The 57333-nt window shown below is 68.0% G+C and carries 53 protein-coding genes (2 of these 53 cut by a window edge); 13 read left to right on the forward strand and 40 right to left on the reverse strand.

Going from position 1 to position 57333, the window contains the following annotated elements; all coding sequences use genetic code 11:
• The 4 genes from BJ960_RS10550 to BJ960_RS10565 all read right to left on the reverse strand — a co-directional run.
• On the reverse strand, window positions 1–680 hold the start of the coding sequence (locus BJ960_RS10550) for an AMP-binding protein (RefSeq protein ID WP_185987255.1). Its footprint begins 904 nt before the window's first position; 680 of the gene's 1584 nt are visible here — the first part of the coding sequence; it begins with the start codon at window positions 678–680; its stop codon lies off the left edge, out of view.
• 44 nt (window positions 681–724) lie between these two features.
• Window positions 725–1939 (reverse strand): acyl-CoA dehydrogenase family protein, encoded by a 1215-nt coding sequence (locus BJ960_RS10555; protein WP_185987256.1) that lies wholly within the window; start codon window positions 1937–1939, stop codon window positions 725–727.
• Window positions 1939–2961 (reverse strand): phosphotransferase family protein, encoded by a 1023-nt coding sequence (locus BJ960_RS10560; RefSeq protein ID WP_185987257.1) that lies wholly within the window; start codon window positions 2959–2961, stop codon window positions 1939–1941. Before BJ960_RS10560 ends, BJ960_RS10555 begins: the two co-directional genes overlap by 1 nt.
• A 299-nt stretch (window positions 2962–3260) precedes the next feature.
• Window positions 3261–3896 (reverse strand): QsdR family transcriptional regulator, encoded by a 636-nt coding sequence (locus BJ960_RS10565; protein ID WP_121072890.1) that lies wholly within the window; start codon window positions 3894–3896, stop codon window positions 3261–3263.
• A gap of 371 nt (window positions 3897–4267) precedes the next feature.
• Here BJ960_RS10565 and BJ960_RS10570 point away from each other — a divergent pair, with 371 nt between their 5' ends.
• The 3 genes from BJ960_RS10570 to BJ960_RS10580 are packed head-to-tail and all read left to right on the forward strand — an operon-like array spanning window position 4268 to window position 6741.
• On the forward strand, window positions 4268–5491 hold the full coding sequence (locus BJ960_RS10570) for an acetyl-CoA C-acetyltransferase (protein ID WP_185987258.1): 1224 nt from the start codon (window positions 4268–4270) through the stop codon (window positions 5489–5491).
• A 48-nt stretch (window positions 5492–5539) separates the two neighbouring features.
• Window positions 5540–6289 (forward strand): SDR family oxidoreductase, encoded by a 750-nt coding sequence (locus tag BJ960_RS10575; protein ID WP_185987259.1) that lies wholly within the window; start codon window positions 5540–5542, stop codon window positions 6287–6289.
• Window positions 6286–6741, forward strand: a complete 456-nt coding sequence (locus tag BJ960_RS10580) for a MaoC family dehydratase (RefSeq protein WP_185987260.1) — start codon at window positions 6286–6288, stop codon at window positions 6739–6741. Before BJ960_RS10575 ends, BJ960_RS10580 begins: the two co-directional genes overlap by 4 nt.
• Before the next feature lie 67 nt (window positions 6742–6808).
• Here the strand turns inward: BJ960_RS10580 and BJ960_RS10585 are convergent, their stop codons facing one another.
• From BJ960_RS10585 to BJ960_RS10620, 8 genes are all read right to left on the reverse strand, one after another.
• Complete coding sequence (locus BJ960_RS10585) at window positions 6809–7693, reverse strand: SseB family protein (protein ID WP_185987261.1); 885 nt, start codon at window positions 7691–7693, stop codon at window positions 6809–6811.
• A 14-nt stretch (window positions 7694–7707) separates the two neighbouring features.
• On the reverse strand, window positions 7708–8457 hold the full coding sequence (gene priA / locus BJ960_RS10590) for a bifunctional 1-(5-phosphoribosyl)-5-((5-phosphoribosylamino)methylideneamino)imidazole-4-carboxamide isomerase/phosphoribosylanthranilate isomerase PriA (RefSeq protein WP_185987262.1): 750 nt from the start codon (window positions 8455–8457) through the stop codon (window positions 7708–7710).
• Window positions 8457–9125 carry an imidazole glycerol phosphate synthase subunit HisH gene (gene hisH / locus BJ960_RS10595; RefSeq protein WP_185987263.1) on the reverse strand — a complete coding sequence of 223 codons (669 nt, stop codon included), beginning with the start codon at window positions 9123–9125 and terminating at the stop codon, window positions 8457–8459. Before hisH ends, priA begins: the two co-directional genes overlap by 1 nt.
• Entirely contained in the window at window positions 9122–9730 is a 609-nt protein-coding gene (gene hisB / locus BJ960_RS10600) for an imidazoleglycerol-phosphate dehydratase HisB (RefSeq protein ID WP_121072903.1), read from the reverse strand. The genes hisH and hisB overlap by 4 nt, the downstream gene beginning before the upstream one ends.
• A gap of 10 nt (window positions 9731–9740) precedes the next feature.
• Window positions 9741–10565: a cytochrome c biogenesis CcdA family protein gene (locus BJ960_RS10605; protein WP_185987264.1), complete on the reverse strand. Its 825-nt coding sequence runs from the start codon at window positions 10563–10565 to the stop codon at window positions 9741–9743.
• A 9-nt stretch (window positions 10566–10574) separates the two neighbouring features.
• A complete protein-coding gene (locus BJ960_RS10610) occupies window positions 10575–11375 on the reverse strand; it encodes a DsbA family protein (RefSeq protein WP_185987265.1) in 801 nt (266 codons plus the stop codon).
• Window positions 11376–11467: 92 nt separating this feature from the next.
• Complete coding sequence (locus BJ960_RS10615; protein WP_185987266.1) at window positions 11468–12553, reverse strand: histidinol-phosphate transaminase; 1086 nt, start codon at window positions 12551–12553, stop codon at window positions 11468–11470.
• A gap of 89 nt (window positions 12554–12642) precedes the next feature.
• Complete coding sequence (locus BJ960_RS10620) at window positions 12643–13119, reverse strand: LysM peptidoglycan-binding domain-containing protein (protein WP_185987267.1); 477 nt, start codon at window positions 13117–13119, stop codon at window positions 12643–12645.
• Between the two features lie 284 nt (window positions 13120–13403).
• On the opposite strand from BJ960_RS10620, the gene lexA reads away from it, so the two are divergent.
• From lexA to lipA, 3 genes are all read left to right on the forward strand, one after another.
• Complete coding sequence (gene lexA / locus BJ960_RS10625; RefSeq protein WP_119284272.1) at window positions 13404–14066, forward strand: transcriptional repressor LexA; 663 nt, start codon at window positions 13404–13406, stop codon at window positions 14064–14066.
• Between the two features lie 138 nt (window positions 14067–14204).
• Complete coding sequence (lipB, locus tag BJ960_RS10630; protein WP_185987268.1) at window positions 14205–14906, forward strand: lipoyl(octanoyl) transferase LipB; 702 nt, start codon at window positions 14205–14207, stop codon at window positions 14904–14906.
• Window positions 14903–15958 carry a lipoyl synthase gene (gene lipA, locus BJ960_RS10635; RefSeq protein WP_185987269.1) on the forward strand — a complete coding sequence of 352 codons (1056 nt, stop codon included), beginning with the start codon at window positions 14903–14905 and terminating at the stop codon, window positions 15956–15958. The genes lipB and lipA overlap by 4 nt, the downstream gene beginning before the upstream one ends.
• 40 nt (window positions 15959–15998) lie before the next feature.
• On the opposite strand, the gene BJ960_RS10640 is transcribed toward lipA, so the two are convergent.
• The 4 genes from BJ960_RS10640 to hflX form a co-directional block, all read right to left on the reverse strand.
• Window positions 15999–16895, reverse strand: a complete 897-nt coding sequence (locus tag BJ960_RS10640; protein ID WP_121072915.1) for a methylenetetrahydrofolate reductase — start codon at window positions 16893–16895, stop codon at window positions 15999–16001.
• Window positions 16892–18097, reverse strand: coding sequence for a uroporphyrinogen decarboxylase/cobalamine-independent methonine synthase family protein (locus BJ960_RS10645; RefSeq protein ID WP_307814602.1), 1206 nt, complete (start codon window positions 18095–18097; stop codon window positions 16892–16894). The genes BJ960_RS10640 and BJ960_RS10645 overlap by 4 nt, the downstream gene beginning before the upstream one ends.
• Window positions 18097–20415, reverse strand: coding sequence for a 5-methyltetrahydropteroyltriglutamate--homocysteine S-methyltransferase (gene metE, locus BJ960_RS10650; protein WP_185987270.1), 2319 nt, complete (start codon window positions 20413–20415; stop codon window positions 18097–18099). Before metE ends, BJ960_RS10645 begins: the two co-directional genes overlap by 1 nt.
• Before the next feature lie 163 nt (window positions 20416–20578).
• A complete protein-coding gene (gene hflX, locus BJ960_RS10655) occupies window positions 20579–22183 on the reverse strand; it encodes a GTPase HflX (protein WP_185987271.1) in 1605 nt (534 codons plus the stop codon).
• Window positions 22184–22274: 91 nt separating this feature from the next.
• On the opposite strand from hflX, the gene BJ960_RS10660 reads away from it, so the two are divergent.
• Entirely contained in the window at window positions 22275–22925 is a 651-nt protein-coding gene (locus BJ960_RS10660) for a class I SAM-dependent methyltransferase (RefSeq protein ID WP_307814601.1), read from the forward strand.
• Window positions 22926–23024: 99 nt separating this feature from the next.
• Here the strand turns inward: BJ960_RS10660 and dapF are convergent, their stop codons facing one another.
• The 20 genes from dapF to dapB all read right to left on the reverse strand — a co-directional run bounded on the left by dapF (window position 23025) and on the right by dapB (window position 45327).
• Entirely contained in the window at window positions 23025–23900 is an 876-nt protein-coding gene (dapF, locus tag BJ960_RS10665; protein WP_185987273.1) for a diaminopimelate epimerase, read from the reverse strand.
• A gap of 119 nt (window positions 23901–24019) precedes the next feature.
• The gene (gene miaA / locus BJ960_RS10670) at window positions 24020–24979 is read right to left on the reverse strand and encodes a tRNA (adenosine(37)-N6)-dimethylallyltransferase MiaA (protein WP_185987274.1); all 960 of its coding nucleotides are present in this window, start codon (window positions 24977–24979) and stop codon (window positions 24020–24022) included.
• Window position 24980: 1 nt separating this feature from the next.
• The gene (gene miaB / locus BJ960_RS10675) at window positions 24981–26522 is read right to left on the reverse strand and encodes a tRNA (N6-isopentenyl adenosine(37)-C2)-methylthiotransferase MiaB (protein ID WP_185987275.1); all 1542 of its coding nucleotides are present in this window, start codon (window positions 26520–26522) and stop codon (window positions 24981–24983) included.
• Window positions 26523–26568: 46 nt separating this feature from the next.
• On the reverse strand, window positions 26569–27327 hold the full coding sequence (locus BJ960_RS10680) for a regulatory protein RecX (RefSeq protein ID WP_185987276.1): 759 nt from the start codon (window positions 27325–27327) through the stop codon (window positions 26569–26571).
• A 2-nt stretch (window positions 27328–27329) separates the two neighbouring features.
• Window positions 27330–28403: a recombinase RecA gene (gene recA, locus BJ960_RS10685; protein WP_121072933.1), complete on the reverse strand. Its 1074-nt coding sequence runs from the start codon at window positions 28401–28403 to the stop codon at window positions 27330–27332.
• A gap of 248 nt (window positions 28404–28651) precedes the next feature.
• A complete protein-coding gene (locus tag BJ960_RS10690; protein ID WP_121072935.1) occupies window positions 28652–28873 on the reverse strand; it encodes a DUF3046 domain-containing protein in 222 nt (73 codons plus the stop codon).
• Window positions 28874–28879: 6 nt separating this feature from the next.
• A complete protein-coding gene (locus tag BJ960_RS10695) occupies window positions 28880–29203 on the reverse strand; it encodes a helix-turn-helix domain-containing protein (RefSeq protein WP_121072937.1) in 324 nt (107 codons plus the stop codon).
• Between the two features lie 207 nt (window positions 29204–29410).
• Window positions 29411–29941 carry a CinA family protein gene (locus BJ960_RS10700; RefSeq protein ID WP_185987277.1) on the reverse strand — a complete coding sequence of 177 codons (531 nt, stop codon included), beginning with the start codon at window positions 29939–29941 and terminating at the stop codon, window positions 29411–29413.
• Window positions 29934–30539 carry a CDP-diacylglycerol--glycerol-3-phosphate 3-phosphatidyltransferase gene (gene pgsA, locus BJ960_RS10705; RefSeq protein ID WP_185987278.1) on the reverse strand — a complete coding sequence of 202 codons (606 nt, stop codon included), beginning with the start codon at window positions 30537–30539 and terminating at the stop codon, window positions 29934–29936. The genes BJ960_RS10700 and pgsA overlap by 8 nt, the downstream gene beginning before the upstream one ends.
• Window positions 30540–30624: 85 nt before the next feature.
• On the reverse strand, window positions 30625–33522 hold the full coding sequence (locus tag BJ960_RS10710) for an FtsK/SpoIIIE family DNA translocase (RefSeq protein WP_185987279.1): 2898 nt from the start codon (window positions 33520–33522) through the stop codon (window positions 30625–30627).
• 95 nt (window positions 33523–33617) lie between these two features.
• The gene (locus BJ960_RS10715; RefSeq protein ID WP_185987280.1) at window positions 33618–34988 is read right to left on the reverse strand and encodes a M23 family metallopeptidase; all 1371 of its coding nucleotides are present in this window, start codon (window positions 34986–34988) and stop codon (window positions 33618–33620) included.
• A 125-nt stretch (window positions 34989–35113) separates the two neighbouring features.
• Window positions 35114–36727 carry a murein biosynthesis integral membrane protein MurJ gene (murJ, locus tag BJ960_RS10720; RefSeq protein ID WP_185987281.1) on the reverse strand — a complete coding sequence of 538 codons (1614 nt, stop codon included), beginning with the start codon at window positions 36725–36727 and terminating at the stop codon, window positions 35114–35116.
• A complete protein-coding gene (locus BJ960_RS16735) occupies window positions 36727–37797 on the reverse strand; it encodes a lipid II:glycine glycyltransferase FemX (RefSeq protein ID WP_185987282.1) in 1071 nt (356 codons plus the stop codon). The genes murJ and BJ960_RS16735 overlap by 1 nt, the downstream gene beginning before the upstream one ends.
• 2 nt (window positions 37798–37799) lie before the next feature.
• Entirely contained in the window at window positions 37800–39476 is a 1677-nt protein-coding gene (locus tag BJ960_RS10730; RefSeq protein WP_121072951.1) for a ribonuclease J, read from the reverse strand.
• A gap of 14 nt (window positions 39477–39490) precedes the next feature.
• The gene (gene dapA / locus BJ960_RS10735) at window positions 39491–40468 is read right to left on the reverse strand and encodes a 4-hydroxy-tetrahydrodipicolinate synthase (protein WP_121072953.1); all 978 of its coding nucleotides are present in this window, start codon (window positions 40466–40468) and stop codon (window positions 39491–39493) included.
• A 137-nt stretch (window positions 40469–40605) separates the two neighbouring features.
• On the reverse strand, window positions 40606–41106 hold the full coding sequence (locus BJ960_RS10740; protein WP_307814600.1) for a dihydrofolate reductase: 501 nt from the start codon (window positions 41104–41106) through the stop codon (window positions 40606–40608).
• Window positions 41103–41912 (reverse strand): thymidylate synthase, encoded by an 810-nt coding sequence (locus BJ960_RS10745; protein WP_185987283.1) that lies wholly within the window; start codon window positions 41910–41912, stop codon window positions 41103–41105. Before BJ960_RS10745 ends, BJ960_RS10740 begins: the two co-directional genes overlap by 4 nt.
• A 489-nt stretch (window positions 41913–42401) precedes the next feature.
• Window positions 42402–44000, reverse strand: coding sequence for an APC family permease (locus BJ960_RS10750; protein ID WP_185987284.1), 1599 nt, complete (start codon window positions 43998–44000; stop codon window positions 42402–42404).
• A 125-nt stretch (window positions 44001–44125) separates the two neighbouring features.
• Window positions 44126–44575, reverse strand: coding sequence for a hypothetical protein (locus BJ960_RS10755; protein ID WP_121072961.1), 450 nt, complete (start codon window positions 44573–44575; stop codon window positions 44126–44128).
• Entirely contained in the window at window positions 44572–45327 is a 756-nt protein-coding gene (dapB, locus tag BJ960_RS10760) for a 4-hydroxy-tetrahydrodipicolinate reductase (RefSeq protein ID WP_185987285.1), read from the reverse strand. The genes BJ960_RS10755 and dapB overlap by 4 nt, the downstream gene beginning before the upstream one ends.
• A 41-nt stretch (window positions 45328–45368) precedes the next feature.
• Here dapB and BJ960_RS10765 point away from each other — a divergent pair, with 41 nt between their 5' ends.
• Entirely contained in the window at window positions 45369–46889 is a 1521-nt protein-coding gene (locus BJ960_RS10765) for a biotin carboxylase (RefSeq protein ID WP_185987286.1), read from the forward strand.
• Between the two features lie 64 nt (window positions 46890–46953).
• Here the strand turns inward: BJ960_RS10765 and BJ960_RS10770 are convergent, their stop codons facing one another.
• Window positions 46954–48312: a M16 family metallopeptidase gene (locus BJ960_RS10770; protein WP_185987287.1), complete on the reverse strand. Its 1359-nt coding sequence runs from the start codon at window positions 48310–48312 to the stop codon at window positions 46954–46956.
• Window positions 48313–48395: 83 nt separating this feature from the next.
• Entirely contained in the window at window positions 48396–48863 is a 468-nt protein-coding gene (locus BJ960_RS10775) for a MarR family winged helix-turn-helix transcriptional regulator (RefSeq protein ID WP_121072969.1), read from the reverse strand.
• Between the two features lie 87 nt (window positions 48864–48950).
• Between BJ960_RS10775 and BJ960_RS10780 the strand changes: the two genes are divergently transcribed.
• Complete coding sequence (locus tag BJ960_RS10780) at window positions 48951–49205, forward strand: hypothetical protein (RefSeq protein ID WP_119279058.1); 255 nt, start codon at window positions 48951–48953, stop codon at window positions 49203–49205.
• A gap of 100 nt (window positions 49206–49305) precedes the next feature.
• Here BJ960_RS10780 and BJ960_RS10785 read toward each other — a convergent pair whose 3' ends face one another.
• Window positions 49306–51567, reverse strand: coding sequence for a polyribonucleotide nucleotidyltransferase (locus BJ960_RS10785; protein WP_185987288.1), 2262 nt, complete (start codon window positions 51565–51567; stop codon window positions 49306–49308).
• 248 nt (window positions 51568–51815) lie between these two features.
• Between BJ960_RS10785 and BJ960_RS10790 the strand changes: the two genes are divergently transcribed.
• Window positions 51816–52187, forward strand: a complete 372-nt coding sequence (locus BJ960_RS10790; RefSeq protein WP_185987289.1) for a hypothetical protein — start codon at window positions 51816–51818, stop codon at window positions 52185–52187.
• 1 nt (window position 52188) lies between these two features.
• Here BJ960_RS10790 and serA read toward each other — a convergent pair whose 3' ends face one another.
• Window positions 52189–53778: a phosphoglycerate dehydrogenase gene (gene serA / locus BJ960_RS10795; protein ID WP_185988259.1), complete on the reverse strand. Its 1590-nt coding sequence runs from the start codon at window positions 53776–53778 to the stop codon at window positions 52189–52191.
• 188 nt (window positions 53779–53966) lie between these two features.
• Here serA and BJ960_RS10800 point away from each other — a divergent pair, with 188 nt between their 5' ends.
• The 3 genes from BJ960_RS10800 to BJ960_RS10810 form a co-directional block, all read left to right on the forward strand.
• On the forward strand, window positions 53967–55553 hold the full coding sequence (locus BJ960_RS10800; protein WP_185987290.1) for a PucR family transcriptional regulator: 1587 nt from the start codon (window positions 53967–53969) through the stop codon (window positions 55551–55553).
• Window positions 55554–55739: 186 nt separating this feature from the next.
• Window positions 55740–57194: an APC family permease gene (locus tag BJ960_RS10805; protein ID WP_185987291.1), complete on the forward strand. Its 1455-nt coding sequence runs from the start codon at window positions 55740–55742 to the stop codon at window positions 57192–57194.
• Window positions 57191–57333 carry the beginning of a DUF3156 family protein gene (locus BJ960_RS10810; protein WP_185987292.1) on the forward strand. Its footprint extends 427 nt past the window's final position, so 143 of the gene's 570 nt are visible here — the first part of the coding sequence; its start codon is at window positions 57191–57193; the stop codon falls past the right edge of the window. The genes BJ960_RS10805 and BJ960_RS10810 overlap by 4 nt, the downstream gene beginning before the upstream one ends.

Genomic DNA, 57333 nt, shown 5'->3' on the forward strand with positions numbered 1-57333 from the left:
TGGAAGAGCGGAAGACCGCCGAACGTGACGTCCTCGCTGCGCACCTGCACGCCGTCGATGAGCCCGGCGTGCACCTGCTCGACGATCGAGAGGTGAGTTCCGACGGCGCCCTTCGGCGTGCCAGTCGTGCCGCTCGTGAACAGGATCGTCGCGGCATCCAGCGGCCCGGTTGGCTCGATCCGTTTGATGGGTTCGGCCGTCGCGGCCTCGACCTCGAGCCTGGCAAAGTCACCGTGTGCGTCGGGAGGGAGCAGCACCGTCATGAGTGGCACGCCGGCTTCAGCGGCGGCTGGTGCCGCCTCGCCGAGTGAGGTAGCCGACGCGATAAACAGATCGGCGCCCGCGTCCGCAAGCATCCGGCTGATCTCCTCCGCTTTCAGGAGCAGGTGGATCGGCACGACGATCGCCCCAAGCGCCAGCACCGCATAATAGACGCGGGGAAAGTCGGGCACGTTCGGGATCATGATCGCGACTCGGTCGCCGCGCCCAATGCCACGGGCGCGCATCGCTCCGGCGTAGGCCCGGCTTTGATCCCACAGATCGCGGTAGGTGATCGAGTCTCCGTTGAAGAACACTGCGGGTCTGTCGGCGTGCCGAATCGCGGACTCGCTGAGGATGCTCGCGACAGACAGCGTCGTGTGTCCTCGTCCGTCTACCGCGGGGTCGTGCGGGTGTGCCATCGTGGTGTCTCCTTTGACGTTCGGATCGTGCTTCGTGGCGCCGGCTACAGCCTGAGCTGCGCCTTGCCGAGGCTGTTGAGGTGGACTTCGTCGGGGCCGTCGGCGATGCGCAACGTTCGCACACCGGCGTAGAGCGCCGCGAGCGGGGTATCGTCGCTCACTCCGGCGCCGCCGAAGATCTGGATCGCGCGATCGATAATCTCCTGCACCGCGCGCGGCACCGCGATCTTGATCGACTGGATCTCGGTCATCGCCGCACGATTGCCGACGGTGTCCATGAGCCAGGCTGTCTTCAAGACGAGCAGACGCAGCGACTCGAGCTGGATTCGGGATTCCGCGATCCACTCGCGGATGACGCCCTGCTCCGACAGCGACCGCCCGAACGCGCGCCGTGAGTTCGCGCGCTCGATCGCGAGCGAGAGCGCGCGCTCCCCCATGCCGAGGGCACGCATGCAGTGGTGAATACGTCCCGGGCCGAGCCTCGCCTGCGCAATCGCAAAGCCGTCGCCTTCAGCGCCGATGAGGTTCGTTGCGGGCACCCGCACGTCCTCGAACAGCACCTCGGCGTGCCCGCCGTGGTCGCGGTCGTTGTAGCCAAACACAGTCAAGGGGCGTACGACCGTGACACCGGGGGTATCGCGAGGCACGAGGATCATCGATTGCTGCCGGTGCCGTTCAGCGTTCGGGTCGGTCTTGCCCATCACAATAAAGATCTCGGCTTCCGGGTTCATCGCTCCGGTCGACCACCACTTCCGGCCCGAAATGACGTAGTCGTCGCCGTCACGGGTGATGAGTGTGCCAATGTTTGTCGCGTCGCTCGATGCGACGTCGGGCTCGGTCATACAGAACGCCGACCGAATCTCGGAGTTCAGGAGCGGCTTCAGCCACCGGTCCTTCTGCTCCGGAGTGCCGAAGTCGTTGAGCACCTCCATATTGCCCGTGTCAGGGGCGGCACAGTTGAGGGCCTCGGGCGCGAGCCGCGGGCTCCACCCGGTGATCTCCGCGACGGCCGCGTATTGCAGGTTCGTAAGGCCGGCAGCCCCGGTGACCGCCGGGTCGCCTGGCAGGAAGAGGTTCCACAGCCCGAGCTCGCGGGCCTGCGCCTGGAGCTCCCGCACGATCGGCTGGGTGCCCCAGTTATCAGGGTCGGCCGCGAGCTGTTCGTCAAGCGTCGGTTCCGCAGGGATGACGACGTCGTCGACAAACTTGCGCACTTGTGCGGTGAGATCGAGGGTTACCTGGTCGTGGGCGAAATCCATCAGAGCACCTTCAGTCCATTCTCGGCAAGCGGCCTGACGAGGTCGCCTATCCGGTCGAATCCTTCGCCGACAGTGTCGCCGGCCTGGTATCGGTAGTGAATCCCTTCGAGGATCACTGCGAGCTTGTACGCTGCGAACGCGCGGTACCACCTCAGGTCGGGCAGCGTCATCCCGGACTGGGCCGCGTAATAGTCGGCTAGTTCCTCAAACGTCGGATAGCCCGCGGCGGGGTCGACCGCGCTCGAGATAGCACCGCCGCTGGGAAGGTTGCCGATCTCCCAGTACAGGGCGAAGATGCCGAGGTCGACAAGGGGGTCACCGAGGGTCGCCATCTCCCAGTCGAGGATCGCGGACACGCGGGGCGGCTTACCGTCGACAAGCACGTTGTCCAGCCGATAGTCGCCGTGCACGATTCCGGTGCGCGTGGTCTCCGGCACCTCCACCTCGAGCGCGGCCTGCAGCTGGTCGAGCTCGGGCACTTCCCGCGAGCGCGACGCGTTGAGCTGACGCCGCCAGGTCGAAAGCTGGCGCGCGAGATACCCGTCCGGCTTGCCAAACGATGCGAGCCCGACCGCGTTCACGTCGACCGAATGCAGCGCGGCGAGGTGATGCACGAGTTCGAAGCTCATCCCGCGGATCTCCTCGCGGGCGTAGGCCGCGTTCTGGGCGCGGTCAACGACGACTTTGCCCGGTGCCTTCTCCATCAGAAAGAAGGGCGTTCCCGTGATTGGGCCGTCCGTGTCGTCGACGAGGTCGATCGCCACGGGAACGGGGATCGCCGTGCCTGCGAGCGCCGAAATAACACGATGCTCGCGGGCCATGTCGTGGGCGCTCGAGAGCACGTGGCCCAGCGGCGGCCGCCGCAACACCATCGGAACGCGGGCGCCCTCGATCGCGTAGGTCAGATTCGACCGACCCCCGGCAATCACCGCAGCGCGGAGCGGTCCAGCCGCAAGATCTGGATGGGCCCCGCTGAACCATTTGGACAGCGCGGCAACGTCTAGGCCTGGGATCTCAGGCATCGGCACCTGTCTTCCTACGGCTCGGCTTCGAACCGTAGGGCCAGCATACCGGATGGTCGGTATGTTCGCGACACGTGCTTTTTGGAATGGTCGGGTAGCGCCAGGAATGGCACATGCGGCAGCCACACCGCCAGCACCGAGCCCCAGCCCCCAACCACCTCAGCGCCAGCACCTGGGATCGACAGGTCTAATGCCAGATTGCCCCGGCGGGGGCTTTTCTTCAGCAGATCACATTGGAATCGCTGGCGGGCCGGGCGGGGGTGGGGCCCGGCGGGCCCGGGCGGGTGGAGAGCGTGGACCTACCCGTCGACGCGCAGCAGGAGACGGAAGGCCGCGCCCGCCCGCTCGACACTGGGCTCATCACCCGAGATGAGGTCAGCGTACGAGAACGACTCCGAGACCCGAGAGAGCAGGTACGCAAGGCCGGCCGGGTCGATGGCGCCACCGAGTGGCTCATCGCCGAGGTCCCTGCGCACGAGCCACTCGACCGTCGCGAGGAAGCGCCGCTGAATCGGGCTCTCCTTCGTGGTGAGCAGGCGCAGTGCGCGGGCGGGCTCGCGGCGAAGGAAGGTCCGGAAGTACGTCGAGTTAATGAGGCCGTCGACGAACTCGGTGAGCATGGCCGCCACGCGCGGCGCCCCGGAGAGGTGCTCGGCCGCGTGTTCGGCCTGCACGAATGTTGGCACGGCGAGTGACCAGAGCACTTCGCTGAGCAGCGCGTCACGATTGCCGACCCACCTGAAGAGCGAGGTGCGGTCGACGCCGAGCTCGGCTGCGAGCTCGCCCATGCTGATCCGGTTGCCCGCGATGAACGCCTCACGGGCGCCCTCAAAGGCGCGCATCGCGTCGTCGCGAGTGTCGATGCGATCGGAAAGCAGCGACGGCGCGGCGGCGAGTCCGACCTCGGCGATGGACGCTCCAACTGTGCTCTGCATTCGAATACTCTATCCGGCACGTGTATTCATCATGCAACATTTTCAAGAACAGTGTCCACATTCTGAATAATGATGCATACTGGTCACGATCACCGACGATCGGAGAGCCGATGACACTGCCCGACGAAGCGCCCTGGCCCGCAGGCCAGCCGCCGCTCCGGTCGCTGCTGCATTCACGGCCCGTTTTCCGATCTCCACGTCTGCGCCCGCGCCTGCGCCCAGGCGGTGAGCTTCAGCGCCTGAGGCCTGCGCCCCAGCGGCGAGCGCCGACCCGATCTTCCGCGCCCCGACCCGTGCACACGCGCTGAGGCCCGCCCACGACGCCGCACCCGAACTTTCCCCTACCCGATCCCAATCCCGAGGAGAACCAGATGCCAGAGGCATACATCGTTTCAACAGCCCGCTCACCGATCGGACGCGCCCGCAAGGGTTCGCTGGCCTCGCTCCGCGGGGACGACCTCGCCGCCCGCATGGTGCAGGCCGCGCTCGATCAGGTGCCCGGCCTCGATCCAACGCGAGTCGAAGACATCATTCTCGGGACCGGCCAGCCGGCCGGCGAGCAGGGGTTCAATCTCGCGCGCATCGTGTCAGTCATTCTCGGCCTCGACACGGTTCCCGGAACGACGGTGAACCGCTACTGTTCATCCTCGCTGCAGAGCACCCGCATGGCCTTCCACGCAATCAAGGCCGGAGAGGGCGATATCTTCGTGTCCGCCGGTGTCGAAATGGTGAGCCGGTTCACGCAGGGCATGGCTGACGCCACTCCGGGGGTCGTCATCGAGAACCCGATCTTCGCCGACGCGATGGCGCGCACCGAGTCGCGCGCAGTCGCGGGCGCGCCGAAGTGGGAGGACCCGCGCGCGTCTGGGCTGCTCCCCGACCCGTACATCGCGATGGGGCAGACCGCCGAGAACGTCGCGCAGCTGCACGGGATTACCAGGGACGAGCAGGATGCATTCGCGGCTCGCTCGCAGCAGCGCGCCGAGGCCGCGATCACGTCAGGCTTCTGGTCGCGCGACATCACCCCGGTCACGCTTGCCGATGGCACGGTGGTCTCCGCCGACGACGGCCCGCGCCCCGGCGTGACCGTTGAGGCGCTCGCTGGACTCGACCCGGTGTTCCGCCCGGATGGGACCGTCACCGCGGGCAACTGCTGCCCGCTCAACGATGGCGCGGCCGCCCTCGTCGTCGTGTCCGACACTGTCGTGAACGAGCTCGGCCTGGAGCCGCTCGCGCGGATCGTGTCGACCGGCGTGAGTGGCCTCTCCCCCGAGATCATGGGCCTCGGGCCGGTCGAGGCGTCGAAGCGCGCGCTCGCGAAGGCCGGACTCGCCATCGGCGATATCGATCTCGTCGAGATCAACGAGGCGTTCGCGGCGCAGGTCATCCCCTCCGCCAGGGAACTCGGCATCGACGAGGATCGCCTGAACGTCCACGGCGGCGCGATCGCCGTTGGCCACCCGTTCGGCATGACCGGCGCCCGCATCACGTCGACGCTCATCAACGGCCTGCGCGAGACGGGCGGGCGTTACGGCCTCGAGACCATGTGCGTTGGCGGCGGCCAGGGCATGGCGATGGTGCTCGAGCGGCTCTAATCGCGGCCCAGGCAGACACACTCACATCACACTCGAAAGGACTTTCACATGAATCGCATTGCCATCGTCACCGGCGCAGCTCGCGGGATCGGCGCAGCGACCGCGCTTCGGCTCGCCAAGGACGGCCACGCGGTCGCCGTACTCGATCTCGACGAGGCCGCGTGCGCGGACACCGTCACCGCCATCACCGAGGCCGGCGGGCGAGCGATCGCCGTCGGTGCGAACGTCGCAGACGGCGCCGCCGTCGAAGCTGCGGTCGCACGGGTGACCGAGGAGCTCGGCGCGCCGACCATCCTCATCAACAACGCGGGCATTATCCGCGACAACATGCTCTTCAAGATGACCGAGGACGATTGGGACGCGGTGCTTGGCGTGCACCTGCGCGGCGCATTCCTCATGAGCCGCGCGGTGCAGAAGCACCAGGTCGAGGCGGGCTGGGGTCGCATCGTGAACCTCTCGAGCACCTCGGCGCTCGGCAACCGTGGCCAGGCAAACTACTCGGCCGCGAAGGCAGGCATGCAGGGCTTCACGAAGACGCTCGCCATCGAGCTCGGGCGCTACGGTGTCACGGCGAACTCGATCGCTCCCGGCTTCATCGTGTCGGATATGACCCGCGCCACGGCCGAGCGCCTCGGCGTGACGTTCGAGGACTTCGTTGGCCACATGGTCTCTGAGATCCCCGTTGCCCGGGCAGGGAAGCCGGAGGACATCGCGAACGCCGCCGCATTCTTCTGCTCCGAGGAGGCCGGGTTCGTCTCGGGCCAGGTGCTCTACGTGGCGGGAGGGCCGAAGGCATGACAATCTCGGTTGCGCATCCCTCGGCACTTCCCGAGGCCATCGGCCAGTCGGCCGTCAGCGACTGGCTGCTCGTCGATCAGGCTCGCATCCAGGCGTTTGCCGACGCGACGGGCGATCACCAATGGATCCATCTCGATGCCGAGCGCGCCGCGGCCGGCCCGTTTGGCTCGACGATCGCGCACGGCTACCTCACGCTGTCGTTGATTCCGCACCTGAGCGGCGACCTGCTCGCAATCGATAACGTCGCCATGGCGGTGAACTACGGCCTCGACCGCGTCCGCTTCCTGCAGCCGGTGAAGTCGGGAGCTCGCGTACGCGCCCGGGTAGAGATCGCCTCGGCAGAGGAGAGCAAGCAGGGCTGGCGAGTCGGATCGAAGACGACCATCGAGATCGAGGGCGAGGAGACGCCGGCGCTTGTCGCCGAGACGATCGCGCTCTACGTCGCGGGCTGACCTCGCACGAGAACGGGCGGGTGGGCGGGACGTTCCCGCACACCCGCCCGTTTCGAACGTCGTGGCGTTAGGCCGCGCGTGGCACGAACCGCATCGAGTCGACCCGCTCGGCAATCAGCTCGATCCGAGCCCAGCGTTCCTGCAGCCTGCCGAGCAGCTCAGTGAGGCCGTCGCGGTCGAGGCCCTCCTCAAGCAGCAAATGGACCTCAGTCTCCGGGGCGGTGAGGTCGCCCACGGGATCACCCGGAAGGAGCGCCAGCGCGCGCAGCGACGGCTCGCCGGCCGCCCCAGCAAGGAACGCCTGCCGCACATCAGGATCGGCCCAGGCCGGCGGGCGCGGCGTGCCGAGTGCCATCGATTCGAGCTCTGGCCGCCGGACCCCGAACTGCACGTCGACGGAGCCGGGGTCGACGATGATCAGGTCCGTCCCCTCCTGCGCGGCGGCGATCGCGGCCTGCGGCCCGGGCACCGGGATCGGTCGCGAACCGGGATTCCAGCGCTGCATCGCTTCGACGGACGAGAACACGGGCATCACTCGGCGGCCGTCCGGGCTGGCGACTGTCACGATCGACAGCTCCTGCGTCTTCTCGACGATCCTGCCGTCGGGGGTCTCGCCGAGCTCGCCGGCTTCGGCGAGCAGCGGCACCAGCAGGCGGCTCTTCGAGAGCTCGACGAGCACGGCCTGGCGCAGTGCCGCGAGCTCCGCAATGACCGCAGGTGCCGCGCCGCCATCGCGGTAGCGCTCGCCTGCGGCGCGCATCGCTGCGACCGCCGCCGCGAGCCCGGGCGGCGAGGCACCGTCGTCGTCAGCGAAGGCCGTCTCGTGATGGTCAAACGTGCGACCGGCCCAGGGAAAACCTGCGGAGTCCGCGGCACCACCGGCGACAAGGCTTTCGGGAACCCCGGTCGACCGCGGGGTGTCCCCCGTCGACGGCAGTTTCTTTATCGCCATGGCCTGACCCGCCGCTACCTGCCCGCGACGTCGAGCGCGGCCGGCAGCGTGAACGCGCCGTCGTAGAGCGCCTTGCCGATGATCGCTCCCTCAACGCCGTGCGGGACCGCCTCGCGGAGCGTCGCGATGTCGTCGAGGGTCGAAATGCCGCCCGAGGCGACGACCGGGCGGTCCGTGCGGGAGCACACCTTCTTGAGCAGCTCGACGTTGGGGCCGGCCATCATCCCGTCCTTGGTGACGTCGGTCACGACGTAGCGTGGGCACTCAGCATCTTCGAGACGCTCGAGCACGTCCCACAGGTTGCCGCCGTCCTCGGTCCAGCCGCGCGTGGCGAGCGTCTCGCCGCGCACGTCCAGCCCGACGGCGATCTGCTCGCCGTAGTGCGCGATGACCGCACGAGTCCATTCGGGGTTCTCGAGCGCCGCCGTGCCGAGGTTGACGCGCGCCGCGCCCATCTCGAGCGCCGCCTCGAGGCTCTGATCGTCGCGGATGCCGCCAGAGAACTCGATCTTCACGCGGCTGCCGGCGCGGGCGATGATCTTCCGGGCGACACCGACGTTGGTGCCGCGGCCGAAGGCCGCGTCGAGGTCGACAAGGTGGATCCACTCGGCGCCCTGCTCGATCCAGTCCATCGCCGCGTCGACCGGGCTGCCATAGTTCGTCTCGGTGCCTGCCGCACCCTGGGTGAGCCGCACGGCCTTGCCATCGACCATGTCGATCGCGGGCAGCAGTTGCAGTTTCGGGCTCGACGCGAGCTCGGTCATCAGTTCTCCTTGGGGGTGCGGGTGGGGGTCAGCGAGGTGATCCAGTTGCGCAGCAGCTGGATGCCGGCCTCGCCGGACTTCTCTGGGTGAAACTGGGTGGCGCTCAGCGGGCCGTTCTCGACGGCGGCGACAAAGGGTTCGCCGTACTCAGACCAGGTCACCTTGGGTGCCGTCGCCGTGGAGCGGCCCTCGAGCGTCCACGCGGTCGCAGCGTTCGAGTGCACGAAGTAGAACCGCTCGTCGCCGAGGCCGCGCAGCAGCACCGAGTCCTCCGGCGCGGACACCGTGTTCCAGCCCATGTGCGGCAACGTCGGCGCCTCGAGCTGGCGAACCGTGCCCGGCCACTCGCCAAGCCCCTCGGTCTCGACGCCCCGCTCGATCCCACGCTCGAACATCACCTGGAGCCCGACGCAGACGCCGAGGACCGGGCGGCCACCGGCGAGCCGCCGACCAATGAGCTCGTGCCCCTGGATCGCGCGCAGCTGCGCCATCACCGCGTCGAATGCGCCGACGCCGGGCACGAACAGCCCGTCGGCGTCCAACACGGCCTGCGGGTCGGCGGTGAGCTCCACTTCGGCGCCGGCACGAATGAGTGCCTTCACCGCAGAGTGCACGTTGCCCGACCCGTAGTCGAGCACGGCGACGCGCGGTGCGCCGCTTGCGCTCACAGGGCGCCCTTCGTCGAGGGGATGCCTGTCACCAGCGGATCCTTCGCCTTCGCGGTGCGGAACGCGCGCGCGAACGCCTTGAACTCGGCCTCGGCGATGTGGTGCGGGTCGCGGCCCTCGATGAGCCGCAGGTGCACAGACAGCCGCGCGTTCAGCGTGATCGCTTCAAAGAAGTGGCGCACCATCGAGCCCGTGAAGTGGCCGCCGATGAGGTGGAACTCGAAGCCGGCGGGCTCGCCGGAGTGGACGAGGTAGGGCCTGCCCGAGATGTCGACGACCGCCTGGGCGAGTGCCTCGTCGAGCGGCACGAACGCGTCGCCGTAGCGCGAGATACCGCTCTTGTCGCCGAGCGCCTCAAGGATCGCCTGGCCGAGCAGGATCCCGGTGTCTTCGACGGTGTGGTGCACGTCGATATGGACGTCGCCTTCCGCGCGCACCGTCAGGTCGGTGAGCGAGTGGCGCGCGAACGCAGTCAGCATATGGTCGAAGAACGGCACCCCGGTTTCGACATCGGCCTCACCGGTGCCATCGAGGTTCAGGCTCAGGCGAATAGCGGACTCACTGGTGGCGCGTTCAAGCGTCGCGATGCGTGCAGCTGCGGTCATGCTCTCGATCCTACCGCGCGGCGTCGGTCTCCCGCTGCCGCGCCCGCCAGCGCATCACACCCCAAATCGCGAGCGCGATCGCCCCGCCAACGGCAAGCACCAGCAGGTTGGAGATACCCGAGGTCGCCCGCATGACGTCGGCCTCGAGGCCGGCCTGCGTGCTCGCGTCGAGCACTCCCGAGAACTTCTGCGCACCGTCGGTCACGAGCATGAAGACGCCGACGGCGATGGTGAGGAGCCCGCCAATGATGTTGGACCAGGCGTTGCGCCAACGTCCGATCACGAGCTCGCGGGGCCGCATGAGCTTGCGCACGCCAGGGATCCTCGTCCACAGGAGCGCGAGCAGCAGCAGCGGAACGGTCATACCCGCGGCGTAGAGCAGCATCGTGGCGCCGCCCATGAGCGCATTCCCGCCGAAGGCGGCCATCGCGAGGACGGCACCGAAGATCGGCCCGGCGCACCCGCCGGCCAGCCCATACACGGCGCCGAGCGCGTACACGGAGGCCACCGAAGTTCCCTTGGCGCTCTGCTGCCTAGTGAGGGCAGGGATCGGGATGCCAAGCACCATCACGGCTCCCAACACGATCACGAGCACGAGCACCCACGTCATAATCCCGCTCCGGTGCGCGGCAACCCACGCACCGAGCGTGCCGGCGAGCAGGCCGAGCGGTACGAGCGCGGTCGCTAGGCCGAGGAAGAACCCTCCCGTGCGGGAGAACAGCTCACGCGGGCTGTGGAACGCGTAGGCGAAGAACGCCGGCAGCACCATGACCGAGCAGGGGCTGAGAAGCGCGAGGGTCCCCCCGAGGAACGCGCCGAGCAGGCTCAGGTCCATGCGCGGGGGTTACTTCTCGGCGTCTGCGATTGCCGCGTCGAGCTGCGCGCGGAACGTGTCGACGGGCTGCGCGCCCGACATGACCTGGCCACAGCCTGTCGTCGCGAAGAACGGCACACCAGTGACGCCGATGGACTGGGCCTCGGCGGTGTCCTTTCGCACGGCATCCTCGAACTTGCCACCCTCGACGTCAGCGGTGAACGCTGCGATGTCGGCCACGCCAACATCCTTCGCGAACGAGACGAGCGTCTCGAGCGTGAGCTCCCCGTTGGCGTCCTGCGCGCTCTCGGGGGCATGGTAGACCGCGTCGTAGAACTCGAAGTACTTGCCCTGCTCACCCGCCGCGCGAGATGCGGCAGCGATGAGGATCGAGTTCTCGCCGCCGACGAGCGCAGCGTCGTGGATCTCGAGCCTGACCTTGCCGGTCTCGACGTACTCTTCGATGAGCACGGGCAGCGTATCGCGCGAGAACGACCCGCAGTATGGGCAGCGGAAGTCGGTCCACTCGTGCAGTACGACGGGCGCATCGATATCGCCGAGCGCGCGGGGGTCGTCGGGATCGAGACGATCGACGACGGGGCAGGTGTCGGCGGGCTGCTCGCCGTCGCCACCGACGCCCTCGGTCTGGCTCCCCTGGCCGGTCGTCGAGCCGTTCGCGCCCGAGCCGCCCGCAGATCCCTGCAGTCCCTGAGCGCCGAGTGCTGCGACGAGCAGCAGTGCGACGGCCGCGAGGATCACCGTCGCCAGGCGCATGCGGCGATAGCGGCGTTCAAGGGCGGGACGGTCGAGTGACTCAATGGGCTGGGGCATGCCTTTGAGCCTAACTGGCTTTCCCGAGAGTTTTGCCGAACAACCTTTGGTGCCCACAACATCCGCCCGCCTTCGCGGCCGAGGGTCGGCGGCTATACGGTGCCGGCTGGGCCGAACTCGGTGATTGCGGCGATAACGGCGGAGGTTTCCTCGGCGGTGCCGGCCGTGATGCGCACGTGTCCGGCGATGTTGAGGTCGCGCACGAGAATGCCCTGCGCGCGAAGCCGCTCGAACACCTCGACCGGATTGGCAAAGCCGCCGACGAGCAGGAAGTTAGAGCCCGAGTCATGCACGACATACCCGAGGCTCGTGAGCGCGGCTGCGAGCCTGTCGCGCTGAGCGCGAATCTCGTCGACGGTCGCGAGCATCGCGTCGGCGTGCTTCACCGCTGTGGTTGCCGCCGCCTGCGTGAGCCCTGAGAGGTGATACGGGAGCCGCACGAGGCGGAGCGCGTCCACGACGGCGCTATCTGCGGCGAGGTAGCCGAGGCGGACGCCCGCAAAGGCGAACGCCTTGCTCATCGTCCTGCTGACGATGAGGCGGTGGCGTCCGTCGAGCAACGCGATCGCGGTCTCGTTCTCGGTGTCGAACTCCTTGTAGGCCTCGTCAGCGATGAGGATGCCGTCGAACGCCTCATACGCTGCGAGGATCGTCTCGAGCGACATGGGTGTTCCGGTCGGGTTGTTGGGCGCGCAGAGCACGACGATGTCGGGCTTGTGTTCGGCGATCGCCGAGACGACAAGTTCGGGCGTCACCGTGTAGTCCTCGTTGCGCGGCACGCCAATGTACCCGGTGTCGGTGCCGTCGGCGAGCAACGGGTACATCGAGTAGGTCGGCGTGAAGCTCATCAGGGTGCGGCCCGGGCCGCCGAATGCCTGCAGGATCTGCTGAAGCACCTCGTTCGAACCGTTCGCGGCCCACACCCGCTCCGGGGTGAGGCCGTGGCCAAGGTAACCGGCGAGCGCCTCGCGCAGCCCCATGAACTCGCGGTCGGGGTAACGGTTCACGTTGCGCAGTGCGGCAGCGAGCGCTTCGGTCGCCTCGGCGATAAACGCCTCGGGAAGCGGATGCGTGTTCTCGTTCACATTGAGGCTCACGGGCACCGCGGCCTGCGGTGCCCCGTACGGCGTCTTGCCTACGAGATTGTCACGGAGAGGGAGATCGCTCAATTCAGCCACCCCACTAGTCTACCCAGCGGCTCAGCGGCGGCCGGCCATTCCGCGGTCGCGCCCGACAGCGCACCGCTCGCGCCGGGCGCGCTGAACCGTTAGAGGTCGGAGGCGGGGAAGGTGGCCTCGCTGCCCGCAAAGCGCAGCGGGACGGCGATGGCGTCGCCGGCCTGCAGGTCCGAGGCCTGGATCTGATTCAGGCGCTGGATCTCAGCCACAACGTCGCGGGGATCGGCGGTCGGCTCGAGGGCGGACGCGATGCTCCACAGCGAGTCACCCGACTGGGCCACAACGTACGGGAACTCCTGCGAGCTGGCAGCCCCGTTCGCGATGGCCCCCGGCGCCGCGAACGATGCCGCGACACCGAGCGCCCCCGCAATCAGCACGGTCGCGAGACCACCAAACACAGCGCGCCCGCGCCGGGTCAGTCGCAGCCGCGTCTTGGGTGCGGCCGCGGGTCGCGCCGACTGGGCAGCTCGGGTCGCGGTGGCGGTTGAAGAAAAGACAGCGTGCACGCCGGCCCGATCTGCGTCGATGCGGGGGCCCACTGCGGTGACAGTTGCTGTTGCAGTCATGAGGGGTTCCTCTCTTGAGAGTGTTCGAACAAATACTGTTCGGTCGAACATCTATTTCGAATATATCTTCGAATGCCCGAATTCGCAAGGCGTGGATTCGAACAAATCTCATACGAATCCGCGCGACACTCGAACGAATGTTTGCCTCGCCTCGAATATCCGAGCTAGGGTTCGAACAGTGCACTCACTCAATCAGTGACCACCGACATTCACCGTTTCTCAGTGAATAGCTGCCCAACTCCAGCGGCCAACCAGCCGCGATCCCACACTCGAGAGGACGAGCCATGAGCGATCTGGCCTCACCCCCACAGAAGCCGTTGACCGAAAAGCAGCAGGCGATCCTCGAGTTCATCGCGCGCTCCGTTGAGTCCCGGGGCTACCCGCCGAGCATGCGCGAGATCGGCGACGCCGTTGGCCTGTCGTCACTGTCGAGCGTCACCCACCAGCTCAGCCGGCTCGAACTCGGCGGTTACATCCGGCGCGACCCCAATCGCCCACGCGCGCTCGAGATCCTCGTCGAACTCGCGGTGACGAGCAGCGCCATCGCTGACGCGCCGGCCACCGAGACGCAGGAGACCGCGTACGTTCCCCTGGTCGGCCAGATCGCCGCCGGCGTTCCGATCACCGCTGACCAGCAGGTCGAGGAGGTCGTGCCGCTCCCCCGCCAACTCGTCGGCGACGGTCAGCTTTTCATGCTCAAGGTCGTCGGCGATTCGATGATTGACGCCGCGATCTGCGACGGCGACTTCGTCGTCGTGCGCCAGCAGCGGGAGGCAGATAACGGCGACATCGTGGCTGCGATGCTCGACGGCGAGGCGACAGTGAAGGTATTCCGGCGCCGCGACGGCCACACGTGGCTACTGCCCCGCAACAGTGCCTTCGAGCCCATCCTCGGCGATCACGCCGAGGTGCTCGGCAAGGTCGTCGCGGTCTTCCGCTCGGTCTAGCCCGACCACCGACCCGCACCTCTTCTTGGGGCGCCGGCTGCGTCAACAGACGCGGCCGGCGCCCATTTTGTTGCGCCACACGGGCACTCCGACCCTCGCACCTTGATTTATTGGACGCAGTCCAAGTAATGTGGTGGCATGCGCGCTCCAGCCGATCTCGCCGACCCACCGCCCATCCCGTCAGGCTCACCGTTGCCAGAATTCTCGGACCTCTTTCCCGATCTCGTGCCGTACCGCACCGGGCTCGCACTCCAGCAGGCCGCGGCCGACCGTGTCACGACCGGCGCCGACTCCGGCACGGTCATCTTCCTCGAACACGAGGCGGTATTCACCGCCGGGCGGCGCGCAGAGCGCAGCGAGTATCCAACAGGCGATACCCCGGTTGTGCCCGTCAACCGCGGCGGCAGGGTGACCTGGCACGGCCCCGGCCAGCTCGTCGCCTATCCAATCATTCGGCTCGCGAACGGTCTCGGCGGGGCCGACCTCGTGCACGCCATGGAGGGCGCGCTCATCGCGACCGCCGCCGAATTCGGCGTTGTCGGCCACCTGATCGACGGCCGCACCGGCGTCTGGGTGTCCCAGGGGCCGGCGACCGGGCAGGCGCCGCCCGCAAAACTCGCGCAGATCGGGATCCACGTTGGCCGGCGCATCGTCACCCACGGAGTGGCGCTGAACTGCAGCAACGACCTCGCCGTCTTCGAGACGTTCACGCCCTGCGGTATCTCCGACGCAGGGGTGACCTCACTCACCCGAGAGACAGGCAGAACTGTCACCCCCGCGGACGCCTACCCGGCACTTCGCCGCCACCTCTTCCCCGTCATCGAAAGGTTCGTCGCGTGAGCATCAAAGTTCTCCCCTCGACCGGCGACCGGCCCGAGCCGGAGGAGCGCCGACTCCTCCGCGTCGAGGCAAAGAACGCCGAGACCCCGATCGAGCGCAAGCCCGAGTGGATCAAGACGCGCGCCCGCACCGGGCCCGAATATCGCGCGGTGCAGCAGCTTGTGAAACAGGAAGGCCTGCACACGGTGTGCGCCGAAGCCGGCTGTCCGAACATTTACGAGTGCTGGGAGGATCGCGAGGCGACGTTCCTCATCGGCGGGTCCATCTGCACCAGGAGATGCGACTTCTGCCAGATCACCTCGGGGAAGCCGCTGCCGCTCGACCGCGACGAGCCCCGCCGGGTCGCCGAGTCGGTCCGCACCATGGGGCTGCGCTACGCGACGATCACCGGCGTGACGCGCGACGACCTCCCAGACACCGGGGCCTGGCTCTACGCCGAAACCATTCGCCAGATTCACGAACTCAACCCTGGCGCCGGGGTCGAGGTCCTCGCCGACGACCTGGGCGGCCGCCCAGAGGATCTCGCGCAGGTTTTCGAGGCCGCACCTGAGGTCTTCGCTCACAACCTCGAGACGGTGCCGCGCATTTTCCGCAGGATCAGACCGGGCTTCCGCTACGAACGCTCACTCGGGGTACTCTCCCAGGCGCGTGCGGCGGGCATGATTACGAAGTCAAACCTCATCCTCGGCATGGGCGAGACGCGGGACGAGATCAGCGCGGCGATGGCGGAACTCCGCGACGCCGGGTGCGACATTCTCACCCTGACCCAGTACCTGCGCCCCTCGAAACTGCACCACCCCATCGATCGCTGGGTGCGTCCCGAGGAGTTTGTCGAACTCACGGTCGAGGCAGAGGCGCTCGGATTCGATGGCGTTCTCGCCGGCCCGCTCGTGCGCTCGTCATACCGCGCGGGGCGGCTCTGGGCGCAGACCATGGCTCGCAAGGGCAACGACCTCCCCGCAGCGCTCGCACACCTCGCGGACCCCGCAGCCGCCGCCGGTCACCCCGCGGGCGGGGCGCTCGGCTTTCCGCAGGCGGTGGCGGCGCTGTAGGACACCGCAGCCGGCGCCGCCGCCAGCGCCGCAACCGCCACTACGGCGTCGGCAGCAGGTCGAGTTCGCTGAGCACGGCGAGGACCTGCTCATGCCGGTTGAACGTGTACAGGTGAATGGAAGGCGCGCCGCCCGCGAGGAGCTCGCGTGCGAGGTTGATCGTGTGCTCGACCCCGAGCTCCGGGGCGTATCCCCCGGCCTCCTCCATGGCGCGTTCGAGGCCAGCGGGCGCTGGCCTCCCCGCGAGCGATGCAACCTTGCGCAACTGCCCGCTCGTCGACACCGGCATCAGCCCGGGAAGCAGCGGCATCTGCAGTCCGGCGTCGCGCGCCGCGTCCGCGAAGCCGAGGTATTCGTCGGCGCCGAAGAAGAGCTGAGTGATCGCGAACTGGGCGCCCGCCGCCTCCTTCGCGAGCAGCCAGTCGATGTCTGCCGACTGGCCGCGCGACAACGGATGACCGTTCGGGTACGCCGCGACCGCGGTGCGGCCGACGCTCGTGAACGCCGGACGCTCAGCCCGCGCCTCAGCGATGAGCTCGGTGAGTTCGAGCGCGCTGAGCGAACCGGCAACCTCCGGGCTCGACTCATCAAGCCCGCGCGGCGGGTCGCCCCGCAGCGCGAGGAAGTCATGAATCCCGGCGTCCATGATGCGGTGGATCGTGTCGCGGATCGTCTCACGCGACTCGCGCACCGTCGTCAAGTGCGCGAGCGGGAGCGCGTCCGTGTGCTCCCGCAGGTAGGCGAGCAGGTCGAGCGACGCGTCACGATGTGAGCCGTTGGCGCCGTACGTGACGGAGATGAAGTCGGGCCCGACGGCAGACAGGTGCTGCACCGAGTTGCCAAGCGCGAGCGCAGCGGCGCCTGACCGCGCGGGGAACACCTCAAACGAGAAACGCGCGCGGGTCGGCGCGCTCCCCGTGAGCAGGGTCGCGTTCACCGTGCACCCCCAATGACCTGGGCCGGGCCAGCAAGCTCCGCCGCCGCGAGCTCGGTGCCGCGGACGCGCGCTGCGATCTTCGCGAACGCCACGTCCCTGGCGTAGTCAGGCGAGCCGTGGCGGGGCTTCTCGTCGATAAGATACGGCGAGAACCCGCAGTCGTCGGTCGAGCCCAGGAGCTCGGGAGGCACGAACCGCGCCGCCCTCACGAGCTGGTCACGCACCTGCTCGGCGGTCTCGAGCTTCGGGTTCGTCGGATTGGTGACGCCGAGGAGCACCCTGGGCGCTGCGCGCCCGGCAGCCTGCAGCGCGCCGATCTCCCTGCCGACAAGCCGCGCGACGCGATCCGGATCCTTTTCGCCCGCCGCCTGCACCAGGAAGTACCCTGCCTCGATCTGAAACAGTTCGGGCAGCAGCTCCGCGTAGTCAACGTCCGCGCTGTGGGCGGAGTCGTTGTCGTTCCCGGGGCACGTGTGCACCCCGACCGCGCTCCGCTCGGCGTCGCCGAGCTCGTCAAGCACCCGGTTGAGTAGCTCGATGAACCCGGCGATCGCCTGCGGCCCAGCCCATGGGGCGCGAACGTCGCGGCGCAGCGCCAGCCGTCCCTCGGTGAAGTCAATCGAGACCCGGCTCGCTCCCGCCGCGAAGCAGCGCCGGATGTCCTCGGCGCACCCCGCGACGACGTCGTCGAGAAACGCCTCGCGCGAATAGTCCCCAAGCCCCGCGTCGGGGATCGTCAGCGACAGCATCGACGGCGAGATCACCGCCTGCTTCAACGGAAGATCGGTGTGGGCGCGTGCCGCCGCGACGTCATCGGCCGCCCAGCTCTGGAACCGGAACGGCGCGGAGGCGAGCCGGGGCACCACGCGGTGGTGGCCGTCCGCGAACACCGCGAACACCGGTCCCGCCTCGACATCGGCTCCGGCGAGCGGGTAGCTCGCGAAGCTTTCCCGGCGCTGCTCGCCGTCGCTGACGATCGGCGACCCGGTTTCGGCGAGGCGCGCGAGTGTCTCCCGAACGGCGAGATCCTGCGCGGCCGCGAGCTCCTCCCCCGACGCCGCACCGATCTCGGCGTCGAGCACCGCCCGCTGGAGGCTCGATGGCCGCGGGAGGGAGCCGACCTGCTCGGTCGGCAGCCCGTCCGCGGGCCACGGCCGCACCCCGGCCGCGCCGAAGGCGTTGGCCGCCGCTGCGGCCGCCACTACGCCTCCGCGCGGACGGCCTTCGCGGCCAGCACGAGGTTCGTGAGGCTCGCGACGGTCTCGTCGTAGCCGCGCGTCTTCAGGCCGCAGTCGGGGTTCACCCAGAGCTGCTCCCCCGGAATGCGGGCAGCGGCGATCCTGATGAGTTCCGTCTGCTCGTCGACGCCCGGCACGCGGGGTGAGTGGATGTCGTAGACGCCCGGGCCGATGCCGCGCGAGTAGCCGTGGTCGCCGAGCGGCTGCACGACGTCCATGCGGCTGCGCGCCGCCTCGATCGAGGTGACGTCTGCGTCGAGGCCGTCGACGGCGTCAATGATCTCGCCGAACTCCGAGTAACAGAGGTGCGTGTGGATCTGCACCCCGGCCCGGGCGCCACCCGTCGCGAGCCGGAATGCGCCAACCGACCAGTCCAGGTAGGCCGCCTGCCTGTCGCGGTCGAGCGGCAGCAGCTCGCGCAGGGCGGGCTCGTCGACCTGCACGATCGTGATGCCGGCGTCCACCAGATCCTCGATCTCATCGCGCAGCGCGAGCGCAACCTGCGCGGCCGTGTCGCTGAGCGGCTGGTCGTCGCGCACGAACGACCACGCGAGGATCGTGACGGGGCCGGTGAGCATGCCCTTCACGGGCCGGTCAGTGAGCGACTGCGCGTATTCTGACCAGCGCACCGTCATCGGCGCGGGGCGCGAAACGTCGCCCCACAGAATCGACGGCCGCGTCGCACGGCTCCCGTAGGACTGCACCCAGCCGTGCTCCGTGACGGCGAACCCGTCGAGCAGCTCGGCAAAGTACTGGACCATGTCATTGCGCTCCGCCTCACCGTGCACGAGCACGTCGAGCCCGATCTCCTCCTGCAGCCGGATCACGCTCGCGATCTCTTCGCGCAGGAACCCCTCATATGCCGCCTCGTCGATCTCGCCGCGCACGAACGCGGCGCGTGCCTTGCGAATCTCGGGAGTCTGGGGGAACGAGCCGATCGTTGTCGTCGCGAGGTGCGGGATCCCGAGATCCTGCTGCGCGGCGCGCCGATCCTCCTCGGTCACACGGGTGCGGTCGTCGTCCCCCGACGCGGCGACGCGCGCGCGAATCGGATCGCTGTGCACGCCAGGCGCGGCGTCGCGGTCGGCGAGCACGCGGTCGACCTCGGCGAGTTCGGGCTCGATCGCTGCGGCCCCCTCGGCGAGCCCGCGGGCGAGAATCGCGACCTGCTCGACCTTCTGATCGGCGAACGCGAGCCACGACCGGAGGCGGCCCTCAAGCTTGGTCTCGTCGCGCACGTCGTGCGGCACGTGCTGCAGGTTGTTCGAGGTTCCGACGACGGTGGCGATGCCCGCGTCCGTCAGCTGGGTGAGCTGCGCGAACGCACCGCGCAGGTCGGTGCGCCAAATGTTCCGGCCGTCGACGACGCCGGCAACGAGCTGCGTCCCCGCGAACGCCTGAGCGAGCGAGCCGTCGGCGAGCGCGGCGTCCGGGAGCGAGCCGCGCACGAGGTCCGCGTGCACGGCCTCGACAGGGAGCGCCCCGAGGCGCGTGAGGGCCGCCGCCGAGTTCCCGTAGGGCGCGGCGATCAGGATCCGGGGCCGCGTACCCGCCCCGCCCAACACCGCGTAGGCGCGCTCGACCAGGCCCAGTGTCTCCTCGCGCGTCACGCGCAGCGAGTCCGAGACAAGGGCCGGCTCGTCGAGCTGCACCCAGGAGACGCCGGCTGCGGCGAGCGCCTCCAGCAGCGCCGCGTACACGCCGACGAGATCGTCGAGCCTGTCGATCGGGTCGAAGCCGTCGGCCGCCGCGTCGGACGCCTTCGCGAGCAGCAGGTAGGTGACGGGACCGACGAGCACGGGCCGCGTTTCGATGCCCTGCTCCTGCGCCTCACGGAACTGCTCGACGAGCGCGGTCGCGTTCGCGGCGAAGCCGGTCTCCCCATCGATCTCGGGCACGCTGTAGTGGTAGTTCGTGTCGAACCACTTCGTCATCTCAAGCGGCTGATGCTCGGCGTCGCCGCGTGCGAGCCTGAAGTAGGTGTCGAGGTCCGAACCCGTCGGGGCGCCGAAGCGGGACGGGATCGCGCCAACCGCGAGCGTCGCATCGAGCACCTGGTCGTAGAAGCTGAAGCTCTCGGGGACCGCCGCGCCCGCCGCGGGGAGACCGAGTTCGACGAGCCTGGCCCGCGTCGCCGCCCGCAGCTGCGCCGCGGTCTGCTGCAGCTCAGGCTCCGAGATGCGCCCAGCCCAGAACGACTCAACGGCACGCTTGAGCTCGCGCCGCCTGCCGATCCGCGGGTAGCCGAGAATCGTGGCCTGTGGCAGTGGTGCAGCGGTCATGTTGGTCCTCCGTCGGGTACAGTGCGGTGCGGTTCACGGGCCACATCCTGAGCCCGTCTGCTGCAAAAGTACCCGGCGGAGTCACGCCGACCGACCTGAATTTCACACTGTTACCGTGTGCGACGAAGTGTTACGACACGGGTGCTAGACCCGCGAGAGTCGGCTATACGAGGTAGTCGTCGAGCTTGGCGAACATCTCGGGAGTCACGAGCGCACGCACCCGCGTCCCAGCCTCGTCGTACTCCAGCTCGAGCACGCGGTTGCGTTCGTGCAGCTCGGCGACGAGGTCACCTCTGTCGTAGGGCACCACGACGGTGACCTCGCGGTCGGGCGTCGGGATCGCCGCGTCGATGCGCGCCTGGAGCTCGTCGAGCCCCTCGCCGGTGCGCGCGGAGACGAACACCCCGTCCGGGACGAGCCCGTGAAGCAGCATGCGCCGCGACTCGTCGATGAGGTCCGCCTTGTTGAAGGCCACGACCTCCGGGATGCCCTGCGCCTCGACCTCCGCAACCACGTCGCGGACGGTCGCGAGCTGCGCCTCGGGGTCAGGGTGCGAGGCGTCGACGACGTGCAAGATCACGTCGGACTCCCCCACCTCTTCGAACGTCGACCGGAACGCCTCAACGAGCTGGTGCGGGAGGTTGCGCACGAAGCCGACGGTGTCGACGTACGTGAAGTCGCGGCCGTCCTGCGTCTCAGCGTGCCGCACCGCGGTATCAAGCGTCGCGAACAGCTGGTTCTGCACGAGCTCCTGCGTCCCGGTGAGGCGGTTCAGCAGGCTCGACTTGCCGGCGTTGGTATACCCGGCAATCGCGACCGAGGGCACCTCGCCACGCTTCCGGTTCGCGCGCTTCGCCGCTCGGGCGGGCGCGAAGCCGGCGATCTGCTTACGCAGCCGCGCCATACGGGTGTTGATGCGTCGCCGGTCGAGCTCGATCTTCGTCTCACCGGGGCCGCGGGATCCCATACCCGCGCCTGCCGCGCCCACCTGGCCGCCAGCCTGACGCGACATCGACTCGCCCCAGCCGCGCAGTCGCGGAAGCAGGTATTCGAGCTGGGCGAGCTCGACCTGCGCCTTACCCTCCCGGCTCTTCGCATGCTGGCTAAAGATGTCGAGGATGACCGTGGTGCGGTCGATCACCTTCGCGTTCACGACGTCCTCGAGTGCACGTCGCTGGCTCGGGCCGAGCTCGTCATCCGCGATGACGGTGTCGGCGCCGAGGGCGCGCACGAGCTCGGCGAGCTCCTGCGCTTTGCCCTTGCCGAAGTACGTGGCCGGGTCGGGGTTCACGCGCCGCTGCAGGACGCCGTCGAGCACCGTGGCGCCAGCGGTCTCTGCGAGCGCCGCGAGCTCGCGGAGCGAGTTCTCTGCCTCCTCGAGCGCGTCCTGTGCCGAATGCCCGCGGCCCGAGTTGTAGATGCCGATGAGCACGACGTTCTCGAGTCGCAGCTGCCGGTACTCGACCTCGGTCACGTCCTCGAGCTCGGTCGAGAGCCCTGCGACGCGAGTCAGAGAGGCGCGGTCCTCGCGCTCCATCTGGATCCCGTGATCATCATCGTCAAGCGTGTCATGGTCGGCGCTGCCGAGCGCCTGCGCGTCAGAGAGGTCGCGGATCACCGACGCGCCGGCACCGGCGGCACGCCGAAGCACCCGCTCGAGCGGGTCGGTGACCCCTTCGGCAGCCTGTGCGGCGCGGTCCTCGTCGTTCTCGCGCTGCGCTGCGTCGGTCACGGGTGCTGTGGTCTTATCGTTCGTGAAATCACTCATGTGGCTCCCAAGTGTACGTCGATCTTGGCTTCCCGGCATGGATGTTCGCTTCGGGCACGTGGAGCACTCACAGGCTGGGATACTTGTGAGCGTGAATCAGCACTATTTCTCAGAGGCGCCGGCCGGCGAGTTCACGCCGCGCGAGATCCAGGTTGAGCTCGCGGGCGCCACGCGTTCCGTGCTCACCGCCGGCGGGGTGTTCAGCCCCGAGCACCTCGACCAGGGCACGGCGACACTGCTCGCGGCCCTCCCGGACCTCACGGAGCTCGACATCGTTCGTGCCCCCGCCGACGAGGCCCCGGTGGACGGCTCCGCCGGCGCGATCCTTGACGTGGGCTGCGGGTGGGGACCGATCGCGCTCGCGGCCGCGCTCGATCACCGCGACCGCGAGGTGTGGGCAATCGACGTGAACGAGCGGTCCCGGGAGCTCACGCGGCGCAACGCCGAGCGGCTGGGCCTCACCAATGTCAGGGTCGCGGCCCCCGAAGACGTTCCCGCGGATCTCGCGTTCGCGGAGATCCGTTCGAACCCGCCGATCCGGGTCGGCAAAGAGGTGTTGCACGGCATTCTCGAGCAGTGGCTGCCCCGCCTCATTCCGGGCGGCGCGGCCTACCTCGTCGTGGCGAAGCACCTCGGTGCCGATTCGCTCCAGAAGTGGATCGCGACGACGTTCGACGACCTCGAGGTCGACCGCGCGGCCCGCAAGAAGGGGTTCCACGTGCTGCGGGCGGTGCGCGACTAGCGACCGGCGGGCGCGCGAGCAGCAGCGACAGCGGCAGCGGCAGCGGCAGCGGCAGCGGCAGCGGCAGCAGCAGCAGCAGCAGCAGCAGCAGCAGCGACGCTAGGGCAGCTCGACGGTGCCGCTGTAGACGAGCTCAGCGGGACCCGAGAGCGAGACGTGCTCCCCTTCTTCGGTCGCAAACATGCGGACGGCGAGCTTGCCGCCCGGGACCTCTACGCTCCAGCTGTTCGGCATCTGCTCCCCGCCCCAGTGACGGAACGCGAGCGCCGCCGCAGCCGCGCCCGTGCCGCACGAGAGCGTCTCGCCGACGCCGCGTTCGAAGACGCGCATGCGAATGTGCGCGACACCATTCTTGAGAAGCGGTTCGGCGGGCACGACGAACTCGACGTTCGCGCCGTCGGCCGGAGCCGGCTCGAGCGCGGGCTCCGAGACGAGCTTCAGCCCGTCAAGCTCCGCATCGTCAGCGAGCACCGTCACCACGTGCGGGTTTCCGACGTCAATGCCGAGCCCCGGACGCGGCACGGCGAGGCCCGTCGCCGCAACGAGGCGCTCGGGGGCGAGCCGCCACCGGCCAAGGTCGACGGTGTAGCCCGATGCGCCGATGAGGACGTCGCGCACCCCCGCGCGGGTACCAAGCGGAAGGGTGTCGCTCCCCTCCGGCGCGACGAGCCCCTCAGCGATGAGGTAGTGCGTGTAGACACGCACACCGTTGCCGCACATCTCTGCGACAGTGCCGTCCGCGTTCCAGTAATCCATGAACCATTCGGCCTCGGGCTCCACCGCCAGGATGTCGGCGCCCTCGGGGATCGCGCGCGAGCGCACGGCGCGGATGACGCCGTCCGCGCCGATCCCGAACCTGCGGTCGCAGAGAAAGCGGATGCGCTCGGGTGTGAGGTCGATCTCGCCGTCGGGATCCGTGAAGAGCACGAAGTCGTTCCCAGTTCCGTGGCCCTTGGTGAAGGTGAGTGCGGTCATGTGTGACTCCTTAGGGCGTTCGCTCGGGCGTTGGTATTTACGCTACCGCATCACGGTTCCGCTCCTCGGTCGGCCTTGTCCGGCTTCGGCTCCTGGGAGTCGTACCGGGCGTCGAAACGCTAGCGCAGCGGGTCCGCGCTGAGGGCGCCGGCAACGAAGCTATCGAGATCACTCAGGTTCTGCCCAGCGGTCTGATCGATCCAGGTTGTGTGCGGGTAGCGCTTGAACCAGCTCACCTGCCTGCGCGCGTAGCGCCGGGTGAGGGCCTGAGTCTCGGAGATCGCGTCGCGCTCGCTCATGTCACCCGAGAGCTGCGCGAGCGCCTGCGCGTAGCCGATCGCGCGGCTCGCGGTCTTGCCCTCGGCGATCCCCCTGGGAAGCAGTCCGCGAACCTCCTCGAGCATGCCGCTCGCCCACATCCCCTGCACTCGCGCGTCGAGGCGCTCGGTCAGCACACCGAGTTCGCACGCGATCCCGAGGATATGCGTAGCGCCGTGGTCGGTACCGGCGCGCCACTGCACGGGATCGCTCGGCAACGTCACCGTCGCGTCGCCCCCGAGCAGCGCAACCTCGAGCGCGCGAATGACGCGCCTCGGGTTTCGGCGGTCGACGGCGTCGGCGACGTCTGGGGCGAGCTCGCGGAGCCGGGCCACGAGGGGCTCGACGCCGGCGGACTCGTACTCCGCTTCGAGGGCGGCCCTGGTCCCCGAGTCGCGGGGCGGGAACTGGAAATCGAAGATCACGCTCGAGACGTACAGCCCGGAACCGCCGACCAGGATCGCGTCTCCCCCACCACTGAGGATCGCGCCGATGACCGCCCTCGCGTCGGGCTGGTAGCGGGCGACCGTTGCCTCTTCGCTGGGCTCAAACACATCAAACAGGTGATGCGGGATTCCCCGGCGCTCGGCGACGGGGAGCTTCGCGGTGCCGATGTCCATGCCGCGGTAGAGCTGCATGGCGTCGGAGTTCACGATCTGCGCGGGAACGCCACGCGCCGCCGTCAGCCGTTCAGCGAGGTCAAGCGCCGCCGCGGACTTCCCGGTGCCTGTCGCTCCGACGATCGCCCAGAGCGCGCCCACCTCAGTTTCCGATGCGGAGCGTCGGCAACCCGAGGTTGACCGCTCGCCCGGCCCCCTGGGCGGCACCCGACGGGGCGGGGACGCCGCAGCTATCGGCCTGCCGGCGGTCCCACGCGTCGCCGGCGCGCGTCCGGCGCACGGAGAACCCGACGGTCTCGTCGGCGATGATGAAGTGCGGCGCGGCCGCGGTCACCGTCGTCGTCACCATGTCGCCTGGGCGCGGCTCGTCGGCGCCCTCGGGAACCACGAAGTGCACCAGCCGGTTGTCGGCCGCGCGACCGGACATGCGCCGCGTCGAGCCGTCCTTCCGGCCCTCGTTCGCCGACACCAGCACCTCGACGGTCTGCCCGATCTGGGCCTGGTTCTCCTCGAGCGAGAGCCGCTCCTGCAGCGCCTGGAGGCGCTCGTAGCGTTCCTGCACGACCGCCTTCGGGATCTGGTCGGGCATCGTGGCCGCTGGCGTGCCTGGCCGAATCGAGTACTGGAATGTGAATGCGCTCGAGAAGCGGGACTGCTCGACCACGCGAAGCGTGTCCTCGAAGTCCTCGTCGGTCTCGCCGGGGAATCCGACAATGATGTCGGTCGTAATCGCCGCGTTCGGGATCCGCTCACGGACTGAGTCGAGAATCCCGAGGAACCGCTTCGACCGGTACGAGCGGCGCATCGCCTTAAGCACGCTGTCCGAGCCGGACTGCAGCGGCATGTGCAGGGACGGCATGACGTTGGGCGTCTCGGCCATCGCCGCGATCACGTCGTCCGTGAAGGCCGCGGGGTGGGGGCTCGTGAACCGAACCCGTTCGAGGCCCTCGATGTCGCCCATCGCCCGGAGCAGCTTGCCGAACGCCTGCCGGTCGCCGAACTCTACCCCGTAGGTGTTCACGTTCTGGCCGAGCAGCGTGACCTCGATCGCCCCGTCGTCGACGAGCGCCTGCACCTCGGCGAGGATGTCGCCGGGGCGCCTGTCCTTCTCCTTGCCACGGAGCGACGGGACGATGCAGAACGTGCAGGTGTTGTTGCACCCAACCGAGATTGACACCCAACCGCTCGAGGCGGAGTCACGCTTCGTCGGCAACGTCGACGGGAAAACCTCGAGCGACTCGAGGATCTCGACCTGCGCCTCGGAGTTGTGCCTGGCGCGTTCGAGAAGCGTCGGCAGGGATCCCATGTTGTGGGTACCGAAGACGACGTCGACCCACGGCGCCTTCTCGACGATCTCGCCCTGATCCTTCTGCGCGAGGCAGCCGCCAACGGCGATCTGCATGCCCTCGCGCTCCCGCTTCACGCCGGCGAGCATCCCGAGGTTGCCGTACAGCTTGTTTGCCGCGTTCTCCCGGACCGCGCACGTGTTGATGACAACCACGTCGGCGTCGTCGGCGTTGTCGGCCGCAACGTACCCGGCGGCCTCAAGCGAGCCAGACATCCGCTCGGAGTCGTGCACGTTCATCTGGCACCCGAGGGTGCGCACCGTGTAGCTTCGGGCCGTCCCGTCGGGGCGGACCGCTGCTGGTGACGACTCGATCTTCACTGCTTCGACGGTAGGCATGGCACCGATTCTACCCGCGCAGACCACCGCGCAAGAATTCGGCGGACTACTGGAACCTAACGGAGCCGCGGCCGCCACCGGCGCCGCGCGCGACCCCGTCAAGGGCGTCCTTCGCGGCGCGCGTCGCGCGCTCCCCCGACCAGCCGCGGCGGGCGAGAAAGCCGAGCAGCCGACGCTCAGCGGTCTGGCGGTCGAGCCCGGCCATGCGCCGCGCGCGGTCGCTCGCGGTCTGCCGGAGCAGCTCCAGCTCCTCGTCGTCATCAAGCTCCGACAGGGCGCTTTCGATCGCCGCGTCAGGAAGGTGGCGTTCACGAAGCTTCTGCCGAATGCGAGCCTTGCTCTCCCCCTTCGCCTCACGGAGCTTCGTCGCGACCGCGGTCGCGAGGTCCGCGTCGTCGAGGTACAGCGAGTCGACGCACGTCGCGACCGCCTCCTCGGCGTCGATCTCCGGGTGCCCCGCCGCCACGAGGGCGCGCTGGAGCTCCCCAGTAGAGAGCGGCTTGCGCGCGAGCAGCTTCACGGCCGACTCGTAGGCGCTAGGGCCCGCTTCGTCGTCCTCGGCGACCCGCGACAGGACCGCCCCGGCGCCCTGCGCGACGGGCGTCGAGTCAGCCGACTCATCAGCCCGCGGGCCGCCAGCCGAGTCTCGGTCGTCAGCGGACTCGTGACCTGTGCCGGCGTCGGCCGCAGCAGGCTCCGGTCGTCGGAGCCTGCTGCGGAACTCGATCACCTCGGCGAGGTCGCCCCGGTCCTCCCGCTGCGGCTGCGGCCGCTCCTCGGGAGGAGGAAGAAACCGGACAGCCATTGTTAGGCGCTCGCAGCGAGCTGCTCGCCTGTGCCGTCGGCCGCCTTCGTCTCGGGAGCCGGGGCCTCTTCCTCGGTGCGTCCGTTCACGCCGAGCTTCGTGAGGATCTTCTCCTCGATCTCAAGCGCGGTGTCGGGGTTCGCAATGAGGAAGCGGCGGGCGTTCTCCATGCCCTGCCCAAGCTGATCGCCGTCGTACGTGTACCAGGCGCCGCTCTTCTTCACGAGGCCGTGCTCAACGCCGTAGTCGATGAGCGACCCCTCGCGGGAGATGCCGGTGCCGTAGAGGATGTCGAACTCGGCCTGCTTGAAGGGCGGGGCCATCTTGTTCTTGACGACCTTCACGCGAGTGCGGTTACCCACCGCGTCCTGGCCGTCCTTCAGGGTCTGGATGCGGCGGATGTCGAGGCGTACCGACGCGTAGAACTTCAGCGCCTTACCACCGGAGGTGGTCTCCGGGCTGCCGAAGAAGACGCCGATCTTCTCGCGAAGCTGGTTAATGAAGATCGCGGTCGTCTTCGTCGAGTTCAGGCTGCCGGTGATCTTGCGGAGCGCCTGCGACATCAGTCGAGCCTGCAGACCGACGTGGCTGTCGCCCATGTCGCCATCGATCTCGGCCTTCGGCACGAGCGCGGCGACCGAGTCAACGACGACGAGATCGACAGAACCGGAGCGGATCAGCATGTCCGCGATCTCAAGCGCCTGCTCGCCGGTATCGGGCTGCGCGACGAGGAGGGCGTCGATGTCGACGCCAAGCTTCTGGGCATAGTCGGGGTCAAGCGCGTGCTCCGCGTCAATGAAGGCGGCGATGCCACCCGCGCGCTGCGCGTTCGCGATGGCGTGCAACGTCAGCGTCGTCTTACCCGAGGACTCCGGGCCATAGATCTCGATGATGCGGCCGCGCGGCAGTCCGCCAATGCCGAGTGCGACGTCCAGTGCGACCGAGCCGGTGGGGATGACCTCAACCGCCTGGCGCTCCTGGCTGCCCATGCGCATGATCGCGCCCTTGCCAAACTGGCGGTCAATGAGGGCGAGGGCCGACTCGAGTGCCTTTTCGCGATCTTTTGCTGCTGCCATGATGACTTCCTTCGTATTCGCGCGGACGATCCCGCTGAGTTACTGCCTACCGACTGTCACGGCACCGGGGCGGTGCTGACAAGGCTGGGTAATTCCCTATCTCAGACCCTAGATCGGGCCTCCGACATTGGGTGTCGGAGGCGCCGATCCACGGAGTCTGTGGATCAGTTCACTACCTGTGGACGAAGATAACACTCTTCGAACACATCTTCGAATACGGCGCAACGGCGTGTCGCGCAACAGCGTAATTATTCTTGCGGGTCGGCGAGCCCGCGACCGTGCCGCCTGGAGATGGGGACGTCAAACTCGACGCACAGCGCTTCCCAGACCACCCGCGGCTCAACGCCCCGCTCGAGCGCCTCGTCGGGGGTGGACCCGAGCGCGGCGAGCCAATAATCGCGCAGCAGCACGCCGGAGTGGGCCTCCCCAAACTCCTCGGCGACGGCTGCGCGAAAGGCGCGGTGACGCATACCCTACTAGCGGGAGACGAGTTCCGAGCCGTAGCCGGAGACCAGCTCGACGGGAACGGTGTCCGGGACACGGCTCTGCATCGGCAGCGAGAGCCCCTCGACGATCGCGAGCCGCTCGCTCACCTCGCCAAGGATGACCGACAGCGGAGTATCCAGGGCATCGGCCACGGCGGCGAGAATCTCGCTCGACGCCTCCTTCTGCCCACGCTCCACCTCACTGAGGTAGCCGAGTGCGACGCTTGCGTCACCCGCAACCTGCCGGAGCGTGCGCCCCTTCTGCAGACGGAAGTCGCGAAGCACATCACCAATTTCTTGACGTACTAGCAGCATGTGCAACCTCCTCGAATCTGCACGACCCCACGGCCGTGCATGTAACTTTACCCGGCAAATGCCGATTCGGCACTTGCCGTCACGTGTTGTGACACTGGGAACAACCAAGAGACTACCTGTTCTATTCCCGAGATTCCCTGAACCTGAGTCGACCCAACTCAGGTTTTGAGGAATTCTCAGGTTGTTCCCTGAAAACCCAGAGAAACGCTAGCCGATCGACCGGAGGTGGTCGAGGAGCAGAGTGAGCGCCGCCACCACCGTCGCCTCGCGGATCTCGTCGCGGGTCTCGCCGGCGGCCGACACCTGTTCGGCCTGCTCCCCGGCCACGGTGCTGAGCGCGAGCCACACGGTGCCAGCGGGCTGGCCGGACTGGGGATCGGCGGCCGGACCCGCGACTCCCGTCGTCGCGATCCCGATCGCCGCGGGCACGCGTGCGGCCGGACCGTCGCCCGCAGCAACCGCGCACACCGTTCGCACCCCGGCAGCCATCTGCGACGCGACCTCGGGATCGACGGGGCCGCGGTCGCGAAGGAGCGTCTCGTCGACGCCGAGGATCGTCGCCTTCAGCTGGGTGTCGTACGCCACGACGCCCCCGCTGAACGCGTTCGACGCTCCCGGCACCGCCACGAGCGCGGCAGCCAGCAGCCCACCAGTGAGCGACTCCGCCGTCGCGATGCGCACGCCCGCCCGCGTCGCCCGTGCGACGACCTCCTGGGCGAGTGCGAATGTCTCAGGCATTCCTCGCGGCCGCTCCCCTGCCGCGCACGTACGCGACGACGTAGTCGATGCCGCTCACCACGGTGAGGGTCACCGCGATCGACATCGTGACAATGTTTACCCAGGTGAAGACCGTGCCAGCGGCGCCTTCGAGGTGAGCCAGCGGCGTGAGCGCGAGCGCAATCGCGACGGACTGGGCGACAGTCTTGACCTTACCCATCCAGGCCGCCGCGACAACCACATCGCTCACGATCATCAGGCGGTGAATGGTGACACCGATCTCGCGGACGAGGACGACGACCACCACCCACCAGGGCAGCTCGGCCAGGATCGCGAGCCCGACCAGCGCGGCGCCGGTGAGCGCCTTGTCCGCGATCGGATCGAGCAGCTTCCCGAGGTCGGTGATGAGGCCGCGCGAGCGGGCGAGGTAGCCGTCAAGCGCGTCGGTCGCGATCGCAATCACGAAGAATGCCGCGGCGCCCCAGCGCATGGCGACGTTGTCGCCGGAGGCAAGCAATAGCCACAGGAAGAACGGCGTCGCAACGATCCGCGCAGCGGTGATGACGTTGGGCGCGTTCCAGTTGCTCGGCTTCACGCCGTCAGCCTGCTGAGTGCTCATGCGCCCACTCTACCGGGGAGTGCCGTGACCGCCCCGGGAAGCGGCGCCGGGGCGGCGGGTGAATCCGCGCGCACCAGCACGAGCCCTAGTCGCGACCCGTGAGCTGCCAGGCGTCTTCCGAGCCCTCGTCGTCGTCGCTGTCCCCATAGTCGTAGGCGTCCGGCGCGGCCGATTCACGCTGCGCGAGCGGGTCGTCGTAGCGCCTGTCGGCCTCGTACCCGCCGCCGCTCGCCGGCACGATGACGTCCGTGACGGCGTCGCCCGCGGCTGGAGCGGCCGGCGGCGGGGCCACCGGGCTCTGGGCCGGCTGGGGCGCGGGCGGCGCGAAGCTCGGAGCGGCGCCACCGCCCTGAATGCGGGCAAGCACCTCGGCGAGCTGCTCGGGGGCGACGAGCACGTCGCGCGCCTTCGAGCCCTCGGACGGCCCAACAATATCGCGGGACTCCATGAGGTCCATGAGCCTGCCGGCCTTCGCGAAGCCCACCCGGAGCTTGCGCTGCAGCATCGACGTCGACCCGAACTGGGAGGTCACAACGAGCTCGATCGCCGCCACGAGCACCTCGAGGTCGTCACCGATATCAGCGTCGATCTCCTTCTTCTCGGCGGCCTGCGCGACGTCGGCCCGGTACTCGGGCGTCGCCTGCTCCTTCACGTGCTTGACGACTCGCGCGATCTCGGCCTCGTCAACCCACGCACCCTGCACGCGCATCGGGCTTGACTCGCCATTCAGCAGCAGCAGGCCGTCGCCCTGCCCGATGAGGCGCTCGGCGCCGACCTCGTCGAGGATGACTCGCGAGTCGGTGCCCGAGGCGACGGCGAACGCGTACCGGCTCGGCACGTTCGACTTAATGACGCCGGTCACGACGTTGACGGAGGGTCGCTGCGTTGCGAGCACGAGATGGATGCCCGCCGCACGCGCGAGCTGAGTGATGCGCTGGATCGAATCCTCAACATCGCGCGGCGCGACGAGCATGAGGTCGGCGAGCTCGTCGACGACGACCAGAAGATACGGGTAGGGCTTCAACTGGCGCTGGCTGCCCTCGGGGAGCACGATCGTTCCCTCGCGCACAGCGGCGTTGAAGTCGTCGATGTGCCTGAACCCGAACGACGCGAGGTCGTCGTAGCGCATGTCCATTTCCTTCACGACCCACTGCAGCGCCTCCGCAGCCTTCTTCGGCGCGGTGATGATGGGGGTGATGAGGTGCGGCACGCCCTGATACACCGTGAGCTCGACGCGTTTCGGGTCGACAAGCACCATGCGCACTTCTGATGGCGTCGCGCGCATGAGGAGGCTCGTGATCATCGAGTTGATGAAGCTCGACTTACCCGAGCCCGTCGCGCCCGCGACGAGCAGGTGGGGCATCTTCGCGAGGTTCGCGAGCACGAACTCGCCCTTCACGTCCTTGCCGACGCCAATCGTCATTGGGTGCGTGTTGCGCTGCGCCTTGGTCGACCGCAGCACGTCACCGAGGGCGACGTTCTCGCGATCCTTATTGGGGATCTCGATGCCGATCGCGCTCTTGCCCGGGATCGGGGAGAGAATGCGCACTTCGTTCGAGGCGACGGCGTACGACAGGTTGCGCGACAGCGCGGTCACCTTCTCGACCTTCACGCCGGGGCCGAGCTCGACCTCGTACTGGGTGACCGTCGGGCCGCGCGAAAAGCCGGTAACGACCGCGTCGACCTTGAACTCCTCGAAGACCCGGGCGACCGCGGCCATGATCTGCTCGTTCGCCTCGCTGTGCGTCTTCGGCGGCGCGCCCGCGGACAGGAGCGCCTGCTCGGGCAGCGCGTAGTCGGCGTTGGCCGTGGGGTCGTGCGGTGGCGCGACCGCGAACTCGCGACTCGCGGCCGCGGGCTCAGGGGTCTCGATCGGGTCGGCGAAGCTGTCGAACGAGTCGTCGCCGAGCCCCGAGCCGCGGCCCGTCCGGCTCGCGGCCTGATCGACGCCCTCGAGGCCAGCGAACACGCCGGCGTCGAAGACGTCCGTTGGCGCCTCGTCGGCGAGCGCCGACTCGAACGCGCCGACCTGCTCGGCCTCGCTCGGAGCGAGCACCTCCTCGATCGCTGACGGATCGGGCAGGTAGTTCGGATCCTCTTCGCGGCCCGTCGCGTTCCGTCGCCACCACGGCAGCTGGTCGCCGGACTCATCGGAGTGGTCGAACAGCTCGCCGGTCGTGTCGGACGTCTTGCCTGACTTCTTCGGCTTCTTCTCGGCAGGCTCCGCCTCGCGCTCGGCTGGTGCGGGCGCGCCAAAGAGGTAGGCGTAGCCCTCGCGAATGCGCGAGCCGATCTTGCTCGGCGGGGTCTTCGTGATGATGAGCAGCGAGAACGCGAGCAGCAGGCTGAGCACGGGAACGGCAACCCATACGGTCGCGAGGTTCAGCGGCGCCCCGATGAGCCACCCGAGCAGCCCGCCAGCCTCGGCGAGCCCTGGCATTCCGTCGCGCGGCTTCGGCGTACCGCCGAGCACGTGCGCGAGGCCGGAGGCGCTGGCGAGCGCGAGAAACAGCCCGATCGCGATCCGCCGGTTGTCGTTCACCGTCGACGGGTTGTTGAAGAGCCACAGCGCGAAGCCGCCCATGATGATGGGCAGGCCGAACGCGATCCGTCCGAACAGCGCGCCAAACGTCCAGGTGTCGAGCTGCGTGGCGACGGTGTTGCCGATGAGGAACCATTCGATGACCGCGCCGACGACCGCGAGGAGTACGAGCAGCATGGGGAAGCCGTCACGCCTCGCCTCGGGCTCGAGCGGCTCGGACCGGAACGCGCGCGCCCCGGCGCCCACCGCGTTCGCAAGGCCGCCCCAGGCGCGGACGATGAAGCCCTCCCGCTCGGGCTCGGCCATGATGACTTTTGTCGTCGCCGAAGTGCGGGTGCTCCCCCGCGAGGATCCGGTGCGAGTCTGGGCACCCTTCGAACGGGAGCTCTGCGACGCGGTGGATCGCGTAGAGCCCCCGCCTGACGAAGCGTTTTTGGCCATGTGAATACGGTACAAGCCGCCGCTGACAATGGCGGTACGGGCCGCGGCGAGCCCCGAGACTCGTCAGTGCGCGCCGCGGCGGCGAGTTTCGCTGGTTAGAGGCCGACGCCCCGCGCCGACATGAACGGCCGCGGGTTCTGCGGAACGCCGCCCACCTTCGTCTCGAAGTGCAGGTGCGGCCCGGTCGAATTGCCTGTGCTGCCGACGTAACCGATGATCTGCCCCGCGCCAACGGACTGGCCGTAGCCGACCGACGGCGTGAACTGCATGTGCCCGTACAGCGTGGACACGCCGCCGCCGTGGTTGATCTCGGCCATGTTGCCGTAGCTGTACTCGCCGGCCCAGCCGGAGAACGACACGGTTCCAGCGGCCGCCGCGCGGATCGGTGTGCCCTGGCCGATCGCCATGTCCATGCCGGTGTGGCCGTAGTAGCCCCACCACTCGGTCGAGATCCAGTAGCCGCCCGCGAGCGGGTTCACCCAGCCGGACGGGGTCACGGTGCCGCCGCCGGTGTTCCCACCGCCGGAGTTGCCGCCGCCACCGCCGCCGGAGTTGCCGCCGCCGGTGTTTCCACCGCCGCCACCGCCGCCGTTGTTCGCGGCCTGCTCCGCAGCGATGCGCTCGGCTTCGAGGCGGGCTGCCTCGCGCCGCTGCTCCTCGAGGATGCGCTGGCGCTCCTGTTCCTCGAGCACGAGTCGCTCCTCGTAGCCCTTGGTCGTCGAAGTCGTCTTGTCCTCGAGCGCGGCGAGCTGCTGCTGCAGCACCTTCTGCTGCTGCTCCTGCTCGATCTGCTCGGTGCGGGCCGCGTCTGCGATCTCGGCGGCGCGCTGCTGGTTCGCCTCCGCTTCCTTCGCGAGCTTGTCGCGTTCCTCGCGGGCCGAATCGGCCTGCTCACTGAGCGTCTGGGCCGAGTTCATCGCGCGCTCGGCGTTCTGCCAAATGTTCGTGTTGCGCTCGGTCGCCTTCTCGGTCTGCGCGAGGCGGTCGAGCAGCGCATCAGCGGTGCTGCCGTCGGACTCGAGGAAGAGGCTGAGGTTGCGGTCGACGCCGCCCGAACGGTAGATCTGCGAGACGAGGGCAGCCGCCTGCTCCGAGGCCTGCTGCGCTTCCGCCTCGCTCGCCTTCGCCTGCGTGTCGAGCGCCTCGACGCGCGCCTGCGCGTCACGCAGCTGGCTCGCCGCCTGGTCGAACTTCACCGACGCGGCCTCGGACTCGGCGCGGGTGCGCTCGACTTCCTTCTGCACCTTGACGAGCAGATCCTTGATCTCGCTGACCTTCGCGGAGGCAGCGGCCTCGTTCTGCTTCGCCTTCTCGACGTCCTGCCAGGTGGGCAGGTCGGAGACGATAGCGACAGCGGGCGATACCGGCCCGATCCCGACGCCGGTCACCAGCAGTGCGCCGATCGCGGCGGCCCCGATCGCGAAACCAGCCTTCGTGCGCAGCCATGACTGTGGCTTACTCGTCATCGTGAGATCTCGCTCCCTTTCGGTTCGGTGGTGCAACCGGTCTGGCGGAAACAACCATCCACCGTAACTTACCAGTTGAAGTTCAAGGTCGCCAGATTCGCGCCCCTGGCGACGTCACGAGCCGGCTACCGCTTGAGCACCCGGCGGAGCACGGCGTGCGCCTCGGGCGACTTCAGGAGGAGCAGCACGCCAAAGTATGCGACGCCCATGATGCCGGTGACGACGAGCGCCTCGACGATCGCGCGAACGATCGCGACGCCGCCCTCGCTCGCAGGCAACAGGTTCGCGAGGAGCGCGAGCACGAGAATACCGAGCACCGCGGCTGGGATCGCGGCGAGGATGTTCTTCGTGCCGCTCGCCGCGAGGTCGCGCCCGCCCATGCCGCCGACCTTGCGGCGCAGCAGCCAGAACGCGACAATCGCTTGCAGGATCGTCGTGCCCGACCAAATGAGCGCGTAGGCGAAACCGAGCAGCGCCTTGTCGATCACCAGGCCAACGGGAACCGTCAACACGATGAGCAGCACGAGCTGGCCCGACATGAAGAAGAACGGGGTGCGTGCGTCGGAGAGCGCATAGAAGGCGCGCTGAATGACGAACATCATGCTGTAGGCCGCGAGCCCGAGCGAGTACGCGCGCAGCAGGTCGGCGAAGCTGTCGACCTGATCGGCGCTCGCGCCGAAGAGCATCACGCGGCTCACGTACCCCGCGCAGATGAACAGCGCGACGCTCGCGAAGATCATGAGCAGCAGCACCTGGCGAGCCGCGCTCGAGAACGTGTCGCGATAGTTCGCGAGCTGACCGCTCTGGCCGTGCTCGGCCAGCTGTGTGAAGTATGCCGTCATGAGCGAGACGGCGATGACCGAGTGCGGGAGCATGAACACGAGCCAGGCGTTGTTCATCGCGAGGAGCGACGGCCCCTCCCCCGACGCCGAGTTCACGATATTGCTCGTCACGATGCCGCCGAGCTGCAGCACCGTCACCGAGGCGAGGCCCCAGCCGGCGAGCCGCCCGGTCTGGCCAAGCCCAACGCCGCGCCAGCGGAAGTCGGGCTTGAAGCTCAGTCCCGCCTTGCGCCACGGCACGATCAGGATCAGCGCCTGCGCGACAACGCCAAGCGTCGCACTGCCGGCGAGCACTCCGATCGCCCCGGGGCTCCAGTCGGTGACCGCGCGGTTGCCGTCGGGGTCGGCGCCGAACATCACGATGAAGAGGATCGTGCCGATGATCGCGATAACGTTCGCGAGCGCTGGCGACCACGTGAACGGGCCGAAGATCTTCTTTGCGTTGAGCACTTCGCCGAGCATCGTGTACCAGCCGTAGAACACGATCTGCGGGAGGCACCAGTACGCGAATGCGATCGCGAGCGCGCGCTGCTCCGGCTCCCACGCCATGGTGAACAGCCACACGACCGACGGCGCGGCGATCATCACGATGGTCGTGATCGCGAGCAGCGCGACCGAGACGAGCGTGAGGACCTTGTTGATGTAGGCCCGACCGCCGTCTGCGCCCTGCGCGGCCTTGACGATCTGCGGGACGAGCACCGCGTTCAACATGCCGCCCGCGAGCGCCATGTAGATCGTGTTCGGGAGCTGGTTGCCGTTCGCGAACGCGTCGCCCGAAAGGGTGAGCGTGTTGCCAATCGCATACACGAGCAGCATGGTCTTCGCGAACCCGAGGATTCGCGAGACCATGGTGCCCGACGCCATGATTGCGCTCGCGCGCTGGAGCGCGGATGCCATTAGTAGAAAACGTCCCCTCGGGTCGCGAGCGTGAATCGGCGTGCGATTCGGTCGCCCACGGTGTTCCAGATCTTGACCTTGGCTGCGCTCAGCGGAAGATCGAGCGTGCCGACGTAGTCGGTCACGTTCTTCGACAGCCGCAGCTTGTACTGGCCGACGCCGTAGAGCCGGTGGCTCTTGTCGTCGAGCCTGTCGCTCGGCGGGGTGCCAATGAGGTCGTGGCGCGTCGCGCCCTGCTCCTTGCCCCACCTGATGATCTCAAGCTGCATCCGGTACATCGCACCGGTCGGCAGCTTGGCCTTCGCCGAGGCGCCGTCTTTGTACCCGCTCGTCTGACCGAGCGCGGTCGCGAACATGCCCGCAACCGGCGCGTCGCCGTCGTAGCCGAGCACGAGCTGGCCGCGGCCGGCGGCCTGGAAGCCCTGCCAGAAGTCACGGAAGTACTCGTACGGGCGCAGCTCGAACTTCTCCTCGGCGGTGCCGGTGAGCAGGTCGAACATGATCCTGCAGTTCTCCTCGGTGGCCTCGACGCGGCGGACGTCGAAGCCCTCCTTGTCGGCCTTGCGGATCTTGGTGCGCGTGCTCGACGAGAACGCGGCCATGATCGCGTCCTCGTCACCGGAGATGTCGAGGATGATCGTTGAGACGTTCGGCAGCACGTGCGCCGTCGGCACGTAGCCGGCAGCTCGGAGCGTCGCGAATGCCTCGTCGCTCGCGAGCAGACGCGGCTCGACCTTCAGCAGGAAGACGCCCTCGCCGCGCGCGAACTCGGCGAGCGCTGCCCCCCGGTCCACGTACTCGGACGCCGACATGGGGGTGCCAAGCGCATCCACCGAGACGTCGGGGCCGGCCGGGACATACCAGAAGCGGCCGAGTAGCGGGATCTTCTTTTCGAGCACGAGCGTCGCAGGGAACCCGTCGCCCACAATGTAGCGGGCGGTGTAGCGCTGATGGCGCTTGATCTCTGCGTACTCGCGGCTCTGCCAGATCTCGCCGCCGCCCGGGGCGAGCTCGACGAGCTCGTCCCAGCGGCCAACTTCCTCTGCGGTCGCAAAGCGGAGTGAAGCCACCGCTATACCACCACCACGACGGGAACGATCATCGCCTTGCGGCGGAGCTTGGTGCCGACCCAGCGGCCGACCGTGCGACGCACGACCTGCTGCAGCGCGTGCTGGTCCGTGACGCCGTCCTTCATCGCTGCCTCAATGGCGTCGGCGACCTGCGGCTTGATCTTGTCGAAGACGTGGTCGGACTCGGCGACGCCCTTCGCGTGAATCTCCGGGCCGGAGACGATCTGGCCGAGCGTCGTCTCGACGACGGTGATCACCGAGATGAACCCCTCCTCCGCGAGCGTGCGGCGGTCGCGCAGGTCGTCGTCGGTCACCTTGCCGACGCTCTTGCCGTCGACGTAGATGAAGTCGATAGCGAGCTGGCCCACCTCACGCGCGACGCCATCGTGCAGGTCGACGATCGTGCCGTTCTCGGCAATGATCGTGCGGTTCTGCGGCACACCGGTCTCGATGGCGACGCCCGCGTTCGCGATGAGGTGGCGGTACTCGCCGTGGATCGGCATGACGTTCTTCGGGCGCACAATGTTGTAGCAGTACATCAGCTCACCGGCTGAGGCGTGCCCCGACACGTGAACCTTCGCGTTGCCCTTGTGGACGACGTTCGCACCGAGCTTCATGAGGCCGTTGATGATGCGGTAGACCGAGTTCTCGTTGCCGGGGATGAGGCTCGATGCGAGGATCACGGTGTCGCCAGACCCGACCTCGACCTGGTGCTCCTTGTTCACCATCCGGCTGAGCACTGCCATCGGCTCGCCCTGCGAACCGGTGGACATGTAGACGATGCGGTGATCCGGAATGTCGCCGCTCTTCTTGAGATCGACGAGCACGCCCTCGGGGACATCGAGGAACCCGAGATCGGCGGCAATCTTCATGTTGCGGACCATCGAGCGGCCAAGCAGCACGACGCGGCGGCCGTTCTTCGAGGCCGCGTCGAGCACCTGCTGCACGCGGTGCACGTGGCTCGAGAAGCTCGCGACAACAACCTTGCCGCTCGCCTTCTCGATGACGCGCTCCAGGACCGGGCCGATGTCCTTCTCGAGCGCCGTGAATCCCGGGACCTCGGCGTTCGTCGAATCGGTCATGAAGAGGTCAACGCCCTCTTCGCCGAGCCGCGCGAACGCGCGAAGATCGGTGATGCGGCCGTCGAGCGGCAGCTGGTCCATCTTGAAGTCGCCCGTGCCGATGACCATGCCGGCCTCGGTGCGGATCGCGACGGCAAGCGCGTCGGGGATCGAGTGGTTGACCGCGATGAACTCGAGGTCGAACGGTCCGAACTTCACGCGATCGCCCTCGGCCACGAGGTGGCTCTTCGGGCGGATGCGGTGCTCCTTCAGCTTCGCCTCGACGAACGCGAGGGTCAGCTTCGAGCCGACGAGGGGAATATCCTCTCGGCGCTTCAGCAGGTACGGGACGCCGCCGATGTGATCCTCGTGGCCGTGGGTGAGCACGACCGCGACGATGTCCTGCAGGCGGTGCTCGATCTGCGTGATGTCAGGCAGAATGAGGTCGACACCTGGCTGGTGCTCCTCGGGAAAGAGTACGCCGCAGTCCACCACGAGCAACTTGCCGTTGATTTCGTAGACGGTCATGTTGCGGCCGACCTCTCCGAGGCCGCCGAGTGGCGTAATGCGTAGGGTGCCCTTCTTGAGCTTGGGCGGGGCGTAAGGGGGGTTGGGCACTGGGCCTCCTGTTATTAGCGGGTGGTGCCTGCAATCTTGGGCAGAGCACCGCCGGCAGCCGCGTTGCGGTCCGGCCTGAAGTTTGAAAAGTCGACGCCCGGCACGTCGCGAACGAGCGACAGGTCGTCCTCGATGAGCGCGGCCTCCCACTCCTCCGGCCCGACAAGCGGAAGCCGGACTCGCGGGCTTGAGATGCGGCCGAGGCCGTGAAGGATGTACTTTACCGCGACCGTGCCGGGCACGTGCGTCATCGCGGCCCGGACGAGGGGCTCAAGCTGCTGGTGGGCGGCTCGCGCGGTGTGCAGATCGCCCGCGTTGACGGCGTCAACGATCACACGGTAGGGCGCGGCGGCGATGTTCGCGGTCACGCCGATAAGGCCGGTCGCCCCGATCGACAGGTGCGGCAGCACGTTCGGGTCATCGCCCGAGAAGTACATGAGGTCGGTCTGGTTGAGCACCCGGCTGACCTCGCTGAGGTCACCCTTCGCGTCCTTGACGGCGAGGATGTTCGGGTGCTTCGCGAGCCGCAGGATCGTCTCGTACTTGATCGGGATGCCCGCGCGCCCCGGGATGTCGTACAGGATCACGGGAAGGTCGGTCGCGTCCGCCACCATGCGGAAGTGCGTGAGCAGGCCCGCCTGGGTCGGCTTGTTGTAGTACGGGGTGACGATCATCACACCGTCTGCGCCGGCACGCTCGCTCGCCTTGTACATCTCGATCGCGTGCGCGGTCTCGTTCGAGCCACCGCCGGTGATGATCTTCGCTCGTCCGCTGCTGACCGACTTGGCCACCTCGACGAGCTTCAGCTTTTCTGGGTCCGTAAGAGTCGAGGTCTCGCCCGTGGTGCCGGTGACGACGATGCCGTCAGCGCCACTCACGATGCAGTCTTCAATGTGCTGTTCGGTCGCAGCCCAATCAACCTCACCGTCGGAGTCGAAGGGGGTGATGAGAGCGACGAGCACCTGCCCGAAAGGATTCTCTACGTTTGCCACCTCACTAGGCTACCGGATCGGCCAGCGCGATACCGCCAGCATTACTCAAAACTGCACCCCGCACCGCCGCATCCGCCCGCGCGGACGCCGAAACCGGGCGCGGCGAGGCCGGGACCTGTGAGGCGATCCTGATCGCGCTATCGCGCCTGCGCGCGCTCGTAGCGCTCGAACCGGTACCCGAGCCCGTTCGCCGCGACAAGCTGCGCTCCCCCGTCAGCGAGGGCCCAGTCATCGCCGATGTTGGGAGCGAACGTGTCTGCGTCTGGCACGTCCATGTCGATGCGGGTGACCACGAGCTCGTGCGCGAGCGGCATGGCGTCGCGGTACAGCTGGCCGCCGCCCATGATCCAGGCGCGATCGCCGCCCGCGATGCGAATCGCCTCCGCAAGCGTGGTCGCGGTCCGGGCGCCGTCGATGACGAGATCAGGATCGCGCGAGACCACGACATTCTCGCGCCCCGGCAGCGGGCGGAAGCGCTCAGGCAGCGACTCCCACGTACGCCGGCCCATGATGACGGGCGCGCCGAGGGTGACGCGCTTGAAATGGGCGAGATCCTCCGGCAGGTGCCACGGCATCGTGCCGTCGCGGCCGATCGCGCCGCCGCGGGCCTCCGCCCAGATCATGCCGAGCGTCGTCACACCGCCACCGGCGCCTTAATACCGGGGTGATGCTCGTAGCCGACGACCTCGAAGTCTTCGTACTCGTAGTCGAAGATCGAGTCGCGGTCGGCGATCCTCATCTGCGGGTACGGGAACGGGGCGCGCTCAAGCTGCGTCGTCACCTGCTCGACGTGGTTGTCGTAGATATGGCAATCGCCGCCCGTCCACACGAACTCGCCGGGCTCAAGCCCAGTCTGCTTCGCGACCATGAGCGTCAGCAGCGCGTACGAGGCGATGTTGAACGGCACGCCAAGGAACATGTCCGCGGAGCGCTGGTAGAGCTGGCACGAGAGTTTGCCGTCCGCGACGTAGAACTGGAAGAAGGCGTGGCACGGGGCGAGCGCCATGTCGGGGATGTCCGCGACGTTCCAGGCCGACACGATCAGGCGCCGGGAGTCGGGGTTGGTGCGGATCTGCTCGATGATCTCGGAGATCTGGTCGATGTGGCCGCCGCCAGGGGTGGGCCAGGAACGCCACTGCACGCCGTAGACCGGCCCGAGCTCGCCCTCGTCGTCGGCCCACTCGTCCCAGATGCTCACGCCGTTCTCGGTGAGATAGCCGATGTTACTGTCGCCACGGAGGAACCAGAGCAGCTCAATCGCGATCGACTTGAAGTGGACGCGCTTCGTCGTGATGAGCGGGAACGACTCTGACAGGTCGAAGCGGAGCTGCTTGCCGAAGAGGCTGCGGGTGCCCGTGCCGGTGCGATCTGACTTCTGCGTGCCGTGTTCGAGCACTTCCCTGAGTAGGTCCTCGTACGGTGTCGGAATCGCAGCTGCACTCATGCCGTCAATCGTACCGCGCTTGGGTGTGGGGTGCTCTGGGTGTCTGGGTGTCTCGAGCGCAACGTATGGGATCTGCAGAACATCTGCCCACCCCAAAGCCCCAGCGGCATAAGAACTGCACATCCCAGGGATACGGCCGATCCCCTAATCGAGCGCACCGTATGGGATCTGCAAAAGGTCTGCCCACCCCAAAGCCCCGGCGGCATAAGAACTGCAGATCCCAGGAATACGACCGATCCTCTACTCGAGCGCACCGTATGGGATCTGCAGAACATCTGCCCGCACCAAAGCCCCAGCGGCATAGGAACTGCAGATCCCAGGGATACGGACGGGGCTGGGGTGAGGCAGGGCTGAGGCAGGGCTGAGGCAGGGCTGAGGTGAGTCTGGAGTGGACTGAGCTAAGGCTGAGCTGAGGCCGGGCCAGCCCACCGGGCACCCCCGGATACACCACAGGCCCGCGCGAGCGCGGGCCTGTGGAAGGGTCAAACGTTAGCCGTCGAGCCCGTCGTCGAAGAGCTCCATGGCCGACGTGTCGTTCGTCGCATCAGCGGTGCTCAGTACCTGGCCCTTGAAGAAGCGAGGCGAGAAGCGCGACTGGATGATCATGAGCACGACGCCGAGGCCGAGCATCACGATGCCGATGAGCCCGACGAGGCCGATGCCGCCGATGCTGCTGCCGGAGCCGGCCGCCGGGTCAAGGCTGTCGATCGTGGTCTGCACGAACACGACGAGCAGCAGGAGCCCGCCGAGGCCGGGGAGGATCACCTTGGACAGCAGCGAGCCGAAGCCCTCACGCGGCGCCTGCTTGCGGAAGTACCAGGTGCTCGCGAGCGCCGTGATGCCGTAGTAGAAGCAGACCATCATGCCGAGGGCGGTGATGGTATCCCACAGCACGTCCTCGCTGATGAAGCGCATGATCGCGTAGAAGACCGACGCGACGATCGAGGAGAGGAACAGCGCAACGTAGGGCGACTTGTGCTTCGGGTGGATCTTCTTGATCGACGCGGGGATCGCACCGTAGTGCGACATCGCGAGCAGCGTACGCGCCGGCGAGATCGCGGTCGAGTTGATCGATGCCATCGCCGAGACGAGGATCGCGAGCGACAGGAAGATCGCGGCCGGGCCCATCACGGGGTGCGCGAGCGCAGCGAAGACGTTCTCTGCGATGTCGGTGTTGCCGAGGCCCGTGGGGCCGTCGCCAATCCCGGCGTAGGCGACGGTCGCCGCCGCGGTGCCGACGTACATGACGACGAGGATGAGCACGAGGATCATCGCGGCCTTGCTCTCGGTCGAGACGCGGCCCTTCGACTTCTTGGTCTCCTCGCCCATCGTGAGCACGGTGTCCCAGCCCCAGTACACGAAGATCGAGACGGCGATGCCCGCGGCGAATGCGCTGAAGCTCGAGACCTCGAGCGGGTTGAACCACGACAGCTCGGGCATGCGGCCCTCGGTGTTTGCCGGGTCAGCCGCGCCGATGAACATCGCGGTCGCGAACCAGAGCATGACCGCAACCTGGAAGAACACGGTGATGTACTGGAAGATCTTCGTCGAGGTCATGCCGCGGTACGAGATGAAGGTCGCAATCGCCATGAAGCCGAGGCAGACGGCGATGTTGATGAACTTGTTATCCGACAGCAGCGCGATGTCGGGGTTATCAACGATGATCGCGATCGATTGGAACAGGAACTCGACCGCGATGCCGGCGAGGTTCGAGAGCACAAGCACGGTGGCAGCGATGAGGCCCCAGCCGGCCATCCAGCCGATCCAGGGCCCGAATGCGCGTGTCGCCCAGGTGAACGAGGTTCCCGAGTCGGGCATCGCCGTGTTCAGCGCGCGGTAGCCGATCGCCACGAGCAGCATCGGAATGAAGCCCATGAGGAAGATTGCGGGAGTCTGGTAGCCGACCTCGCTCGCGGCGGGGCCGATCGCCGAGGTCAGCGTGTACGCGGGGGCACAGACCGAAAGACCGATGACGAGCGCGCCCATCACACCCACGGTGCCGGATTCGAGACCCTTCTTACTGATACCCGAAACTGAATCGAGTGTTCGGGTAGCCGGGTCGGCGTCGCCGAGGTCGTATTTACTCATCGCGTTCTATCGTCCTCCATCGGATTTCAACGGCCTCGTGCCTTGTGGGCAGGCCATCGTGTACGCGGAAGATTGTAAGCAGACTGGAGCGATATGCCCTAATTCACCGTCGATATTGAACGAAATTAGCCACGCTTCAACGAAATCGCTTGCCGAATCGCACTTCTGGCGCGTTTTCGGTCGCCAGCGGCGTCGTAGACGAGCCCGAGCCGCATAAACTCCTGCCACCCGGCCCCCGGGCCCTCGGCAGCCTCGCGGTACTTCGGGAATGCCGCGTCGGCGACCTCGCGCACCTCGGCCCTGGAGACCTCGACGTCGACGAGCTCTTCGGGGAGGTCGCCCGACTCCGCGAGCGCGTCCACGAGCTTCGTCGAGGTGAATCCGAACATGATCTCGCGGACGAGCGCCCACGCACCGATCACGGGAAAGACGAGCAACGCGACTCCCATGAGGATCGCGATGGGGTCCCCGGTGGCGAGCAGAGCGACCGCCTTGAAACCGGCGAACGCAAAGTAGAGCACGAGGAGCGTGCTCATCAGCGAGACGCCGAGCACCGCGCGGACGCGGGGGTTCACAGGTCCGCTCCGAGGCCCAGGACGCGGTTGAGCCCGACGGTCAGGCCCGCCGCGTCACGCACGGCTTCGAGCCCCGCCCGGATTCCGGCGACATAGCTCTCGCCCGAGATGGTGTCGTGCTGCACGGTGAGCACTTCCCCGGCCCCGCCGAACCTCACCTCCTGCTTCGCGACAACCCCCGCGAGCCTGAGGCTATGCACGGGGATCCCGGCGACGAGTTCGCCGCGGGCTCGCTGATCGGCATAGGGCGACTCCACCGGGCCGCGGCCCGCGCGCTCGCGCGCCTCGGCCATGAGCTCGGCGGTGCGCACGGCGGTGCCGGAGGGCGAATCGATCTTCCCCTGGTGATGCGCCTCGATGACCTCGATCGAGTCGAAGTACGGCGCGGCGATCTGGGCGAGCGCGGTTCCGAGCACGGATCCGAGCGAGAAGTTTGGCACGACGATGACGCCCGCGCCTTCGACCTCCGTCACGAGATCGGTGAGACCGGCGATGCGTTCGGACGACCAGCCGCTCGTCCCGACGAGGACCTTCTGCCCGCGCCGCACCGCGCGCTCGACGAGCCCCGGCGAGGCCTCGGGTGTCGTGACGTCAACGAAGATCTGCGCGTCCGCGCCGTCCGCGTCCCCGCTCCGGCTCGACAGCCGTGCGACAAGCTCGAACTCGGGGTGGCTGTCGACCACTTCACAGATCAACGTGCCGAGCCGCCCTGACGCCCCGGCAACCGCAACACTCGTCACACTCGCACTCATGTTTCGAGTCTAGCGAGGCTCGGCTGGGGTAGCCTCGATGTATGACTGCTGCTCAGCGCCCTCAGGCGACGCTCCGCACTCTCGACGAGATCAAGACATACCTCGCAGAGTCCCCGCAACCGATCTTCTACCTCAGCCGAAGCGCGACGAACCTCCTGGGCGTCGACCGCGCGGTTGCGGGGTTCAGCTACATCACGCTGAGCGACAGCTGGGACGGCAAGAACCCGCGATGCTTCTCTCCGAGCAACGTTCCGAAGCTTGAGCCGCGCGGCAACATCAATGTCGTCAACTGGCTGCTGCAGAACGACCAGGTGCAGGCACACATCCGCACGCGCACTCCGGCCGGTTACACCCCGCAGATCGCGATCGCGATGTTCGATGAGGAGTCGGAGCGGCTCTGCGCCGAGCTCGGGTACGAGCTCATCATGCCGTCGATCAAGCTGCGGAAGCGCCTTGATTCGAAGATCGTCACGACCGAGCTCGGCAATGAGGCGGGGACCTTCAGCGTGCCGAACATTCTCACGACGATTTCCGGTTGGGACGATCTCCGCGCCCAGGCGGAGCAGCACAACCTCGGCGAAAACCTGGTGATCCAGCTGCCGTATGGCGACTCCGGCCGCACCACGTACTTCGTCTCATCGCGCGCGGACTTTGACCGCATCGCTGGCGAGATCTCGGGCGCTGGCGCCTCGGCGCCGACGATCAAGGTGATGCGCTACATCAACCACCAGCCGCTCGCGACCGAGGCAGTCATCACGAGCGCGGGTACCGTCGTCGGTCCCGTACTCCGTGAGATCACGGGCCACCCCGAGCTCACGCGCTATAAGGGCGGCTGGGCCGGCAGCGAGATGTACCCCTCGCTCGTGAGCGAGGAGACGCGCGCCCGAGTCTCGGACGTCGTCCGGCGTTTCTGCGACCGGCTCGCGCAGGAGGGCTACCGCGGCATCCTCGAGGTGAGCACGCTGCTCGACACCGACACCGGCGAGGTCTACCTCGGCGAACTCAACCCGCGCATCAGCGGTTCATCGTCGCACTCGAACCTGCAGGGGCTTTCGACGGCGCCCGGCTCGACGGAAACCCACCCGGCACTGCCGCTCTTCGCGTTCCACGTGCTCGAGCACTCGGGGGCCGATTTCACGCTTGACCTCGACGAGATTCACGCCGAGAGTAGCGCGGCCGTCGCTGGCCAGACCTGGAGCACGCTCGTGATCCAGCACCAGCGCCCGCAGACTGAGCGCACGACCGTGGCGCCCCGCACCGGCCGTTACCGGGTCGGCGCGGGTGGGTCGCTTGAGTTTGTCTCCCCCGACATCGACTGGCAGGAGATCTCCGAGCCGAACGACGCGTTCTGGTTCCGGAGCAGCGGCCCCGGCGAGATCGTGTCGCAGGGCGTCGACATCGGCATGCTGATTACGCGCCGCCGCTCGCAGGAGGAGCATTACGCGCTCACCGAGGGCACGAAGCAGCTCATCCCGTCGATCCTCGGCAAGTACGAGGGCAAGAAGGTTCCGACGATCCAGCGCTACTGGCGCGCGGGTCTCCGCCGCCTCCGCGGCGAGTAATTCGGGGCGGCGTACCCGTCGGCGCCGCGACCAGCCCCTTGGGGTGGTCGGGGCGCCGACGTCGTTAGCGGGTGATCTTGCCGGTGTCGCCGACGGCGACCACGGTCAAGGGCGCGTTCGCGAAGTGCGTCGCGACGGCCTTGATCTCGTCGGCGGTCACCGCTTCGAACCGCTCGAGGGAGGTGTCGAGGTCATAGAACTCCCCGGCGCCGAGCTCGGCACGTGCGAGGCGCCCCATGCGGGTCTCGGTGTCCTCGAGCGCGAGGGCCGACGATCCTGCGATCTGCCCGAGCGAGCGCTCGAATTCCTCATCGGTGATGCCGTCTGCCGCGATCTTGGCGAGCTCCTGCTTGCTGAGCTCGATCACCTGCGCGGTCTTCTCGGGCGCGCTGCCGGCGAAGATTCCGAACAGGCCGGCATCTGAGTAGCTGGCGCCGAACGAATAGGTCGTGTACGCGAGCCCGCGCTTCTCGCGGATCTCCTGGAACAGGCGGCTCGACATACCGCCGCCGAGGACGGAGTTCATCATGCCGAACGCGAAGCGGCGCGGGTCTCCCGCGACGAACCCCGGCGCGCCGAGCAACAGGTTGATCTGCTCGCTTGGGCGCTCGACGGTGACGAAGCTCTCCCCCGCCGTGCGGGTATCGAGGGGTTCCAGGCCGCCGCGCTCCCGGCGCTCAGGGACTCCGGCGCGGTCGGTGTGCCACCGCTCTTCGTGGGATGCGTTGAGCGCGGTGAGCACCATCTCGACGAGCCTGTCGTGGTCCACTGCGCCGGCGGCGGTGACGACGAGCGTCGACGGATCATAGCGGTCACGGTAGTGGCGGTCCACGTCGTCGCGCTTGGCCGCGCGGATCGTGTCGGGGTTGCCGCCGATCGGGCGCCCGAGCGGGTGGTCTTTCAGCACTTCCTCGAAGAAGCGCTCGCTCGCGACGTCGCCGAGGTCGTCGGCGGCCATGGCGAGCTCCTCGAGGATCACGCCCCGCTCCATCTCAAACTCGTCGGCGTCGAGCACCGAGTTCGTGACCATGTCGGCGAGCGAGCCGACCGCGTGCTCGAAGTCCGCGTCGCGCACCTTCGCGTAGTAGCAGGTGTATTCCTTGGCGGTGAGCGCGTTGTGCTCGGCACCGATGCGGTCGAAGCTTGTGGCGATCTCGTAGGCGTCCTGGCTCGGCGTGCCCTTGAAGAGCAGGTGCTCGAGGAAGTGCGTCGAGCCGAGGCTGCCTGGCGCGTCCGTGCGCTCCGCCTGCTCGTCGCGCGAGCCGACGCCAACCCAGAAGCCAACTGTCGCCGAGCGCGCGGCCGGCATGTGCTCGGTCAGGATGCGCAGCCCGCTGGGGTGCACCGTCCGTCGGATCGTTCCGCCGCCAAGCTCAACGGAGAGTTCGGGCAGGTCGAGGGGAAACAGAATGGGTTCGCGCATCACACCAGACTAGCCCGCCGCGGCGGGGAAACCGGTCAGTGCGTCGCGGCGGCACGCGCAACGCTGACGCGCGCCGATCAGGATCAGTTCCCAGGAGCCAGCTCGTCGGCCACGCCGGCCCGCTTCGCGGCTTCGACGAGGCGGAGCATCGACTCGTGGATCCCGGTGAGCTCCTCGACTGTCATGCCGAGTCTGCGCGCCATCTCCGCTGGGACGGCGACCGCCTGCTCGCGCAGCGCCTCACCAGCGTCGGTGAGGGTGATCTCGAGCTTGCGTTCGTCGCTCGTGCTCCGCACGCGCGCGACGAGCCCCTCGCGTTCGAGGCGCTTGACGAGCGGCGAGAGCGTCGACGGTTCCTGGCTGAGCAGCTGGGCGAGGCCGTTGAGCGAGAGCTGCCGGTGCTCCCAGAGCGCGAGCATGACGAGGTACTGCGGGTGCGTGATGCCGAGCGGGTCGAGGACGGGCTTGTACGCCCCAATCACACTTCGCGACGCGACAGAGAGTGCGAAGCACACCTGACGCTCCAGTAGCAGCGGGTCCACGTCATTCATGCTCTCATTGTCGCGCATTTCCCTGGGCTCGCCTATACTTAATTCGCATCGCATTCATTAGCGCACAAATCATTAGTGAGGTAAGTTATGTCTCTCGGCGAATCCGCCCCCGAGAAGCCGGCACAGGAACGCCTGTTCGAGCCGAGCCCGACGCCCCGCATGCCGTTCTCCGAGGTGCTGCTCGTCGTCCTCGCCATGGTGCTCGTCTTCGGCGGGTTCTACATGATGGCCCTCGCGTTCAGCATGCACGAGTGGGCGTTCTGGCTGTTCGGCGGCGGCATCGTCGTCGACGCAATCGGGTTCTGGATCGCGTTCGGGCTCATCCCCAGCCGCGACAAGTAACACCACCCCGGCGCCGCACCCCCCTGCGGCGCCTCCCAACAGCACGGCGCCCGCCGCTTCCCTCTCGGGAGCGACGGGCGCCGTGTGTGTGAAGCGATTACTACTCGGCGTCAGCCTCAGCTGCGGCCTCGGCCGGAGCGTCGGCAGCTGCCTCCTCGATGACGGGCTCGAGCGAGAGCTTGCCGCGATCGTCGACCTTCGTGATCTTCACGAGGATCTTCTGGCCGATCGAGAGCACCTCGTCAACCGACTCGATGCGCTTTCCGCCGACGAGCTTGCGCACCTCGGAGATGTGCAGCAGGCCGTCCTTGCCCGGGAGCAGCGAGACGAACGCGCCGAACGCAGCGTTCTTCACGACCGTACCGAGGTACTGCTCGCCAACCTCGGGGTTCTGCGGGTTCGCGATCGCGTTGACCTGCAGGCGGGCAGCCTCGGCCGACGGGCCATCGACAGCGCCGATGTAGACGGTTCCGTCGTCGTCGATCGAGATGTCGGCGCCGGTCTCGTCCTGGATACCGTTGATCGTCTTGCCCTTGGGGCCGATGAGCTCACCGATCTTGTCGACCGGGATCTGCACGCTGATGACGCGGGGCGCGGTGGGCGCCATCTCGTCGGGAGCGTCGATCGCCTGATCCATGACGTCGAGGATCGCGGTGCGGGCCTCCTTCGCCTGCGCGAGCGCGCCGACGAGCACGTCCGACGGAATGCCGTCGAGCTTGGTGTCGAGCTGCAGCGCGGTGATGAACTCCGAGGTGCCTGCGACCTTGAAGTCCATGTCGCCGAGCGCGTCCTCAGCACCGAGGATGTCGGTGAGGGTCGCGTACTGCGTCTCGCCGTTCACGGTGTCAGACACGAGGCCCATCGCGATGCCCGCGACGGCCGCGCGGAGCGGCACGCCAGCGTTGAGCAGCGACAGGGTCGATGCGCAGACCGAACCCATCGAGGTCGAGCCGTTCGAGCCGAGCGCCTCGGACACCTGGCGGATCGCGTAGGGGAACTCGTCGCGCGCGGGAAGCACGGGAACGAGCGCGCGCTCAGCGAGGAAGCCGTGGCCGATCTCGCGGCGCTTCGGGCTGCCAACGCGGCCGGTCTCACCGGTCGAGTACGGCGGGAAGTTGTAGTGGTGCATGTAGCGCTTGCTCGTGATGGGCGAGAGCGAGTCGATCTGCTGCTCCATCTTGAGCATGTTCAGCGTGGTGACGCCCATGATCTGGGTCTCACCGCGCTGGAAGATCGCCGAGCCGTGCACGCGCGGGATGACCTGCACCTCTGCGTCGAGCGCGCGGATGTCGCGCAGCCCACGGCCGTCGATGCGAGCACCCTCGGTGAGGATCCGCCCGCGGACGATCTTCTTCGTGACCGACTTGTAGGCACCCGAAACCTGGCCGTCTGCCTCGGCGGGGAGCTCCCCTGCCTCAACCTTGGCCGCGATCTGCTCCTTCACGCGCGCCTTCAGTGCGTCGTCCGCGTCCTGGCGCTCCTGCTTGTCAGCGATCTGGTAGATGCCAGCGAGCTCAGTCTCAGCGAGCGCCTCAACCGCAGCGTAGACCTCGTCGGAGTACGGCAGGAAGACCGGGTACTCCTGGACCTCCTTGGCCGACTGCGCGGCGAGCTGCTCCTGCGCCTTGACGAGCTGGGTGAGGAACGGCTTTGCCGCCTCGAGGCCCTGCGCGACGACTGCCTCGTCCGGGCGGGTTGCGCCGCCCTTGATGAGGTTCCACGAATCCTCGGTTGCCTCAGCCTCGACCATCATGATCGCGACATCCTCGGTGCCGTCAGCCTTGGTGACAACGCGGCCGGCGACCATGAGGTCGAAGACGGCGTCCTTCAGCTGCTCGACGTTCGGGAACGCGACCCACTGGTCACCGATGAGCGCGAGGCGCACGCCGGCAATCGGGCCCGAGAACGGCAGACCCGAGATCTGGGTCGACATCGACGCGGCGTTGATCGCGAGCGCGTCGTAGAACTCGCCCGGCGCGATCGACAGCACGGTCACGACGATCTGCACCTCGTTGCGGAGGCCGTCGACGAACGACGGGCGCAGCGGGCGGTCGATGAGACGGCAGACGAGGATCGCCTCGGTCGAGGGGCGCCCCTCGCGACGGAAGAACGAACCGGGGATCTTGCCGGCAGCGTACGAGCGCTCCTCGACGTCCACGGTGAGCGGGAAGAAGTCGAAGTGATCCTTCGGCTGCTTCGAGGCGCTCGTTGCCGAGAGGAGCATGGTCTCCTCGTCGAGGTACGCGGCGACCGCGCCCTGCGCCTGCTGTGCGAGGCGGCCTGCCTCGAAGCGGATGGTGCGCTTGCCGAACTTACCGTTGTCGAGAACGGCCTCGGCGAACTTGATTTCAGGACCCTCCACGGGTACTCCTTACATACGTGAGCGCGCGGGGGCAGTCCGGAAGCGCTGCTGCGCTAACGCGGTGCGATCCGGAGCTGATGTTCAGTAGACGACCGCCCTGGAGATTACTCAGAGAGATCCACCACCGAAGACCAGCCCACCCACCGACGGGCTCGATTCAACATTGACGCGGGGTGATACCCGCATGGCCAGGATAGCATCGGCCCCCTCAGAACGGGCGGAGGATCCCTCGCCGATACACTCGCCGTATGCCTCGATCACGAACTCGGCTCCGGGCGCTCGCCCTCCCGCTGTGCGTGGCAGCTCCGATCGGCGTCGCCGTCGCCCTGAACACGGCCGTTCGGCCGCGCATCGCAGAGCGACTCGGGGGCACGCGCATCACGCACCGCACGACGTTCAAGAGCGCGGACGGCTGGTGGGAGTTCGGCGCTGGGGTTCGCGCAGCGCACCCGGCAGCCACGCGGTTTCTCGAGCTCTCCGATGGCGCGATCGTGATGATCGGGGTGGCGGTGGCGGCGCTCGCCTGCGCGGCGCTCCTCGCGAGCGACCGCCGCACACGGTCCGAGAAACGCGCGAGGGCCCGGTCGGATACATCCGACCGAGCCCCTCGCCGTGAGTAAGTTAGGCGTCGACGACGATCGCGCGCGCCGACTCCGCACCGATCGACTCGGCGAGCGAGTCGACGAGATCCTCAGCGAGCGGGGAATCGATCGTCAGCACCGAGAGCGCCATGCCGCGCTTCTCGTCGCGCGCGATCTGCATGCTCGCGATGTTGATGCCGGCGTCGCCGAGCTTCCCACCGAGCGTCGCGACGATGCCCGGGCGGTCGGTGTAGCTCAGCACGAGCAGGTGCTCGGTGAGCGGCAGCTCGACGTCGTAGCCGTTGACCTCGATGAGCTTCTCGATCTGCTTCGGCCCGGTCAGCGTGCCCGAGACGGACAGCTGCGTGCCGTCGGTGAGCGAGCCGCGGATCGTGATGATGTTGCGGAAGCTCTCGGCGACGGCGTCGGTCGAGAAGCGCACCTCGACGTTGCGCTGCTCGGCGAGCAGCGGAGCGTTCACGTACGACACGGGATCGGAGACGATCTTCGAGAAGATGCCCTTGAGCGCCGCGAGGCGGAGCGCCTCGACGCGATGCTCCGCGAGCTCGCCGTGGACCTCGATGTCGATCGACGCGAGCGCACCGGCGGCGAGCCCAGCGAACACCTGGCCCAGCTTCTCGGTGAGCGGCAGGCCCGGGCGAACGTACTCGTCGATGCCAGCGCCGGCGACGTTCACCGCGTCGGGCACGAGGTCGCCAGCGAGCGCGAGGCGCACTGACTTCGCGACCGCGACCCCTGCCTTCTCCTGCGCCTCGGCCGTCGAGGCACCGAGGTGCGGGGTGACGTTCACGTTCGGCAGGCCGGTGAGCGAGTTGTCGACCGGGGGCTCCTGCACGAAGACGTCGAGCGCCGCCCCCGCGATCTCGCCTGCGGCGAGCGCTTCGGCGAGCGCCCCCTCGTCGATGAGCCCGCCGCGCGCGACGTTGACGACGTACGCGGTCGACTTCATCGCCTTCAGCTGCTCGGCGCCGATCATGCCGAGCGTCTCGGGCGTGCGCGGCATGTGGATCGTCAGGAAGTCCGCACGCTCGACGAGCTCCTCGAGCGAGACGAGCTGCACCCCGAGCTGCTGCGCGCGGGGCGCCGTCACGTACGGATCGAACGCGATGAGCTCGACGCCGAAGGGGCGGAGTCGTTCGGCGACGAGCGCGCCGATGCGGCCGAGCCCGATGATCCCGATTGTCTTCTCGTACAGCTCGGTGCCGGTGTAGGAGGAGCGCTTCCATTCGCCCGCCGAGAGCGAGCCGTGGGCGCGGGGCAGGTGGCGCGCGAGCCCGAGGATGTGCGCGACGGTGAGCTCAGCGGCGCTGATGATGTTCGACGTCGGGGCGTTCACGACCATGACGCCGGCCTGCGTAGCGGCCTTGATGTCAACGTTGTCGAGGCCGACGCCTGCGCGGGCGATGACCTTGAGGTTGGGACCCCAGCCGATCGCCTCACTATCGAGCTGCGTGGCCGATCGCACGAGCACCGCGTCGGCGGTGGCGAGCGCCGATCGGAGCGCGTCACGGTCGGTACCGTCGACGTTCTGCACGTCGAAGTCGGGGCCGAGCGCGGCGATAGTGGCGGACGAAAGTTCTTCGGCGATCAGCACGACCGGCTTTGTCACGAGTGGTTCCTTCGGCATAGTTGAAGCGTCACATGTTGAGGCGCAAGAGCGCGGATCCCCAGTCTACTGCTCGAATATGCGCGCGCTTTCACGTGTGGCGCCGCGTGACGCTCGGCTCGCGCGCCACGCCGCCGGCCCCGCGCGCAATTTCTCGCCGTCGCACCGCCGCTCACGCTTACGATGGTGTCGTGTCTCTCAGCCTCCGCAAGCTCCTCCAGAACCCGTCGCTCCATCTCAACCTGATCGTTGGCGGCGAGGAGGGCACGACTGACGAGCAGGCGCTCGACCGGGACTTCGAGTGGCTGCACGCGACGGACATGGTCGATCCGACGCCGTTCCTGGGGCCGGCCGAGGTGATCCTCACCCTCGGCTGGCAGTTCCCCGTGACGGAGGCCGCCGACCCCGCGATCCCCGAGGTGCGGGTCTCCCCCGCCCGGCTCGACCGGGTCTATGAGGACTACGTCGCCCTCGTCGCCGCCCACGGCGTGATCGGGATCGGGTTCGGGAGCGACGTGCTCCACCGCGGCGTGCCGCACCCGCTCGCTCAGGCGTGCCGGCGGCACGGCCTCATCCTGTTCGAGGTGCCATACGAGATCTCGTTCATGGACATTCTGCAGGAGGCTTCACGCGTGCTGCAGCGCGACCAGACCGAGCGCTACGGCCGTTCCCTGCGCGCGCAGAAGGCAATCGCGAACGCCGCGACGCGGCGCGACGGGCTCAGCGCGACGCTGCGCGAGACTGCCAGGCAGTTGGGGTGCGGCGTCGCACTCTACGACCCGCTCGGCCATCCGGTGATCGTGATCGACGCTCCCGACGGGAGGCGCCTCTCGGAGCCGAAGCTCACCGCGATCGTGCAGGAGACGCTCGCGGGCGGCCAGCGCTTCCGGTCGGCGCAGGTCACCACCGAGGTCGAAGCGATCCTGCAGCTGCTCGGGGAGCCTGGCGAGCCCAGCGGGATGCTCGTGCTCACGCTGAGCCAGGCCTTCGACGATGTCTCACGCAACGTGCTATCGAGCGTGCTCGCGCTCGTGAGCGTCTCCCTCGAGCAGAACCAGGCGCTCGAGCGGCTGCACTCGACGCTGCGCGATGCGCTGCTGCAGCTGGTGCTCTCGGGCAACGTCGGCGTCACCTCCCACATCGTTGAGAGCGTCTGGCGGCCGCTCCCCCAGGTCCCCCTCGTGACTGTCATCGGGGTGCCGCGCGATGTCGAGACGGCGCGGGTCCTTCCGGCGCTCGAGGCGCTGCAGCTCCAGGAGGATCTCGGGATCTTCTTCGCCCAGTACCGCGGCGATCTTGCGGTGCTCGCACACGAACGCGACGCCGATCGGGTCATCGCCCATCTCGAGACGTTCCCGCTCACGCTTGGGAGGTCACGCTGTGACCGCTGGGAGGGCCTCGCGCTGGCGCTTGACGAGGCCAAGAAGGCCGCCGAGTTCGGCATGCGGCGGGAGTCTGCCGGCGTGACCGCGTTCCCCGACATCTGGCGCGAGGGTGTCTCCGACCTCATCGATTCGTCGGAGGCTGCGCACGTCGCTCGCAGGCTGCTCGGGCCCGTCACCGCGCACGATGCCGAACACGGCGCCGAGCTCCTCACGACGCTCCGCGTCTGGCTCGGCCACCACGGGCGCCCCCTGCCAGCCGCCAGGGAGCTCGGCGTGCACAGGCACACGCTTGGAGTGCGCCTGCAGCAGATCTCGGTGCTGACGGGAACCGATCTCGAGGATTTCCAGGTTCGGGCGGAGCTCGCGCTCGCGCTGCGCTACCTGCAGGGCTGATCCCGGTCGGCGAACCGTCGACATTTCGGCAGCTCATTCGACACTTTGCCAACGGCTGCGCAGCCGGATAGGCGACAATGCGGCGATTTGGCCGCACAACATGCGCAAACTGTCGAATGCGCGCGCGTCGCTGATTCCGCATGCTTGAGTGTGGCCGCCATCGGCCCCACCGCAAAGGAGCGATGAATGACAAAACTCAAGCGAAGTCTCGGCTTCGGCGCCGCCTACGCGGCATCAACAGGACTCGTGGTGTCCGGCACCGCGATGGTCTCCCTCGGCAACGGGTTCGGCACGGGCGGGCTCGCGTTCGCGATCCCCGCCTTCATCGGCCTCATCATCATCACGATGGTCGCGATCTCCTACGGCGAGCTCGCGTCGATGCTGCCCGGCGGCGGCATGGTCGGCGAGTACACGCTGCCCGCGCTCGGCCGGCTCCCCGCGATCCTCGCGGTACTCGGCGGATACCTCGTGCTTGTCTCCGCCGACGGCGGCACCCAGCTCATGGTCGCCGGAGACTCGTTCGAAAGCCTCACCGGCTTCCCCGCCGCGGCATTCTCCTTCATCCTGCTCGCGATCCTGCTCGTCCTGAACATCTCGGGCGTCGACATCTTCGCGCGCGTACAGATCCCCGTCGTCTTCGGCCTCATGGGCATCCTCGCGATCATGGGGCTCGCCGGCGTGTTCGGCTTCACGAGCCAGACCCCCGTCGACAATCCCGTACTCAACACCGACTGGGGCACACTCGCCTCGATGGGCGCCGTCGCGATCTGGCTCTACATCGGCATGGAGTTCGTTGCTCCGCTCGCCGAGGAGGTCAAGAAGCCGTGGAAGACGATCCCGGCAGCGATGATCGTCGGCGTCTGCACCATCTTCGTCGTCGATGTGCTCTTCGGGTGGGGCGCGACGCGCTTCGCCGACCTCGCCGAGATGGCAAGCTCGTCGATCCCGCACGTCGTCGGCGCGACCGCAATCTTCGGCGCCGCCGGCGGCGTCATCATGACCGTCGTCACGATCCTCGCGTCGTTCTCGACAGGCAACTCCTACCTCGCGGCGATCCCGCGCATGCTCTACGGCCTCGCCAACGAGGGCCTGCTGCCGAAGTGGCTAGCCAAGGTGAGCCGACGCACGCGCGTGCCGTGGGCCGGGATGCTCGTCACCGCGGCGTGCATGGCGTCCGTGCTGCTGTACTCGACGTTCGCGGAGGGCGGGATCGAGCTGATCCTGAACCTCATCAGCATCGCCTGCACGACCTGGCTGTTCAGCTACATCATCGCGCAGATCGACGTGATCGTGCTCCGCAAGCGCTACCCGAACGCGCGGCGCCCCTTCAAGACGCCGTTCTACCCGCTGCCGCAGATCCTCGGCATCGCGTCGTGCGTCTACCTCATCGTGTTCATCGTCCCAGACATGAGCCAGCGCATCGTCATCTGGTCGAGCGCGGCCATCATCCTCGGCGCGATCGCACTGTTCGCCGTGATCTGGCTGAAGCGCAACCGGCTCCCGCTCTTCACCCCGACCGATCTCACGCACACGCAGAACAACATCGTCGTGCGCTCGGAGAGCCTCGACGACGACGAGTTCGACTCCCCGCTCGCCGCCCCCGCCGCGCTACAGCGCGAGACCGACGGCGACGTGCGATGACGACCGCACGCGTGCGCAAGCACCCGCTCGCGGGGTCGGGGCCGATCGTCGATCGGGCCAGGGCAGCCCTCGCGCGAACCGCGACCGAGTTCGGCGAGGTCATCGCCAGCGACCAGACAACTGTCACGGCCCGCACCGC

Source organism: Leucobacter aridicollis, from assembly GCF_013409595.1.
In the GTDB taxonomy this organism is placed as follows: Bacteria; Actinomycetota; Actinomycetes; order Actinomycetales; family Microbacteriaceae; genus Leucobacter; species Leucobacter aridicollis.

Coding starts and splice junctions, on each gene's coding strand:
- BJ960_RS10555 (WP_185987256.1), bottom strand. CDS start 1,939: ATGGATTTCGCCCACGACCAGGTAACCCTCGATCTCACCGCACAAGTG.
- BJ960_RS10560 (WP_185987257.1), bottom strand. CDS start 2,961: ATGCCTGAGATCCCAGGCCTAGACGTTGCCGCGCTGTCCAAATGGTTC.
- BJ960_RS10565 (WP_121072890.1), bottom strand. CDS start 3,896: ATGCAGAGCACAGTTGGAGCGTCCATCGCCGAGGTCGGACTCGCCGCC.
- BJ960_RS10570 (WP_185987258.1), top strand. CDS start 4,268: ATGCCAGAGGCATACATCGTTTCAACAGCCCGCTCACCGATCGGACGC.
- BJ960_RS10575 (WP_185987259.1), top strand. CDS start 5,540: ATGAATCGCATTGCCATCGTCACCGGCGCAGCTCGCGGGATCGGCGCA.
- BJ960_RS10580 (WP_185987260.1), top strand. CDS start 6,286: ATGACAATCTCGGTTGCGCATCCCTCGGCACTTCCCGAGGCCATCGGC.
- BJ960_RS10585 (WP_185987261.1), bottom strand. CDS start 7,693: ATGGCGATAAAGAAACTGCCGTCGACGGGGGACACCCCGCGGTCGACC.
- priA (WP_185987262.1), bottom strand. CDS start 8,457: ATGACCGAGCTCGCGTCGAGCCCGAAACTGCAACTGCTGCCCGCGATC.
- hisB (WP_121072903.1), bottom strand. CDS start 9,730: ATGACCGCAGCTGCACGCATCGCGACGCTTGAACGCGCCACCAGTGAG.
- BJ960_RS10605 (WP_185987264.1), bottom strand. CDS start 10,565: ATGGACCTGAGCCTGCTCGGCGCGTTCCTCGGGGGGACCCTCGCGCTT.
- BJ960_RS10610 (WP_185987265.1), bottom strand. CDS start 11,375: ATGCCCCAGCCCATTGAGTCACTCGACCGTCCCGCCCTTGAACGCCGC.
- BJ960_RS10620 (WP_185987267.1), bottom strand. CDS start 13,119: ATGACTGCAACAGCAACTGTCACCGCAGTGGGCCCCCGCATCGACGCA.
- lexA (WP_119284272.1), top strand. CDS start 13,404: ATGAGCGATCTGGCCTCACCCCCACAGAAGCCGTTGACCGAAAAGCAG.
- lipB (WP_185987268.1), top strand. CDS start 14,205: ATGCGCGCTCCAGCCGATCTCGCCGACCCACCGCCCATCCCGTCAGGC.
- metE (WP_185987270.1), bottom strand. CDS start 20,415: ATGACCGCTGCACCACTGCCACAGGCCACGATTCTCGGCTACCCGCGG.
- hflX (WP_185987271.1), bottom strand. CDS start 22,183: ATGAGTGATTTCACGAACGATAAGACCACAGCACCCGTGACCGACGCA.
- dapF (WP_185987273.1), bottom strand. CDS start 23,900: ATGACCGCACTCACCTTCACCAAGGGCCACGGAACTGGGAACGACTTC.
- miaB (WP_185987275.1), bottom strand. CDS start 26,522: ATGCCTACCGTCGAAGCAGTGAAGATCGAGTCGTCACCAGCAGCGGTC.
- BJ960_RS10680 (WP_185987276.1), bottom strand. CDS start 27,327: ATGGCTGTCCGGTTTCTTCCTCCTCCCGAGGAGCGGCCGCAGCCGCAG.
- recA (WP_121072933.1), bottom strand. CDS start 28,403: ATGGCAGCAGCAAAAGATCGCGAAAAGGCACTCGAGTCGGCCCTCGCC.
- BJ960_RS10690 (WP_121072935.1), bottom strand. CDS start 28,873: ATGCGTCACCGCGCCTTTCGCGCAGCCGTCGCCGAGGAGTTTGGGGAG.
- BJ960_RS10695 (WP_121072937.1), bottom strand. CDS start 29,203: ATGCTGCTAGTACGTCAAGAAATTGGTGATGTGCTTCGCGACTTCCGT.
- BJ960_RS10700 (WP_185987277.1), bottom strand. CDS start 29,941: ATGCCTGAGACATTCGCACTCGCCCAGGAGGTCGTCGCACGGGCGACG.
- pgsA (WP_185987278.1), bottom strand. CDS start 30,539: ATGAGCACTCAGCAGGCTGACGGCGTGAAGCCGAGCAACTGGAACGCG.
- BJ960_RS10710 (WP_185987279.1), bottom strand. CDS start 33,522: ATGGCCAAAAACGCTTCGTCAGGCGGGGGCTCTACGCGATCCACCGCG.
- BJ960_RS10715 (WP_185987280.1), bottom strand. CDS start 34,988: ATGACGAGTAAGCCACAGTCATGGCTGCGCACGAAGGCTGGTTTCGCG.
- murJ (WP_185987281.1), bottom strand. CDS start 36,727: ATGGCATCCGCGCTCCAGCGCGCGAGCGCAATCATGGCGTCGGGCACC.
- BJ960_RS10745 (WP_185987283.1), bottom strand. CDS start 41,912: ATGAGTGCAGCTGCGATTCCGACACCGTACGAGGACCTACTCAGGGAA.
- BJ960_RS10750 (WP_185987284.1), bottom strand. CDS start 44,000: ATGAGTAAATACGACCTCGGCGACGCCGACCCGGCTACCCGAACACTC.
- dapB (WP_185987285.1), bottom strand. CDS start 45,327: ATGAGTGCGAGTGTGACGAGTGTTGCGGTTGCCGGGGCGTCAGGGCGG.
- BJ960_RS10765 (WP_185987286.1), top strand. CDS start 45,369: ATGACTGCTGCTCAGCGCCCTCAGGCGACGCTCCGCACTCTCGACGAG.
- BJ960_RS10770 (WP_185987287.1), bottom strand. CDS start 48,312: ATGCGCGAACCCATTCTGTTTCCCCTCGACCTGCCCGAACTCTCCGTT.
- BJ960_RS10775 (WP_121072969.1), bottom strand. CDS start 48,863: ATGAATGACGTGGACCCGCTGCTACTGGAGCGTCAGGTGTGCTTCGCA.
- BJ960_RS10780 (WP_119279058.1), top strand. CDS start 48,951: ATGTCTCTCGGCGAATCCGCCCCCGAGAAGCCGGCACAGGAACGCCTG.
- BJ960_RS10790 (WP_185987289.1), top strand. CDS start 51,816: ATGCCTCGATCACGAACTCGGCTCCGGGCGCTCGCCCTCCCGCTGTGC.
- BJ960_RS10805 (WP_185987291.1), top strand. CDS start 55,740: ATGACAAAACTCAAGCGAAGTCTCGGCTTCGGCGCCGCCTACGCGGCA.